At 69.5% G+C, this 57,671-nt stretch carries 46 protein-coding genes, 3 rRNA genes and 1 pseudogene (1 of these 50 only partly in view); 12 read left to right on the top strand and 38 right to left on the bottom strand.

Annotated elements, in window-relative coordinates; genetic code table 11:
* Positions 1 to 455 carry the final stretch of a discoidin domain-containing protein gene (locus MUN74_RS10055; RefSeq protein ID WP_244851923.1) on the top strand. 3,268 nt of this gene lie to the left of the window's left edge, so the window shows 455 of its 3,723 coding nt (coding positions 3,269-3,723); its start codon lies beyond the left edge, outside the window; it ends in the stop codon at positions 453 to 455.
* 49 nt (positions 456 to 504) lie between these two features.
* Here MUN74_RS10055 and MUN74_RS10050 read toward each other — a convergent pair whose 3' ends face one another.
* On the bottom strand, positions 505 to 978 hold the full coding sequence (locus tag MUN74_RS10050; RefSeq protein ID WP_244851922.1) for a heme-degrading domain-containing protein: 474 nt from the start codon (positions 976 to 978) through the stop codon (positions 505 to 507).
* Positions 979 to 1,061: 83 nt separating this feature from the next.
* Between MUN74_RS10050 and MUN74_RS10045 the strand changes: the two genes are divergently transcribed.
* Positions 1,062 to 2,354 carry an MFS transporter gene (locus MUN74_RS10045; RefSeq protein ID WP_244856417.1) on the top strand — a complete coding sequence of 431 codons (1,293 nt, stop codon included), beginning with the start codon at positions 1,062 to 1,064 and terminating at the stop codon, positions 2,352 to 2,354.
* A gap of 107 nt (positions 2,355 to 2,461) precedes the next feature.
* Here the strand turns inward: MUN74_RS10045 and MUN74_RS10040 are convergent, their stop codons facing one another.
* From MUN74_RS10040 to MUN74_RS10025, 4 genes are all read right to left on the bottom strand, one after another.
* The gene (locus MUN74_RS10040) at positions 2,462 to 2,929 is read right to left on the bottom strand and encodes an aromatic ring-opening dioxygenase LigA (RefSeq protein ID WP_244851921.1); all 468 of its coding nucleotides are present in this window, start codon (positions 2,927 to 2,929) and stop codon (positions 2,462 to 2,464) included.
* Between the two features lie 109 nt (positions 2,930 to 3,038).
* Positions 3,039 to 5,279, bottom strand: coding sequence for an ATP-dependent Clp protease ATP-binding subunit (locus MUN74_RS10035; RefSeq protein ID WP_305038242.1), 2,241 nt, complete (start codon positions 5,277 to 5,279; stop codon positions 3,039 to 3,041).
* A 142-nt stretch (positions 5,280 to 5,421) separates the two neighbouring features.
* Positions 5,422 to 6,177, bottom strand: a complete 756-nt coding sequence (locus MUN74_RS10030; RefSeq protein ID WP_244851920.1) for a hypothetical protein — start codon at positions 6,175 to 6,177, stop codon at positions 5,422 to 5,424.
* 24 nt (positions 6,178 to 6,201) lie between these two features.
* On the bottom strand, positions 6,202 to 8,328 hold the full coding sequence (locus MUN74_RS10025) for a M64 family metallopeptidase (protein WP_244851919.1): 2,127 nt from the start codon (positions 8,326 to 8,328) through the stop codon (positions 6,202 to 6,204).
* A gap of 159 nt (positions 8,329 to 8,487) precedes the next feature.
* On the opposite strand from MUN74_RS10025, the gene MUN74_RS10020 reads away from it, so the two are divergent.
* On the top strand, positions 8,488 to 9,531 hold the full coding sequence (locus MUN74_RS10020) for an LLM class flavin-dependent oxidoreductase (RefSeq protein ID WP_244851918.1): 1,044 nt from the start codon (positions 8,488 to 8,490) through the stop codon (positions 9,529 to 9,531).
* Between the two features lie 2 nt (positions 9,532 to 9,533).
* Here MUN74_RS10020 and MUN74_RS10015 read toward each other — a convergent pair whose 3' ends face one another.
* Complete coding sequence (locus MUN74_RS10015) at positions 9,534 to 10,064, bottom strand: hypothetical protein (RefSeq protein WP_244851917.1); 531 nt, start codon at positions 10,062 to 10,064, stop codon at positions 9,534 to 9,536.
* Between the two features lie 119 nt (positions 10,065 to 10,183).
* Here MUN74_RS10015 and MUN74_RS10010 point away from each other — a divergent pair, with 119 nt between their 5' ends.
* Positions 10,184 to 10,888, top strand: coding sequence for a YceI family protein (locus MUN74_RS10010; RefSeq protein WP_244856415.1), 705 nt, complete (start codon positions 10,184 to 10,186; stop codon positions 10,886 to 10,888).
* A 31-nt stretch (positions 10,889 to 10,919) separates the two neighbouring features.
* On the opposite strand, the pseudogene MUN74_RS10005 reads toward MUN74_RS10010, so the two are convergent.
* Positions 10,920 to 12,337: pseudogene (locus tag MUN74_RS10005) on the bottom strand (aminotransferase-like domain-containing protein).
* A 37-nt stretch (positions 12,338 to 12,374) separates the two neighbouring features.
* Between MUN74_RS10005 and MUN74_RS10000 the strand changes: the two are divergent.
* On the top strand, positions 12,375 to 13,253 hold the full coding sequence (locus MUN74_RS10000) for a DMT family transporter (RefSeq protein ID WP_244851916.1): 879 nt from the start codon (positions 12,375 to 12,377) through the stop codon (positions 13,251 to 13,253).
* Positions 13,254 to 13,367: 114 nt separating this feature from the next.
* On the opposite strand, the gene rrf is transcribed toward MUN74_RS10000, so the two are convergent.
* From rrf to MUN74_RS09975, 5 genes are all read right to left on the bottom strand, one after another.
* Positions 13,368 to 13,484 (bottom strand): 5S ribosomal RNA (gene rrf, locus MUN74_RS09995).
* A 189-nt stretch (positions 13,485 to 13,673) separates the two neighbouring features.
* Positions 13,674 to 16,779 (bottom strand): 23S ribosomal RNA (locus tag MUN74_RS09990).
* A gap of 456 nt (positions 16,780 to 17,235) precedes the next feature.
* Positions 17,236 to 18,764: ribosomal RNA gene (locus MUN74_RS09985) — 16S ribosomal RNA — on the bottom strand.
* The 16S, 23S and 5S rRNA genes sit together here, the layout of an rRNA operon.
* 695 nt (positions 18,765 to 19,459) lie before the next feature.
* Entirely contained in the window at positions 19,460 to 20,833 is a 1,374-nt protein-coding gene (locus tag MUN74_RS09980; protein ID WP_370647379.1) for an APC family permease, read from the bottom strand.
* A 123-nt stretch (positions 20,834 to 20,956) separates the two neighbouring features.
* Positions 20,957 to 22,054, bottom strand: coding sequence for an alcohol dehydrogenase catalytic domain-containing protein (locus MUN74_RS09975; RefSeq protein WP_244851914.1), 1,098 nt, complete (start codon positions 22,052 to 22,054; stop codon positions 20,957 to 20,959).
* Positions 22,055 to 22,191: 137 nt separating this feature from the next.
* Here MUN74_RS09975 and MUN74_RS09970 point away from each other — a divergent pair, with 137 nt between their 5' ends.
* The gene (locus tag MUN74_RS09970) at positions 22,192 to 23,628 is read left to right on the top strand and encodes a PucR family transcriptional regulator (RefSeq protein WP_244851913.1); all 1,437 of its coding nucleotides are present in this window, start codon (positions 22,192 to 22,194) and stop codon (positions 23,626 to 23,628) included.
* 27 nt (positions 23,629 to 23,655) lie between these two features.
* On the opposite strand, the gene MUN74_RS09965 is transcribed toward MUN74_RS09970, so the two are convergent.
* On the bottom strand, positions 23,656 to 24,582 hold the full coding sequence (locus MUN74_RS09965) for an alpha/beta fold hydrolase (protein ID WP_244851912.1): 927 nt from the start codon (positions 24,580 to 24,582) through the stop codon (positions 23,656 to 23,658).
* 133 nt (positions 24,583 to 24,715) lie between these two features.
* On the opposite strand from MUN74_RS09965, the gene MUN74_RS09960 reads away from it, so the two are divergent.
* Positions 24,716 to 25,438 carry a type 1 glutamine amidotransferase domain-containing protein gene (locus MUN74_RS09960; RefSeq protein WP_244851911.1) on the top strand — a complete coding sequence of 241 codons (723 nt, stop codon included), beginning with the start codon at positions 24,716 to 24,718 and terminating at the stop codon, positions 25,436 to 25,438.
* A 24-nt stretch (positions 25,439 to 25,462) separates the two neighbouring features.
* Here the strand turns inward: MUN74_RS09960 and MUN74_RS09955 are convergent, their stop codons facing one another.
* Positions 25,463 to 26,350: a LysR family transcriptional regulator gene (locus MUN74_RS09955; protein WP_244851910.1), complete on the bottom strand. Its 888-nt coding sequence runs from the start codon at positions 26,348 to 26,350 to the stop codon at positions 25,463 to 25,465.
* Positions 26,351 to 26,426: 76 nt separating this feature from the next.
* Here MUN74_RS09955 and MUN74_RS09950 point away from each other — a divergent pair, with 76 nt between their 5' ends.
* Positions 26,427 to 26,867: a nitroreductase family deazaflavin-dependent oxidoreductase gene (locus tag MUN74_RS09950; RefSeq protein WP_244851909.1), complete on the top strand. Its 441-nt coding sequence runs from the start codon at positions 26,427 to 26,429 to the stop codon at positions 26,865 to 26,867.
* Between the two features lie 9 nt (positions 26,868 to 26,876).
* On the opposite strand, the gene MUN74_RS09945 is transcribed toward MUN74_RS09950, so the two are convergent.
* The 5 genes from MUN74_RS09945 to MUN74_RS09925 form a co-directional block, all read right to left on the bottom strand.
* Positions 26,877 to 28,040: an FAD-dependent oxidoreductase gene (locus MUN74_RS09945; protein ID WP_244851908.1), complete on the bottom strand. Its 1,164-nt coding sequence runs from the start codon at positions 28,038 to 28,040 to the stop codon at positions 26,877 to 26,879.
* Complete coding sequence (locus MUN74_RS09940; protein WP_244851907.1) at positions 28,033 to 28,803, bottom strand: methyltransferase domain-containing protein; 771 nt, start codon at positions 28,801 to 28,803, stop codon at positions 28,033 to 28,035. Before MUN74_RS09940 ends, MUN74_RS09945 begins: the two co-directional genes overlap by 8 nt.
* Positions 28,804 to 28,846: 43 nt before the next feature.
* Positions 28,847 to 29,989: a type III polyketide synthase gene (locus tag MUN74_RS09935; RefSeq protein WP_244851906.1), complete on the bottom strand. Its 1,143-nt coding sequence runs from the start codon at positions 29,987 to 29,989 to the stop codon at positions 28,847 to 28,849.
* Between the two features lie 129 nt (positions 29,990 to 30,118).
* Positions 30,119 to 30,487: an SHOCT domain-containing protein gene (locus MUN74_RS09930; RefSeq protein ID WP_244851905.1), complete on the bottom strand. Its 369-nt coding sequence runs from the start codon at positions 30,485 to 30,487 to the stop codon at positions 30,119 to 30,121.
* A 1-nt stretch (position 30,488) separates the two neighbouring features.
* The gene (locus MUN74_RS09925; protein WP_244851904.1) at positions 30,489 to 30,923 is read right to left on the bottom strand and encodes a DUF6325 family protein; all 435 of its coding nucleotides are present in this window, start codon (positions 30,921 to 30,923) and stop codon (positions 30,489 to 30,491) included.
* A gap of 204 nt (positions 30,924 to 31,127) precedes the next feature.
* Between MUN74_RS09925 and MUN74_RS09920 the strand changes: the two genes are divergently transcribed.
* The gene (locus MUN74_RS09920; protein ID WP_244851903.1) at positions 31,128 to 33,452 is read left to right on the top strand and encodes an arylsulfatase; all 2,325 of its coding nucleotides are present in this window, start codon (positions 31,128 to 31,130) and stop codon (positions 33,450 to 33,452) included.
* 130 nt (positions 33,453 to 33,582) lie between these two features.
* On the opposite strand, the gene MUN74_RS09915 is transcribed toward MUN74_RS09920, so the two are convergent.
* From MUN74_RS09915 to MUN74_RS09880, 8 genes are all read right to left on the bottom strand, one after another.
* A complete protein-coding gene (locus tag MUN74_RS09915) occupies positions 33,583 to 34,812 on the bottom strand; it encodes an AI-2E family transporter (protein ID WP_244851902.1) in 1,230 nt (409 codons plus the stop codon).
* Positions 34,790 to 35,956, bottom strand: a complete 1,167-nt coding sequence (locus MUN74_RS09910) for an AI-2E family transporter (protein WP_244851901.1) — start codon at positions 35,954 to 35,956, stop codon at positions 34,790 to 34,792. Before MUN74_RS09910 ends, MUN74_RS09915 begins: the two co-directional genes overlap by 23 nt.
* Complete coding sequence (locus tag MUN74_RS09905) at positions 35,953 to 36,630, bottom strand: GAP family protein (protein ID WP_244851900.1); 678 nt, start codon at positions 36,628 to 36,630, stop codon at positions 35,953 to 35,955. The genes MUN74_RS09910 and MUN74_RS09905 overlap by 4 nt, the downstream gene beginning before the upstream one ends.
* 52 nt (positions 36,631 to 36,682) lie before the next feature.
* On the bottom strand, positions 36,683 to 37,354 hold the full coding sequence (locus tag MUN74_RS09900) for a GAP family protein (RefSeq protein ID WP_244851899.1): 672 nt from the start codon (positions 37,352 to 37,354) through the stop codon (positions 36,683 to 36,685).
* 11 nt (positions 37,355 to 37,365) lie between these two features.
* Positions 37,366 to 38,310 carry a DUF1214 domain-containing protein gene (locus MUN74_RS09895; RefSeq protein ID WP_244851898.1) on the bottom strand — a complete coding sequence of 315 codons (945 nt, stop codon included), beginning with the start codon at positions 38,308 to 38,310 and terminating at the stop codon, positions 37,366 to 37,368.
* Positions 38,307 to 39,974: a SulP family inorganic anion transporter gene (locus MUN74_RS09890; protein WP_244851897.1), complete on the bottom strand. Its 1,668-nt coding sequence runs from the start codon at positions 39,972 to 39,974 to the stop codon at positions 38,307 to 38,309. Before MUN74_RS09890 ends, MUN74_RS09895 begins: the two co-directional genes overlap by 4 nt.
* A complete protein-coding gene (locus MUN74_RS09885) occupies positions 39,971 to 41,245 on the bottom strand; it encodes an ion channel protein (protein ID WP_244851896.1) in 1,275 nt (424 codons plus the stop codon). The genes MUN74_RS09890 and MUN74_RS09885 overlap by 4 nt, the downstream gene beginning before the upstream one ends.
* 110 nt (positions 41,246 to 41,355) lie before the next feature.
* Entirely contained in the window at positions 41,356 to 42,180 is an 825-nt protein-coding gene (locus MUN74_RS09880) for a mechanosensitive ion channel family protein (RefSeq protein ID WP_244851895.1), read from the bottom strand.
* Positions 42,181 to 42,385: 205 nt separating this feature from the next.
* On the opposite strand from MUN74_RS09880, the gene MUN74_RS09875 reads away from it, so the two are divergent.
* Positions 42,386 to 42,775, top strand: coding sequence for an SHOCT domain-containing protein (locus MUN74_RS09875; RefSeq protein ID WP_244851894.1), 390 nt, complete (start codon positions 42,386 to 42,388; stop codon positions 42,773 to 42,775).
* Positions 42,776 to 42,874: 99 nt separating this feature from the next.
* On the opposite strand, the gene MUN74_RS09870 is transcribed toward MUN74_RS09875, so the two are convergent.
* The 7 genes from MUN74_RS09870 to MUN74_RS09840 form a co-directional block, all read right to left on the bottom strand.
* Complete coding sequence (locus MUN74_RS09870) at positions 42,875 to 44,005, bottom strand: DUF998 domain-containing protein (RefSeq protein ID WP_244851893.1); 1,131 nt, start codon at positions 44,003 to 44,005, stop codon at positions 42,875 to 42,877.
* Positions 44,006 to 44,089: 84 nt separating this feature from the next.
* A complete protein-coding gene (locus MUN74_RS09865) occupies positions 44,090 to 44,629 on the bottom strand; it encodes a DUF2017 family protein (protein ID WP_244851892.1) in 540 nt (179 codons plus the stop codon).
* Complete coding sequence (clpS, locus tag MUN74_RS09860) at positions 44,626 to 44,916, bottom strand: ATP-dependent Clp protease adapter ClpS (RefSeq protein ID WP_370647287.1); 291 nt, start codon at positions 44,914 to 44,916, stop codon at positions 44,626 to 44,628. Before clpS ends, MUN74_RS09865 begins: the two co-directional genes overlap by 4 nt.
* A 65-nt stretch (positions 44,917 to 44,981) precedes the next feature.
* On the bottom strand, positions 44,982 to 46,496 hold the full coding sequence (locus tag MUN74_RS09855) for an amino acid permease (RefSeq protein WP_370647286.1): 1,515 nt from the start codon (positions 46,494 to 46,496) through the stop codon (positions 44,982 to 44,984).
* Complete coding sequence (locus MUN74_RS09850) at positions 46,493 to 49,240, bottom strand: beta-eliminating lyase-related protein (protein WP_454665269.1); 2,748 nt, start codon at positions 49,238 to 49,240, stop codon at positions 46,493 to 46,495. The genes MUN74_RS09855 and MUN74_RS09850 overlap by 4 nt, the downstream gene beginning before the upstream one ends.
* 133 nt (positions 49,241 to 49,373) lie before the next feature.
* A complete protein-coding gene (locus MUN74_RS09845; protein WP_370647285.1) occupies positions 49,374 to 50,291 on the bottom strand; it encodes a DUF817 domain-containing protein in 918 nt (305 codons plus the stop codon).
* On the bottom strand, positions 50,288 to 51,526 hold the full coding sequence (locus MUN74_RS09840) for a class I SAM-dependent methyltransferase (protein ID WP_244851890.1): 1,239 nt from the start codon (positions 51,524 to 51,526) through the stop codon (positions 50,288 to 50,290). Before MUN74_RS09840 ends, MUN74_RS09845 begins: the two co-directional genes overlap by 4 nt.
* A 151-nt stretch (positions 51,527 to 51,677) precedes the next feature.
* Here MUN74_RS09840 and MUN74_RS09835 point away from each other — a divergent pair, with 151 nt between their 5' ends.
* A complete protein-coding gene (locus tag MUN74_RS09835) occupies positions 51,678 to 52,361 on the top strand; it encodes a hypothetical protein (RefSeq protein WP_244851889.1) in 684 nt (227 codons plus the stop codon).
* 150 nt (positions 52,362 to 52,511) lie between these two features.
* Positions 52,512 to 53,591: a ScyD/ScyE family protein gene (locus MUN74_RS09830; RefSeq protein ID WP_244851888.1), complete on the top strand. Its 1,080-nt coding sequence runs from the start codon at positions 52,512 to 52,514 to the stop codon at positions 53,589 to 53,591.
* A gap of 41 nt (positions 53,592 to 53,632) precedes the next feature.
* Here the strand turns inward: MUN74_RS09830 and MUN74_RS09825 are convergent, their stop codons facing one another.
* The 4 genes from MUN74_RS09825 to dnaK all read right to left on the bottom strand — a co-directional run bounded on the left by MUN74_RS09825 (position 53,633) and on the right by dnaK (position 57,670).
* Positions 53,633 to 54,049: a heat shock protein transcriptional repressor HspR gene (locus tag MUN74_RS09825; RefSeq protein WP_244851887.1), complete on the bottom strand. Its 417-nt coding sequence runs from the start codon at positions 54,047 to 54,049 to the stop codon at positions 53,633 to 53,635.
* 2 nt (positions 54,050 to 54,051) lie between these two features.
* Entirely contained in the window at positions 54,052 to 55,044 is a 993-nt protein-coding gene (locus MUN74_RS09820) for a DnaJ C-terminal domain-containing protein (protein ID WP_244851886.1), read from the bottom strand.
* A gap of 131 nt (positions 55,045 to 55,175) precedes the next feature.
* Entirely contained in the window at positions 55,176 to 55,796 is a 621-nt protein-coding gene (locus MUN74_RS09815; RefSeq protein WP_244851885.1) for a nucleotide exchange factor GrpE, read from the bottom strand.
* Positions 55,797 to 55,798: 2 nt separating this feature from the next.
* Positions 55,799 to 57,670, bottom strand: a complete 1,872-nt coding sequence (gene dnaK, locus MUN74_RS09810) for a molecular chaperone DnaK (RefSeq protein ID WP_244851884.1) — start codon at positions 57,668 to 57,670, stop codon at positions 55,799 to 55,801.
* Between the last annotated feature and the right edge of the window lies 1 nt (position 57,671).

The raw sequence follows: 57,671 nt of genomic DNA, 5'->3' as shown, positions 1-57,671 counted from the left end.
TCGCGGCGCCCACGTCGTTCCCGGGCGCGACCGCGTTCCCGGTGCCCGACCTGGCCCTGGCGACGCTCACCTTCCCGGCATCGGTGCTGCCCGAGGGCATGAGCTCACCGCAGGCCGCGGTCGACGGCGACGCCCGCACCGCGTGGACGCCGGGGGCGAACGGCCGCATGGTCGCCGACCTCGGCTCCGCTCAGTCGATCGGCACGGTCACCACGCTGTGGGACGGCGACGACGCTCCGGCGGCGACGGTCTCGGTGAGCGACGACGGCATCACGTTCCGCGAGGTCGGCTCGACCGAAGCCGGCGCGACGCGCGGCGCCGTGGCGGTCGACGCGACCGCGCGGTACGTGGCGCTCAGCACCGAGTGGACCGAGGGCGACCCGGGTCTGATCGCGCTGCGCGCCTTGGTTCCCGGGGCGGTCGATCACCCTCGGGGCGTCCAGATGAGCCGGTGAGCGGGTGAGCCGGCGGCTCGGGCGACGTCGACGAACGCCGCCCGGGCCGTCACCGCTCGCGCGCCTCGCCGAGCATCGCCCGCAGCTGCCCGACGACGAGGTCGTGGTCGTCGACCTGCGGGAGCCCCGACACGCCGACCGCGCCGATCACCGCACCCGAGTCGAGCCGCAGGGGCACCACGCCGCCGTGAGCCGCGTACTCGTGCGGGTCGAGCCGGGCGTGGGTGTCGAAGTCCTCGCCCTTCGCCCGGAACTCCTCGCCGACGCGCAGCGAGGCCTTGCCGTACCGCTCGACGACGTGGTGCTTGCGGTCGAGCCAGCCGTCGTTGTCGGCGCTCGCGCCGGGCAGCGCGGCGTGGAACACCCGCTGCGGGCCGAACCAGATCGCGATCGCGACCGGCAGCCGCCGCTCGGCCGCGACCGACCGCAGTCTCGCGCCGAGCTCCCAGGCGTCGTCGTGGGTGAACGCGGCGAACCGCAACTCCTCGTCTTCGGCCTCGAGGCGGCGAAGCAGATCGCTCATGCTCGAAGCGTACCGCCGACGCCGATGCGGGCCCCCGTTCGCGGGATGTCGGCGGCATCCGCCAAGATGTCCGAGTGACCGGCATGAGATCGTTCTGGGCCGCCCTGCCGACCGAGGGGCGCTGGCTGCTGTCGACCGTCGCCATCCAGACCCTCGGGCGCGGCCTCACGCTGCCGTTCACGATCATCTACCTGCACGAGGTGCGCGGGTTCGACCTCGGCGTCTCGGGCACGCTCATGGGCCTCATCGCGATCACGGGGCTCATCGTCACGGGGCCGGGCGGCACGCTGATCGACCGCTTCGGCGCCAAGATCGTGCTCATCGTCGGGCTCGTCGCGATGATCGCCGGCTGCACGCTGCTCGCCTTCGCGACGACGCCGGCGGTGGCCGCGGTCGCGCTCGTGCTCATCGGCATCAACTTCGGCGTCTCGTGGCCCGGGTTCAACGCACTCATCGCGACCGTGGTCGAGGGCGACCTGCGGCAGCAGTACTTCGGCGTCAACTTCGCCCTCGTCAACCTCGGCATCGGCGTGGGCGGCATCATCGGCGGGTTCTTCGTCGACGTGCACAACCCCGACACGTTCACCGCGATCTTCCTCGTCGACGCCGCCACGAGCCTCATCCCCATGGCGCTGCTGCTCGGCCCCCTCCGACACGTCCGCACGCACGTCGAACCCGACGAGCACGCTGCCCCGGTCGGCGGCTACCGCGAGATCCTCAAGCGCCCGGCGGTGCTGTGGCTGACGCTGGTCACGTTCATCTCGGTGTTCATCGGCTACGGCCAGATGGAGGCCGGGTTCCCCGCGTACGCCCGCCAGGTCTCCGAGGTGTCGACCCAGGTCGTCGGCTTCTCGTTCGCCGTCAACACGGCCGTCATCGTGCTGCTGCAGTTCACCGTGCTGAAGCTGATCGCGGGCCACCGCCGCACACGCGTGATGCAGGTCATGGCCGCCGTCTGGGCCGTCTCGTGGCTCGTTCTCGGCGCGACCGGCCTGTTGCCCGACTCGCTCGCCGCGGCGATCGGCGTGCTCGCCTTCATGGGCATCTTCGCCTTCGGCGAGACGATGCTGCAGCCGACCGTGCCGGCGATCTACAACGATCTCGCCGACGACCGCAATCGAGGCCGGTACAACGCCATCAACGCGGCCGCGTTCCAGGGCGGCGCGATCACGGGTCCCGTCGTCGCCGGGGTGCTGCTCGGCGTCGGCCAGGGCGCCTGGTTCATCGCGGCGATGGTCGCCGGCTGCGTGCTGATCATGCTGCTCGCCCTCGCCCTCGAGCGCCGGGTGCCGGCCTCTGCGAACGGCGTCAGCGAGCCGTCGCCCGAGCCGGTCGCCGACCCGAGCGCGTCACCGGCCGGTCCCGCGGCCGGCTGAGCGGCGCGGCCGGCTGAGCGGCGCAGCCGGCTGAGCGGCGCAGCCGGCCGAGCGCACTGCACCGCGCCTGCCCGGCCTACCCGGCCGGCTCGCTCAGCGTGAGCCCGCTACCGCGACTTCGGCAACGGCGGCACCATCGTGCGCAACGCCCACCCGAAGAGCAGGAACAGCACGCCGACCCCGCCGGCGAACAGTGCGATGCCGAACGAGATCACCGAGGTGAACAGCGACGCGCGCAGGAACGACGCGTTCATCACGGTCGTGCGCAGCGGGTCGTCCTGGTCGAGCTCAGAGTAGGTCTTGCCGTCGGCCATGGCGCGCGCATGCATGTCGATGACGCCGGCCTGCACGAAGGCGTCGATCGGGCCGTCGACGACCTTGCCTGCGAAGATCGGCGCGTCGTCGGGGATCACGATGTTCTCGGCGCGCAACTGCGACGAGACCCCGACCCACGCGACGATCGCCACGACGATCAGCAGGATGCCCCCGATGATCCCCGCGAGCCCGGTCAGTCGCACCACGTTCACCTGCGTGCGGCTGAGCACCGCTCCGCCCGTCTCGAACTCCTCGGTCACGTCGCCCCCTTCGAACCGTGTTCGAGGCCAAGGCTAGCGATTCCCCCGCCGCGCCGACAGGGCCGCGAGGCATCCGCGTCGATGCCGACACGGACGCCTCGCTCCCGCCCTACTCGTCGAGCAGCTCGGCCTCGACGACCTCGTCGTCGGCGTCGCGCCGGTCCGGGGCATCCCCGTCGCGGATGGTCTCGGCGCGCGCGACCGTGAGCGACTCGCCGTCGGCGGCGAGCGCGACGACCACGGTGTCGCCGTCGCGCACGCTGCCGTCGAGGAGTGCCCGGGCGAGCCGGTCGTCGATCTCGCGCTGCATGAGCCGGCGCAGCGGCCGGGCGCCGTACAGCGGGTCGTAACCGCGCTCGGCGAGCCAGGCCCGGGCGTCGGGCGTGACACCGAGCTCGAGCCGCCGCTCGTGCAGACGCGCGCCGAGCCGGTCGATGTAGAGGTTCACGATCTCGGCGAGGTCCTGCTCGCTGAGCGCCGAGAAGACGACGAGGTCGTCGAGGCGGTTCACGAACTCGGGCTTGAACGCCTGCCGCACCGTCTGCATCACGGCCTGCTCCTTCTCGCTCCAGCTGAGGGCCGGGTCGATGAGGTACTGCGAGCCGAGGTTCGAGGTGAGGATGAGGATCGTGTTGCGGAAGTCGACCGTTCGGCCCTGGCCGTCGGTCAGGCGCCCGTCGTCGAGCACCTGCAGCAGCACGTCGAACACCTCGGGGTGCGCCTTCTCGACCTCGTCGAACAGGATCACCGAGTAGGGCCGACGACGCACGGCCTCGGTGAGCTGGCCACCCTGGTCGTAGCCGACGTACCCGGGAGGGGCGCCGACGAGGCGCGAGACCGAGAACTTCTCGCCGTACTCCGACATGTCGATGCGCACCATGGCGCGCTCGTCGTCGAAGAGGAACTCGGCGAGCGCCTTCGCGAGCTCGGTCTTGCCGACGCCGGTCGGGCCGAGGAACAGGAACGAGCCGGTCGGACGGTTGGGGTCGTTGATGCCCGCACGCGAGCGGCGCACGGCGTCGGCGACCGAGGCGACGGCCTTCTTCTGGCCGATGAGGCGCTTGCCGAGCTCCTGCTCGAGATGCAGCAGCTTCTCGGTCTCGCCCTGCATCAGCCGGCCGACCGGGATGCCCGTCCACGCGGCGATCACCGCGGCGATGTCCTCGTCGGTGACCTGCTCGTTGACCATGCGCGGCTCGCCGCCGGCGTTGCCCGCGGCGTCGGCCTGCTCGGCGGCCTCGAGGTCGCGCTGCAGGTTCTTGATGGTCTCGTACTCGAGCTTCGACGCCTTCTGGTAGTCGCCCGCGCGCAGCGCGAGGTCGCGCTGCGTGACGGCCTCGTCGATGCGCTTCTTGAGGTCGCCGACCCGGTTGAGGCCCTGACGCTCGCGCGCCCAGCGCTCCTCGAGTCCCGCGAGCTCCCGCTCCTGCAGGGCGAGGGTCTCGCGCAGCTTCGCGAGCCGCTCCTTCGAGGCGTCGTCCTTCTCCTTCTTGAGGGCGAGCTCCTCGAGCTTCATGCGGTCGACCTGGCGCTTGAGCTGGTCGATCTCGACGGGCGACGAGTCGATCTCCATCTTGAGCCGCGACATGGCCTCGTCGATGAGGTCGATGGCCTTGTCGGGCAGCTGCCGCGCGGTGATGTACCGGTTCGAGAGGGATGCCGCGGCCACGAGCGCCGCATCCGAGATCGTGACCCCGTGGTGCGCCTCGTAGCGACCCTTGAGCCCGCGCAGGATCGCGATCGTGTCCTCGACCGAGGGCTCGCCGACGTACACCTGCTGGAAGCGGCGCTCGAGCGCGGCGTCCTTCTCGATGTACTCGCGGTACTCGTCGAGCGTCGTCGCGCCGATGAGGTGCAGTTCGCCGCGGGCGAGCATGGGCTTCAGCATGTTGGATGCCGCGACCGAGCCCTCGCCGCCGCCGGCGCCCATGAGCAGGTGCAGCTCGTCGACGAACGTGATGATGCCGCCCTCGGCCTCGTTGATCTCCTTGAGCACGGCCTTGAGCCGCTCCTCGAACTGGCCGCGGTACATGGCGCCGGCGACGAGCGCGGAGATGTCGAGCGAGACGAGCTGCTTGTCCTTCAGCGACTCGGCGACGTCGCCCGCGACGATGCGCTGGGCGAGGCCTTCGACGACGGCCGTCTTGCCGACGCCGGGCTCGCCGATGAGCACGGGGTTGTTCTTGGTACGACGGGTCAGCACCTGGCTCACGCGGCGGATCTCGGCGTCACGGCCGATCACCGGGTCGAGCTTGCCGGCCTTCGCGAGGTCGGTCAGGTTGACGCCGAACTGTTCGAGCGCCGACTTCTGCTCCTCCTGCGAGTTCGGCGCGCCCTGCATGTTCGCCATACGGTGATATCCCTTCGTTCAAAACTTGAGTCTACTGAACTCAACTTTGCGAAGGGGGCTGGTATTCCAGATTCCGTGCCGGAATCTCCCCCGGTTTTCACGCTAGACCGGATGCCGCATCGTGACCAGTGTCAGGGGCGCGTCACTCGGCCGACGACCCTGCCCCGGGCTTGCGCTCGTCGCGCTCGACCTCGAGGTGCGGCAGTTCGGCCGCCCGGATCGGCGCGCTCGTCGCGACCTCCTCGACCCGGCGCGAACGCCGCGCGAGCGGCAGGTCAGACTCCGCCTCGAGGATCAGCCGTTCGGAGGCCCGGTAGATCGAGACCGACAGCTCCGCCTCGCGGTCGGCGACCGCCTCGACGGGCACGCGCACGACGGCCTCCCAGGTGTCGTCCTCGATGACCCGGTGCCCGCGGAACGCGTCGGCGGGATCGCTGCGGTCGGGGATGCCGATGCTGAGCCCCGGGTCGACGAGCGGCTCGAGCGCGACGACCGACTTGCCCGCCCGCACCTCGATGAACGCCGTGCCGCGCGCGGCCGACCGGTCGGCCGGCGGCACGTCCACCACGGTGCTGTCCAGCACGCTGATCCTGCCGCCCTGCACCTCCAGGCGCAGTCGCACGCTCCGCTCCTGCGGGGCGGGCTCTCGTCGCGGTGCCACCTGCGGCCCCCAATCCTTCCGCCTCGTCTCCTCACCGTACAGCGCGAGGGATGCCTCGACCCCGGGCTTCGCGCGCCCGGTCCGCTCCCTCAGCACGACCGACATCCGCCGCCCGTCCTTGCGCTGCCCCGACCGGAAGATGCGCCCCCGGCCGGCGATCGCACCGTCACCGGCCGCGCCGTCGCCGCCCGCACGCTCGTCGAGCCGCTTGCGCGGGCGCTCGCCGTACTCGTCCATGATCTCGCCCTCCTCGTGCCCGGCTCACCAGTTGCGGCCGAAGCGGTAGTTGTGCACCCAGCGGTTGTAGATGCTGTTCATGCCGAGCGGCCCGGTGCCGCTGAAGCTCGACATCCAGTCGGTGTTGTGGGCCAGGATCCGGTCGGGTCCCTTCCGCGTGAGCGGTCCGATCACGATCGCCTGCGAGAGACCCGTGGTGACCCGGATCCGATGCCGCTCGGGCACGCGTTCGAACCGGTCGACCGACCCCAGCCGCCATTCCCCCACCCAGTCCTCGCGGAAGTCGGCCGACAGGTTCGAGCCGTTCGAGATCATGCGGCCGGCGTAGTCGTGCGACCAGTCGTCCATGTTCCAGGCGAACAGGTCGACCTTGCCGTCGCCCGTGAGGTCGGCCGGCATGAAGCGGTCGTGGCTGCGCATGCCGCCCCAGCCGGGTACGTCGCCGTCGAACATGCGCACGAACGCGAAGTCGCTCCCGGTCGACCGGAACATCGCGAGGTACGGCTTCGCCCAGTCCGATCCGTTGAAGAGGTAGAGGTCCTCCTTGCCGTCGCCGTCGAAGTCGCCGACGAAGAACCGGTCGTGCTCCGCGAAGCCGCCCCAGCCGGGGATGTCGTCCTCCCACATCCGGATGCACCGGAACGACCCGCGCTGGTTGCGGAACAGCCCGAGGTACTCGCTCGACCAGTCGCGCGAGTTCCAGATGAGCAGGTCGTCCTGGCTCGTGCCGCGCGCGTTCACGACCATGATCTCGTCGTGGCGGGCGAGCCCGCCCCAACCGGGGATGTCGCCGTCGTAGCGGCGCGATTGGAAGAAGCCCGACCCGGTGGAGATGAGCGTCGCGACGTACGGCATCGACCAGTCGTCGAAGTTCACGACGAGCAGGTCGTCGCGACCGTCGCCGTCGAAGTCGCCGACGAGGAAGTCGTCGTTCCGTGCGAAGCCGCCCCAGCCGGGGATGTCGCCGTCGTACCGCGCGAGCACCCGCATCCGCCCGTCGGTGTCGACCTTGATGAGCGCGAGATAGGGGAACACCCAGTCGGTCGAGTTGTAGACGACGAGCTCGTCTCGGCCGTCGCCGTCGAAGTCGCCGGCCCAGTACCGGTCGCCAGGCCGGATCTCCCACGACCCGGGCACGACCGCGGCCGTCGTGCGCTTGTGCGTCCACCGTGGGCCGTCGGCGCGGTAGACGGTCAGGGCCCGGTCCTCGACGCCGATGAACTCGGACCCGAGGCTCGAGCTGAACCGCCCCGGCACCATGCGCGAGAAGCTGTGCTTCGCAGGGCCGTGGTAGGTGTCCTTGAGCTCGGTATAGCAGACCGGGCAGAAGTCGGGCGTGTTGCTGTTCATCCGGCAGTCGATGACCGGGCGGAAGATGCCACGCTCGAACGTCGCGCCGCCCTCGAAGGTGCCTGCGTCCGAGGTGTCGTCCCAGCCGGTCGGCTTCGTGCCCGAGGTCCACCCCGCCGCGTTGCCCGTTCCCGTCGGGATGGGCGTCGTGCCCGCGACGAATTGCTTCCACTTCAGCTTCGAGCGCGTTCGCTCGATCGTGACGTTCACCCGCGCCGGTTCGCCCGACGAGTAGGCGCCCTTGCCGGTCGCGCTGTACTCGTCCTCGAGGTCGCCGAAGCCGTGCCCCATCTCGTGGGCGATCACGTCCCAGCCCTCCTGGGTGGTGACCTTCAGGACCGACCCCGTGCGAAGGCCGCCCGGCAGCGTCGAGTTGACGATGATGAGCGTGAAGTCCGCGCCCGGCGCCCACTTCGCGAGGGCGTCGTCGATGCGCTTCTTGGTGTTCGCGCCGTTCTCGAACCAGCCGTGCCACCACTCCCCGTTCGAGATGATGCCGAGCGCGGTGTCGAAGATCATCTCCGTCGAGGTGTCGTCCGCAGTGTTCGACGGCGTGCCGTTGAGGTTCCAGGTGCGCGTGCTCGCGCCCGAGTGCACCGATTCGAGGTTCACCCGGCGGATGTTCCAGGCCGCGGCGTCCTCGTTGTAGTACCCGTCGCCGAACACCTGCTTCATCACGACGTCGCGCACGTAGGTGTCGTAGGTCGTCTGATCGGCGCCCGCTGCGAACCCCTCGCCGAGGATCGCGAGGGTCTTCCCGCCCGATCCGACGTCCTGCAGGACCGTGACACTGTCGGCCATGATCGTCCGCCTTTCACGATGCGCCGTGGAGTCCGCGGCGGCTCTCCGAGTTGACGTGATGATCCTGAGGGATACTCAGTACGGCGACATCGGGGCAGGCCCTGAGATGCGGCATCCATGCATCGGAATGGACTCGGACGGCCCGACGTTGGCCCTGACATGCAACGCTTCGGAACGCTCTCGTTCGGTCACTACGGCCCGCTCGGCGGCGGCCGCGAACTGTCGGCCGCCGACTCGATGCTGCAGGCGATCGACCTCGCCCAGGGCATGGACGAGCTCGGCGTCAACGGCGTCTACTTCCGGGTTCACCACTTCGCGCGCCAGCAGGCGTCGCCGATGACGCTGCTCGCCGCGATCGCGGCGCGCACAGAGGGCATCGAGATGGGCACCGGCGTCGTCGACATGCGGTACGAGAACCCGCTGCACCTCGCCGAGGATGCCGCAGCCGTCGACCTCATCTCCGGCGGGCGCCTCGCGCTCGGCGTGAGCCGGGGATCACCCGAAACCGTCGTACGCGGTTACGAGACGTTCGGCTACACCGGCTCCGAGGATCCGCGCGGCGCCGACCTCGCGCGCGACCACTTCGCCCGGTTCCTGCAGGCGATCGAGGGCGAGGGGCTCGCCGAGCCCGACCGTTCGTCGCCGTTCGCCGGTCCCGTGACCGGCACGGGCGGCCTGCAACGCATCGAGCCGCATTCGCCGGGGCTCCGCTCGCGCATCTGGTGGGGCGCCGGCAACCGCGACTCGGCCGAGTGGGCGGGCCGCGTGGGCGTCAACCTGATGTCGTCGACCCTGCTCACCGAAGACCGCGGCATCCCGTTCGACGAGCTCCAGGCGCAGCAGCTCGAGGCGTTCCGCGCCGCTTGGCGCGAGGCCGGCCACGAAGGCGAGCCGCGCACCTCGGTGAGCCGCTCGATCTTCCCGATCACGACCGCCGAGGACGAGCTCTACTTCGGCGGCCGGCAGGACGGCGACGGCGTCGGCTACATCGACGGCCTGCGCTCGACGTTCGGCAAGACGTACGCCGGCACGCCCGACAAGCTCGTCGAGCAGCTGCAGCGCGATGCCGCGATCCAGTCGGCCGACACGCTCATGCTCACGATCCCGAGCCAGCTCGGCGTCGAGTTCAACCTGCGCCTCGTCGCGGCGTTCGCCGAGCACGTCGCCCCGTCCCTCGGCTGGCGGCCGACGACCGCCGGCTGAGTTCAGTCGTCGACGTCGATCGAGACGACGCTCGTGCGGACCACACCGGTCGGCGTCGGCACCTCGTAGCGCACGGGCATGCCCGGATGCTCGAGCGCGAACCAGAATCGCGCGACTCCCGGGTGCTCGGGCTCGTGCCGCACCTCGTAGCGCAGGCACTCGACCCGACCGAACGCGAGGTCGAGCACCTCCGTCTCCCGCGTCGTGTGCTCGGCCGGGAAGGCCGCGTGCTCCTGCAGCTCGAGCCAGGTCACCCGCTCGCTCGTCACCGGCCCGTCGACGCCGCCGTCGACTCCGAGCCGCCACTGCGAGAGTGTGGCGCCCTCGTCGTCGAGGTCGGTGAACCGGTTGACGCGCTCGAAGCTCGTGCCGTCGGGCAGGTCGACCACGAGCCGGATGGTCTTGCCCGTCCCGCTCGCAGCGCGGATCTCGTCGGCCGTGAACGGCGTCGGCAGCAGGCCCGGCCCGAGGAGGTGGGGATCGTCCGGGGCCTCGTCGCCCGCGTCGGCGGTCGCGGCATCGTCGTCGCTCATGGCGCAAGTCTGCGACATCCACCGTCATGTTGGAACCTTCCCGGCCGATTCCATGCGTTCTCATACGTTCGTACGACATGCTCGAAGTCCGACGACCCCTCGCCTCGACCTGGAGCCGCATGCAGAAGCGCACGAAGATCATCACCGCCTCGATCGTCGCCGGAGCCCTCGTGCTCGGTGCGACCGCCGCGATCGCCGGGCCGATCGTGTACCGCGACCTCATCGTCGGCGAGGCCGACGCGGCCCCTCGCGTCACCGCCTCCCCGTCGGCTTCGAGCGATCCGGATGCCGCTGTCCCGACCGATCTCAGCGGCGAGTGGGTCGTGGCCGACGGCTCGTTCGCGGGCTACCGCGTCGACGAGGTGCTCAACGGCACCGACGTCACGGTGACCGGCCGCACCGATGAGGTCGACGGAACCCTCACGGTCGACGCGCTCACGCTGCGGAGCGCGGAGTTCACCGTCGACGTCGCGTCGATCGAGACCGACTCGGCGAACCGCGACGACTACTTCCGCACGACGGCGCTGCGCACCGACGAGTTCCCGACGGCGACGTTCGTGCTCACCGAGCCGATCTCGGTCGCCGAGGCACCGTCGGTCGGCGACGTGCACCAGGTCACCGCGACCGGCGAGCTCACGCTCGCGGGAGTCACGAAGCCCGTGACCGTCGAACTCGAGGCGGTGCTCGACGGCACGACCGGCCAGGTCGCCGGCAGCATCCCGATCACGTTCGCCGACTACGGGGTGGAGGCACCGAATCTCGGCTTCGTCTCGGTCGAGCCCGACGGGTTCGTCGAGTTCTCGCTCGCGCTCGAGCGCGGCTGATCCGCTCCGCTGCGCGGAGCCGACCCGTCGATCACGCCCCCCGGGGCGCCCGCTCGAGGCAGTCGCCGAGGATGCGCGCCGCCTCCGCGAACCGTGCGGGGTCCTCGCCTGCGTAGTTGAGTCGCACGTACGGCGCCGTCGGCTCAGCCGGGAACCACTCGCGCCCCGGAGCGATGACGAGCCCGTTCGTCGCGGTCTCGGCGGCGAGATGATCGACGTCGACGCCGTCGGGCAGGCGCACCCAGAGGTTCAGCCCACCGGCGGGGACGCCCGCGACGTGCGCGGCGGGCGCGAACTCGCGCAGGCTCTGCACGAGCAGGTCGCGACGCTGACGCAACTGCTCGCGAAGGCGATGGAGGTGCGTCGTCCAGCCCGGCTGCGTCACGACGTCGAGCGCGGCGGCCTGCAGCACTCCGCTCACGTACATGGCCTCCGCCGCCCGGTCGGCGAGGATGCGTTCGCGCGCCGGCCCGCGCGCGATGACGGCTCCGACCCGCAGCGCCGGCGAGACGCTCTTCGTGAGCGAGCGCACGCGGATCACGTGGCCGTCGTCGTCGAGAGCGGCGAGCGGCCGGGCGTCGGCGTCGATGCCGAGGTCGTGCGCCCAGTCGTCCTCGATGAGGAATGCGCCGTGCCGGCGCACGATCTCGAGCACGGCACGGCCCGTCTCCGCCGGCCAGCTCGCCCCGGTCGGGTTCGCGAAGCTCGGCTGCGCGTAGAAGGCGCGTGCCCCCGTCCGGGCAAACGCCCGCTCGATCTCGTCGGGGTCGGGACCGGCCTCGCCCGTCGACACCGGCACGAGCTCGACGCCGGCCTGATCTGCGGCGAGCATGGCGCCCCAGTAGCTCGGCGACTCGATGAGCAGCGGCCGACCCGGCCCGACGAGCGCCCGGAAGATCGAGCTGAGTGCGCTCTGGCTGCCGGCCGTGACCACGACGTCTCGTGCCGACGCCGTCGCGATCCCGGCCGGCGTCGCCGATGCGAGCTCGCTCGCGAACCACGCCCGCAGCTCGGGCAGGCCGGCGGCCGGCGAACGGGTAACGATCGCGTCGGTGCGTGCAGCGCGCACGAGTGCCTGTCGAACCGCACGCTCGGGCAGGAGCTCGGGGGACGGATACCCCGAGTGGAGCGTGATCGCGTCGGGTGAGTGCGGCCGTTGCATCGACGGCAAGCCGGCCAACCGCGAGGCCGGCACGCCCAGGGCCCCCGCCTGCCAGCCGTAGTCGGCCGGTCGCAGCGTGCGCGTCGCCAGCACGAAGGTGCCCACCCCGGCCGGCTCTCGACGAGACCGAGCGCGCCGAGCCGGCGCATCGCCTTCTGCACCGTCACCGGACTCGCACCGTACTCGGCGGTCAGCTCGCGGTTCGAGGGCACCCTGGCGCCGGGCGGCACCGTCGCCATCCAGGCGCGAAGGCCGGCCACGATGCGCTCGGTGCTACTCTGACTCATGACAGGACAGAGTAGCGTTATCCCCGGCCGCGCGGCAATGCTATCCGGCCGCGCCGGACTCTGGTGGGGACTGCTCGGCGTCACGGCGTTCTCGTTCACCCTGCCGTTCACCCGGGTCGCGGTCGGCGGGCTCTCGCCCCTCTTCATCGGCTCGGCGCGAGCCGTCGTCGCTGCCGCGCTGGCCGCCGCCGTGCTCACGATCGCGCGTCAACGCATGCCGTCGACGCTGCAGTGGGCCCGGCTCGCGATCGTCGCCGGCGGCGTCGTGATCGGATTCCCGATGCTGAGCTCCTTCGCCCTCACCACGGCGCCGGCCAGCCATGCGGCCGTGGTGGTCGGGCTGCTCCCGGCGGCGACCGCAGTCATGGCGGTGATCCGCGGCGGAGAGCGGCCCGCCCGGTCGTTCTGGGTCTTCGCCCTGCTCGGCGCTGCCGCGGCGATCGTCTTCGCCTCCGTGCAGCACGGCGGAACGGGCGCCCTGCAGTGGTCGGACCTGCTGCTCTTCGGCGCAGTCGTGGCGGCTGCGGTCGGCTACGCCGAGGGCGGTCTCCTCGCACGCGAGCTCGGCTCGTGGCAGACGGTGTCGTGGGCGCTCATTGTCGCAGCCCCGCTGATGCTCGTCCTCACGATCGTCTCAGTGGCGCAGCAACCGCCGACGGCGACGCCCGTCGAGTGGCTCGCATTCGCCTACCTCGCGGTCGTCAGCATGTTCCTCGGGTTCTTCGCGTGGTACCGCGGCCTGGCGATCGGCCCGATGGCCCAGGTCAGCCAGGTGCAGCTCGTGCAGCCCGTCATGAACATCGCCTGGGCCGCGCTCCTGCTCGGGGAGCCGGTCGGCTGGGCGACGCTGCTCGGCGGTGTCGCCGTCGTCGCGTGTGCCGGCCTCGCGGTACGCACACGTCTCGTTTCGCGATAGCGCTACGCGTTGATCGCAGGCTCGAGCGAGCCGCGTGATCACCGGCTCTTCGAGCGACGCGTTAAACCAAGAAGAGCCGCCAGCATCTCTGCTGGCGGCTCTTCTCGAAATGATGTCCGGCGGTGTCCTACTCTCCCACAGGGTCCCCCCTGCAGTACCATCGGCGCTGCGAGTCTTAGCTTCCGGGTTCGGAATGTGTCCGGGCGTTTCCCTCGCGCTATGGCCGCCGAAACTCTAGAACCAAACGGTGCACCCTGTGGGGGTGGGTTTGGTGGTCTCGGTGCACACACCCTGGTGGGGGTGTGTGTCTGTGTTGAGTTGTTGTGTTTCCGTCTGTTGGGAACCACAGAGTGGACGCGAGTCATCAGGGCCACGCACACGGCCTTTACTTGAATGAGTTCAAATCGTGTGGGTGTAGTGATTATCAAGTTGTCGGCTTATTAGTACCGGTCAGCTCCGACAGTCGTTAGTCCTGTCTTCCACATCCGGCCTATCAACCCAGTCGTCTGGCTGGGAGCCTCTCCCCCCGAGGGGGATGGAAATCTCATCTTGAGGCCGGCTTCCCGCTTAGATGCTTTCAGCGGTTATCCATTCCGAACGTAGCTAACCAGCGGTGCTCCTGGCGGAACAACTGGCACACCAGAGGTTCGTCCAACCCGGTCCTCTCGTACTAGGGTCAGATCCTCTCAAATTTCCTGCGCGCGCAGAGGATAGGGACCGAACTGTCTCACGACGTTCTAAACCCAGCTCGCGTACCGCTTTAATGGGCGAACAGCCCAACCCTTGGGACCTACTCCAGCCCCAGGATGCGACGAGCCGACATCGAGGTGCCAAACCATGCCGTCGATATGGACTCTTGGGCAAGATCAGCCTGTTATCCCCGAGGTACCTTTTATCCGTTGAGCGACAGCGCTTCCACAAGCCACTGCCGGATCACTAGTCCCGACTTTCGTCCCTGCTCGACCTGTCAGTCTCACAGTCAAGCTCCCTTGTGCACTTACACTCGCCACCTGATTGCCAACCAGGTTGAGGGAACCTTTGGGCGCCTCCGTTACTTTTTGGGAGGCAACCGCCCCAGTTAAACTACCCACCAGGCACTGTCCCTGAACCGGATCACGGTTCGAAGTTAGATATCCAGAGTGACCAGAGTGGTATTTCAACAACGACTCCACCGACACTAGCGTGCCAGCTTCACAGTCTCCCACCTATCCTACACAAGCCACACCGAACACCAATACCAAGCTGTAGTAAAGGTCACGGGGTCTTTCCGTCCTTCTGCGCGTAACGAGCATCTTTACTCGTACTGCAATTTCGCCGAGTTCGCGGTTGAGACAGCTGGGAAGTCGTTACGCCATTCGTGCAGGTCGGAACTTACCCGACAAGGAATTTCGCTACCTTAGGATGGTTATAGTTACCACCGCCGTTTACTGGGGCTTAAATTCTCAGCTTCGCCTTGCGGCTAACCGGTCCTCTTAACCTTCCAGCACCGGGCAGGCGTCAGTCCGTATACATCGTCTTGCGACTTGGCACGGACCTGTGTTTTTAGTAAACAGTCGCTTCCCACTGGTCTCTGCGGCCCTGCAGCGCTTCCCGGAGCAAGTCCGTTCACGCCTCAGGCCCCCCTTCTCCCGAAGTTACGGGGGCATTTTGCCGAGTTCCTTAACCACGATTCTCTCGATCTCCTTAGTATTCTCTACCTGACCACCTGAGTCGGTTTGGGGTACGGGCGGCTAGAACCTCGCGTCGATGCTTTTCTCGGCAGCATAGGATCACCCACTTTTCATCCGCATCACGTCTCAGCCATGATGAACCGCGGATTTGCCTACGGTTCGGCCTACACGCTTGCCCCGGGTCAACCATCGCCCGGGCTGGGCTACCTTCCTGCGTCACACCTGTTAATACGCTCACTCCACCAGATGGGGTCGCATGCCGCCTCACGATCGTCCCCGAAGGGATCCACGTGTCTTGGGATGCTTAGCACTCCTGATTTCATGTGGGCGGTTCTTCGCCGGTACGGGAATATCAACCCGTTGTCCATCGACTACGCCTGTCGGCCTCGCCTTAGGTCCCGACTTACCCAGGGCAGATTAGCTTGACCCTGGAACCCTTGGTCTTCCGGAGGACGGGTTTCTCACCCGTCTTTCGCTACTCATGCCTGCATTCTCACTCGTGTGCCGTCCACGGCTGGTTTCCACCGCCGCTTCACCCGGCACACGACGCTCTCCTACCCATCAACACGGCTGGACCACGAAGGCCTACCACAAATGTCAATGCCACAACTTCGGTGGCGTGCTTGAGCCCCGTTACATTGTCGGCGCGGAATCACTTGACCAGTGAGCTATTACGCACTCTTTCAAGGGTGGCTGCTTCTAAGCCAACCTCCTGGTTGTCTGTGCAACTCCACATCCTTTCCCACTTAGCACGCGCTTAGGGACCTTAGTTGGTGGTCTGGGTTGTTTCCCTCTCGACGATGAAGCTTATCCCCCACCGTCTCACTGCTGCGCTCTCACTTACCGGCATTCGGAGTTTGGCTGACGTCAGTAACCTGTTGAGGCCCATCGGCCATCCAGTAGCTCTACCTCCGGCAAGAAACACGCAACGCTGCACCTAAATGCATTTCGGAGAGAACCAGCTATCACGAAGTTTGATTGGCCTTTCACCCCTATCCACAGCTCATCCCCTCCATTTTCAACTGAAGTGGGTTCGGTCCTCCACGACGTCTTACCGTCGCTTCAACCTGGCCATGGATAGATCACTTCGCTTCGGGTCTAGGACCTGCGACTGAATCGCCCTATTCAGACTCGCTTTCGCTACGGCTACCCCACACGGGTTAACCTCGCCACAGATCACTAACTCGCAGGCTCATTCTTCAAAAGGCACGCTGTCACCCCAACAAGGAGGCTCCAACGGTTTGTAAGCAAACGGTTTCAGGTACTATTTCACTCCCCTCCCGGGGTACTTTTCACCTTTCCCTCACGGTACTTGTCCGCTATCGGTCATCTGGGAGTATTTAGGCTTATCAGGTGGTCCTGACAGATTCACACGGGATTTCTCGGGCCCCGTGCTACTTGGGATACCTCTCCGGGCCGCCAGGCATTTCGACTACGGGACTCACACCCACTCCGGTCCGGCTTTCAATCCGGTTCGTCTATACCTGACGCGTCACCGTGACTGCACGGCAGTACAGTCCGAAAGGTCCCACAACCCCGACCATGCAACCCCTGCCGGGTATCACACATGACCGGTTTAGCCTCTTCCGCTTTCGCTCGCCACTACTCACGGAATCACGGTTGTTTTCTCTTCCTGTGGGTACTGAGATGTTTCACTTCCCCACGTTCCCTCTACCCGCCCTATATATTCAGGCGGGAGTCACCAGGTCACCCAAAGGGCCTGGCGGGGTTTCCCCATTCGGAAATCCTCGGATCACAGCTCGTTTATCAGCTCCCCGAGGCTTATCGCAGATTACGACGTCCTTCTTCGGCTCCAGATGCCAAGGCATCCACCGTTTGCTCTTAGAAACTTGAAATCACATGAGTTGAATCGATCGCGCACCCCGAAAGGTGCGAGATTGACCAATGATTAGTCACACACACCCCCGAAGAGGCATGTGATCGAAATCTTTGTGATCCAGGACCAAAGTCCTGAATCTAAGATGCTCGCGTCCACTATGTAGTTCTCAACAGACGGCCAGAACCCCCACCCCACCAGCAACCGCCGGCTTCATGAAGGCCTGAAGGGAAACCATTCCCAACCAAATGCTCACAAAGAGCACAGGCCATGTCCGGTCCCTCAGGACCCAACAGCGTGCACGCACCCAAACCCCCGACCCCAGTCGTTCCAACCACACAAGTGCGGCGTACTGAACCAGAACCATCAGCCCGGATGCCTATGTCAATGTTCCACCCATGAGCAACCAGCAAGACACATTCGGTCTTGATCTGGTGCACTGCGAAAGCCCGAAGACTTCCGAGTTGCTCCTTAGAAAGGAGGTGATCCAGCCGCACCTTCCGGTACGGCTACCTTGTTACGACTTAGTCCTAATCACCGATCCCACCTTCGACGGCTCCCTCCACAAGGGTTAGGCCACCGGCTTCGGGTGTTACCGACTTTCATGACTTGACGGGCGGTGTGTACAAGGCCCGGGAACGTATTCACCGCAGCGTTGCTGATCTGCGATTACTAGCGACTCCGACTTCATGAGGTCGAGTTGCAGACCTCAATCCGAACTGAGACCGGCTTTTTGGGATTCGCTCCGCCTTACGACATCGCAGCCCTTTGTACCGGCCATTGTAGCATGCGTGAAGCCCAAGACATAAGGGGCATGATGATTTGACGTCATCCCCACCTTCCTCCGAGTTGACCCCGGCAGTCTCACATGAGTTCCCACCATTACGTGCTGGCAACATGCGACGAGGGTTGCGCTCGTTGCGGGACTTAACCCAACATCTCACGACACGAGCTGACGACAACCATGCACCACCTGTTCACGAGTGTCCAAAGAGTTGACCATTTCTGGCCCGTTCTCGTGTATGTCAAGCCTTGGTAAGGTTCTTCGCGTTGCATCGAATTAATCCGCATGCTCCGCCGCTTGTGCGGGCCCCCGTCAATTCCTTTGAGTTTTAGCCTTGCGGCCGTACTCCCCAGGCGGGGCGCTTAATGCGTTAGCTACGACACGGAAACCGTGGAAAGGTCCCCACATCTAGCGCCCAACGTTTACGGCGTGGACTACCAGGGTATCTAATCCTGTTCGCTCCCCACGCTTTCGCTCCTCAGCGTCAGTAAGTGCCCAGAGACCTGCCTTCGCCATCGGTGTTCCTCCTGATATCTGCGCATTCCACCGCTACACCAGGAATTCCAGTCTCCCCTACACCACTCAAGTCTGCCCGTACCCACTGCAGGCCCGAGGTTGAGCCTCGGGATTTCACAGCAGACGCGACAAACCGCCTACGAGCTCTTTACGCCCAATAATTCCGGACAACGCTCGGACCCTACGTATTACCGCGGCTGCTGGCACGTAGTTAGCCGGTCCTTTTTCTGCAAGTACCGTCAAGGCCGAAGCCCCTTCTTCCTTACTAAAAGCGGTTTACAACCCGAAGGCCGTCATCCCGCACGCGGCGTTGCTGCATCAGGCTTGCGCCCATTGTGCAATATTCCCCACTGCTGCCTCCCGTAGGAGTCTGGGCCGTGTCTCAGTCCCAGTGTGGCCGGTCACCCTCTCAGGCCGGCTACCCGTCGACGCCTTGGTGAGCCATTACCTCACCAACAAGCTGATAGGCCGCGAGTCCATCCCAGACCGAAAAACTTTCCACCCCACACCATGCGGTGCAAGGTCCTATCCGGTATTAGCTCCGATTTCTCGGGGTTATCCCAGAGTCCAGGGCAGGTTACTCACGTGTTACTCACCCGTTCGCCACTAATCCCCAAAAGCAAGCTTCTGGTTCATCGTTCGACTTGCATGTGTTAAGCACGCCGCCAGCGTTCGTCCTGAGCCAGGATCAAACTCTCCAAAAAAAAATGGTTCCCAACACCCAAAGGCATCAGGGAGTTCAAATCACTGACAGAGAAACAACTGACTTCAAAAAATCAAATTGTCCATCAATCAAAGGAATCCGTCCCCCACCAAAAGGCGAGGTCGGGGTTCAATAAATTGGCATTGAACATAGTGCACGCTGTTGAGTTCTCAAGGAACGGACGCACCCGAGTTTCAGTCTCTTCGACCTGCCCTCAGGGCAACCTGTCTAACATACCACCTCTTCGCCGGCCTCCGATACGCGATCGGATCACATGCGAGATCGCCATCAGCCAGAAGCTGTGACATCAGTCGAGGTGGAGTTTCATCTTAGGCTTGAAATCACCGAGTCGCAATACTGCGCCTTCGAGGTTATTTGGCTAAGATCATCGTCTTCGCGGCCGGTCAGCTTCTCGCTTTCCGCTCCGCCGTGGCGACAAGAAAGAATCTACGCGGCCGACCCGCCAAGCGACAAATCGGCCGTGCATCCCGGGCGTGTCGCGCGGTCCTGCGGGCGATCCGCCGCGCGGCTCAGCCGGCCCGTCACGGCCTGCATCGCCTCGCGTGCCGGCGGGTCGACGCATCCGCAGCCGGCCCGGCTCAGCCCACCCGGATCCCGCCGGAGCGCTTCCCACGGCACGCACGAGAACGGCGCCCCTCCGATCCGGAGGGACGCCGTCGAGCGCAGCGGGTCGCGTCAGCCGACGCCCTCGAGCGCATCGGTCTCGGTGTTGCCGATGTTCGCGATCACCTCGGGGCGTCGCTTGGCGAGATGCAGGTACCAGGCGATCGCCGCGATCATCGTGACGAGGAACAGGTACGGGATCACGTTGAGCGGCCACGCCGGCACCGGCCACACGTTCGCGAAGAACACGTAGGCCATGGCCCCGACCGACACGACGGCGCAGAACCACACGAGTCCGTTGCGCATGTTCTCGCGACGCGTGTACGCGACGCAGGCGATGGCGACGAGCGCGTACGCGACCATGTACCCGTAGGTGCCGTAGGTGTCGACCCACACGACGATGTCCATCGGGTTCACTCCGAGCGCCAGCAGCACGAGGTCGAGCGCGATCGCCGCGGGTCCGGCGATGAGCAGCACGCGGTGCGGCGTGAGATGCGTCTCGTGCGTGCGGCCGAACCGCTCGGCGACGACGCCCTCCTTGCCCATCACGTAGACGATGCGGCCGACGACGTTGAGCGGGGCCACGACGACGGCGAAGAACGAGGCGCCGACGCCGAACGTCAGGATCGGGGCGAACCACGTCGGCATGCCGATCTTCGTCGCGATGGCCTCGAGCGGGCTCGCGACGGTCGCGAGGTCCTCGCCGAGGAGGGCGATCTGGGTGTACGCGGAGAACACGTAGAGGATGCCGACGGTCACGGCGCTCCACATGATGGCTCGCGGGATCGCGGTGTAGGGGTTCTTCGCCTCCCGGCCGAGGGCATCGGCCGACGAGAAGCCGACGAAGCCCAGGATGCCGAGCACCATGCCCGCCGCGACGCCCTGGAACGGAACGCCGTCGAGCGAGAACTGCGCCGGGTCCCAGGCGGCCGGGCCGGCCCAGACGAGCGCAAGGATGAGCAGGATCAGGATGATCGTCACCGAGACGAGCTCGAGCACGAGCGAGACGCGTGCCGACAGGCGGATGCCGCGGATCGTGAAGAGCGTGGCGAGGCCGCCGAGGACCACGGCGAGCGCCATCGACCAGCCCACGCCCTCGGCCGGGATGCCGATGAGCACGAGGAACTGGTTCATGTACGAGACCGCGCCGCCGAGCGAGCCGGCCGCGATGCCCCAGCAGCCGACGAGCAACGCGATGCCCGCGAGGTAGGCACCGAACGGACCGAGGCCCTTCGCGACGTAGGTGTAGAGCGAGCCGGCCGAGGCGTGCCGCTTCGCGAACACCGCGACGCAGTAGCCGACCGCGAGGATCACGAGCGTCGCGAGCACGAACGAGAGCATCGTGCCGTTGCCGGCGCCGATGTAGATGCCGGCGGCGGTGAACGCGATGACCGCGCTCGGGGCGATGTTGGCGATGGCCTGGGCCGCGAGCTCGGGCCCGCTCATGACGCCGCGGCGGAGCCCGGCGTCGACGGGTGCCGACGCGGGGACGTCGGTCTGGGTGGGGGCTGACATGGGCAACTCTCCAATGAGTCGGGTGGTGCGATCGGGCGGATGGGGTGGGCGGAGTTACGGGATGAGCAGGGTGCGCAGCGCCTCGCCGGACTCGAGGTCGTCGAACGCCTCGGCGGCCTCGGCGAGCGGCCGGCGCGCCGAGATCAGCGGGTCGAGCTTCAGCTGGCCGTCCATGTAGCGGTCGACGAGCGCGGGGATGTCGATCGAGGGGCGCACCGAGCCGTAGTTCGAGCCGAGGATCCGCTGGTCGGCCTCGGCGAGCACGAGGGGCTCGAACGACGCCTTGGCACCCGTCGGCGGCAGGCCGACGATGACGGCGGCGCCGCCGAGCCCGAGCATGCGGATCGCCTGCTCGGTCGTCACGGTGCGACCGATCGCGTCGAAGGCGTAGTCGACGCCGTCGGGGATGAGTTCCATGAGCTGTTCGACCGCGTCGCCCTGCGAGGCGTCGATGCGGTCGGTGGCGCCGAACTGCAGGGCGAGCTGGGTCTTCTCGGGCAGTACGTCGATCGCGACGATGCGCTCCGCGCCGGCGAGCTTCGCACCCTGCACGACGTTGAGGCCGACGCCGCCGCAGCCGATCACGGCGACCGTCGAACCGGGCTCGACGGCGGCGGTGTTGAGCACGGCTCCGACGCCGGTCGCGACGGCGCAGCCGACGACCGCGATGACGTCGAGCGGGGCGTCGTCGCGCACCTTCACGGCGCCCGAGGCGGGCACGATCACCTCTTCGGCGAACGACGAGACGCCGAGGTAGTGGTGCAGCGACTCGTCGCCGGACGACAGGCGCGAGGTGCCGTCGAACAGCACGCCCTTCGGGGCGACGACCGTCGCGACCTTCTGGCAGCGCGCTTCGTGACCCGAGCGGCAGTACCGGCACTCGCCGCACGGCGGCACCCAGCTGAGCACGACGTGGTCGCCGACGGCGAGCGACGTGACGCCCTCGCCGAGCTCGACGACGACGCCCGAGCCCTCGTGGCCCATGACGAGCGGCGCCGGTGCATCCCACTCACCGCGCTTCACGTGCAGGTCGGAGTGGCAGACCCCGGCCGCGGCGATCTTCACCCGCACCTCGCCGGCCTTCGGCGCGGCCAGGTCGACGTCGGCGACCTCGATCGGCGTCTCCGGCTGACGGAAGACGATGGCTTTCATGGATGCTCCTTCGGATCGTTCACCCGGACGGGAACTCGTGCCCGGGCATGCCGATGGTAGGCAGTCGGCGCCGGCCACGTCATTGCGAAGAAGTGTGAAGCAGCATCCACTCACTGGACATTTCGTACAATCCTGAGGTGGCCCGCCGACTCGACTCCATCGCCCTGCACCTCGGGGCCGACCTCGTGCCGGGCCGGTTCGACGGTTCCGTGCCGGTGGATTCCGCAGTGCCGCTCGCCGACTTCGCCGTCGTGGGCCACCCGGCGTTCGCGACCCTCGTCGTCGGGGCTCCGGACGAGCTCTCGGCGGCCGTGGGCGCCGGTGACGACCGCGCCGCGGAGCTCGCGGCCTCGGTGCTCGTGACCGCGCACGACTCGGTCGAGCTTCGGGCGGCACTGGCCGCCGCCGGCGCCACGGCGCTCGTCGGCGCGACCCCCTCACCCGAGGCGCTGCTTCCGGTGCTCGTCGCCCTGCTGGCCTCCGATCAGGCCGCCGAGGACCGCCTCGTGACGACCGGCACGAAGGTGCTCACCCAGGTCGCCCGCCGAGGCGGCGCGAAGGCCGTGATCGCCGAGCTCGCGCACCGCGTCGACGGCTGGGCGGTGCTCGTCGACGTGCACGGCCAGGTGATCACGACGGCCGGCGCCGGCGGACTGCACGTGCAGGACGCGATCGCGGTCGCGTTCAACCGGCCGGTGCGGGTGCGCCACCCCGGACTGCAGGTGCACCCGGTCGGCCCCGGCGAAGACCTCACGGCCCACCTCGTGATCGCGTCGCGCGAGGGGTCGACGAGCCGCAGCCGCGATCTCGCCTCCCAGGCGGCGGCACTCCTCGACCTCGTGCTGCGCACGCACGACCACTCCGGCACCGAGCGACTCGGCCGTGCGGTCATGGTCGACACGCTGCTCGCCGGCGGCGGCGAGGCGACCGACCTGCTGCGCCGCTGGGGCGTGCGGGAGCGCAGTCTGACCGCCTTCGCCCTGTCGAGCCGGTCGAAGGCGGTCGACCTCGAACGCCTCGTCACGCGCTGGCTCGACGAGCTCGGCGCCGTGCACGTCGTGACCGAGGCGCACGAGCGCGTGCTGGGGTTCCTGCGCGACGACCAGGTCGACGCGTTCGCCCGTCGCGTCGAGGAGTTCGCGATCGACGGCCGGTCGGTGCTGCGACTCGGCCTCGGCTCGGCGGCGGCGACCGACGCGCTCGCCCGCAGTGCGGGCCAGGCACGGCAGGCGCACGAGGCCGCCGTGGCCGACGGGCGCACGGTCGTGCGATACCGGTCGCTGCCGACGGTCGCCTACGTGCTCGAGCAGCTCGACGGCGACACGACGTCGCGCATCGGCGAACTGCTCGATCCGCTGCGCGATGCCGACGGCGGGCACGGCGAGCTCACCCGCACGCTGCGGGCCTACCTCGCCGAGCACGGCGCGCTCGGCGCCACCGCTGCAGTGCTCGGCGTGCACCGGCAGACGCTCGCGTCGCGCCTCCTCCGCATCGAGGAGCTCACGGGGCTCTCGATGTCGAGCCCCGACGACCGTACCGCCGCCTGGCTCGCGGTGCGCGCGCTCGAGCGCTGACACCGGTTCGCCGATGTGTCGGACCGCTCAACGCCCGTCGAGCACTCGCCTCACGAACTCCGCGGCCGCAGCCGGGTCATCGAGCCACGGCAGGTGGCCGCCGTCGATCATCTGCAGCTCCGACCCGGCGATCAGTGAGGTCAACCGCCGGGCCGCGCGCTCGCCCCCGAATGTGTCGTCTCGCCCCCAGAAGAAGTGCATCGGCACGTCGGCGACGGCGAGCTGATCAGGTCTGAGCGCATCGCGGGGTCGGATCCGCCCGAAGAGTCGCTGATCGTTCGCCCGCGTCGGCGTCAACGTCATGAGCGCCGTGTACCAGCGCAGGAACGAGGCGAGGGCGGGGCGCGACATCGCGTCCCGGTCGTGGCCCATCACGGTGAAGTTGCGCAGGCTCGAGTCCGCCGTCCAGGTGCTGAGCCGCCGCAGCACCGCGTTCAGCCCGGGGATCATCGACGGCACGAACGACGGCGGCACCCGCGACCCGGGCGACGGTGCCGGGCATCCGAAGTGCAGGTAGCGCGGCACGACGCCGGGATGCGAGAGTTCGTGGGCGAGCGAGAGGAAGGAGCCGAACGAGTTCGCGACGACGGCGATCGGCGGAGCGGGCAGGGCGGCGAGCACATCGGCGAGCAGCGCTGCCCCGTGCTCGCGCACGCTCATGCGGGCTTGCGCGGACTCGCTCAGCCCGCAGCCGGGCCGCTCGATCAGCACGCAGCGGAACCCGGTGAGCCGGCCGACGAGCGGGGCCCAGCACGACGCGGCGCTCGGTCCGCCGTGCAGGAACAGCAGTGTCGCCCCCTCGCCGAACTCGAACAGCCGCACCCGGGACCGGAGCGTCGGCAGCTCGATCAGCTGCGTGCCGGGCTCGCGCCCCGCGTGATCGACCCAGAGGCGACGTTCCGCCTCGAGGAAGCGTTCACCCGCCCGCTGCCCTGATGCTGCCGAGGTGGTCATGTCGACTCCGTCCCGATGCGCTCGGGCCCTGGCCCGTGCAGTCAGGGTACTGCGCGGACGATACCCGCCATCGGTTTTCCGATGCCCCGGCGGGATGCCGCGGCGCGAGACTCGCGGGGTCGAAAGGAACCCCATGACCCGCATCCTCATGATCGTCACCGCCGCCGACGCGATTGAGCTCGCCGACGGCACCGTGCACCCCACCGGCTTCTGGGCCGAGGAGCTCGTGGTCGCCCACCGCGCGCTCGCCGCGGCGGGCGCCGAGATCACCCTCGCGACCCCGGGCGGTGCACCCGCCCCGGTCGATCCCGGCTCGCTGACGGTCGAGCTCGTCGGCGACGCCGCGAAGGCCGACGAGTTCCGCGCCTACCTCGAGACGATCGCGGCGGAGCTCGCGTCGCCGACGGCGATCGCCGGACTCGACGCGACGGCCTTCGACGCCATCGTGCTGCCGGGAGGTCACGGCCCGATGGTCGACCTCGCGTCCGACCCGGGCGTGGGTGCCGCACTCGTCGCCGCCGACACGGCCGACGTGCTCATCGCCCCCTTCTGCCACGGTCCGGCCGCGCTGCTCAGCGCGACCGGCGACGACGGCGGCTTCGCCTTCGCGGGCCGGGCACTCACGGTGTTCACCGACGAGGAGGAGCGCACCGGCGGCCTCGGCACGGGCACGCCATGGTTCGTCGCGACGACCCTCGCCGAGCGCGGCGCGCGCGTCGAGGGCGGCGCTCCGTGGTCGAGCCACGTCGTGCGCGACGGCAACCTCATCACGGGCCAGAACCCGCAGTCGAGCGCGGCCGTCGCCTCGGCCCTGCTGGCGGCGCTCGGCGAGCGCGGCCTGCACTCCGCGGCGTGAGCCGCCGGCCGCTGCGGGCGGGGGTCAGCGCGGCGCCGCGATCTCGTGCAACGCTGCCGCCACCGCCCGGAGCGGTCCGCGCCGTTCGAGCTCGCCCGCGCGCGTCACGACGTACAGGGTGTTGAGCGGGGCGAACTCGGGCTCGTGCAGCACGACGAGCTCGCCCGCGTCCAATTCGCGCCGCACGAGGTAGGACGGCAGCACCGACATGCCGGCCCCCGCGACGAGCGCCGCCCGGATCGCCCGCAGGTCGGGCATCACGGCCGCCACGACGAGATGGTCGGGCCGCCGCCCGAAGACCGAGCGCCAGTACCGCCGCACGATCGGCAGCTCGTCGCCGTAGCCGATCACCGGCACGGCGTCGAGCGCGGCCTCGTCGAGCCGCCCCGCCGCCACGAGGGTCGGGGCCCCGACGAGCACGAACTCCTCGTCGACGAGCGGGGCTGCACTGAGCCCCCGCTGCGCGGGCCGCACCGAACTCACCACGAGGTCGAGCCCGCCGGCGCGCAACTCGTCGAGCAGCGGCTCGGCCAGTCCGAAGCGCATCCGTACGCGGATCGACGAGGCGTCTGCGAGCCGGGCGATCCCGGGAGCGACGACCTCGCCCAGGTATTCGGCCGCGCCGCCGAGCTCGATCGTCACCGCCTCGCCCGCGATCGTCGGCGCGAGCACGTCGTCGAGGGCATCGAGATGCGCGGCGATGCGCCTACCGAGCGCGAGCGCGCGCGGCGTCGCGACGACCCCGCTCGGCGAGCGCTCGAAGAGCGTGGCCCCGAGCTGCTGCTCGAGCGCCTGCACGTGGGCGCTCGCCGTCGCCTGCGAGATGCCGACGAGGCGCGCGCCCTCGCTCACCGACCCCGCCCGCAGCACGGTGAGGAAGGTCCGCAGATGCTCGAGATCGTGGGCCGCCATCGGCGCGATTCTGCCACAGGGAAGAACCGCGGACCCCACTCGGTTGTCGAGAGGAGACGACCGTGAAGGAGCATCCATGCCACTCGAGGGCGAGTACGCACCCGGCAGCGCCGACTGGGCCCGCAAGCAGGCCGAGCGGTTCGAGGCGTCCGACGGCGCATCGGCCAACACCCTGCGGGGGCGGCCGATCATCGTGCTGACGACGCGCGGTGCGAAGACCGGCAAGTTGCGCAAGACGGCGCTCATGCGCGTCGAGCACGACGGCGAGTACGCGGTCGTCGCCTCGAAGGGCGGCTCGCCCGAGCAGCCGCAGTGGTACTGGAACCTGAAGGCGCACCCCGAGGTCGAGCTGCAGGACGGCGACCGGAAGCACGACTACGTCGCCCGCGAGCTCGAGGGCGACGAGCGCGAAGCGTGGTGGGCGCGGGCGAACGAGACCTGGCCCGACTACGCGAACTACCAGACGAAGACCGACCGCCTGATCCCGGTCTTCGTGCTCACGCGCGTCGCGCTCTGACGCACCGCGTCACAGGCCGCGCATCGTGAAGGTCGCGGCGAGCAGCCCGCGCAACGGCGGCACGCCCAGCAGGCGTATGGCCGCGTTGCGAACGGCGAGCGGGATGCCCCATGCCGGAGCCCCCATCGCCATGTTGAACGCCGCCCGGCGGCAGGCCCGGAGCGCGGCGCGCCGACGGCGCCGGCCGTACCGGGCGAACGGACCCCGGGCGAACCGGCGGCGCCGGCCGCCCGGTGGACGGGCGAGGTCGCGCTCGATCGCGTCGGCGAGCGCGAGCGCGTCGAGCCAGCCGAGGTTCATGCCCTGGCCGCCGATGGGGCTGACCTCGTGGGCCGCGTCGCCGGCGAGCGCGACCCGTCCATGGGCGAACCGCGTCGCGACGTGCTGCGCCGCCGTGAAGGAGCTCGGGGCGCCCACCGTCTCGAAGCGCCGCCCGGTGCGCCCGGCGACGAGCGCCGCGAACGCCGTCGCATCCGGATCGCCGCCGTCGTGCCACGCGACGACCCGACGGTGCCCGCCCGGCAGGGGGAACGACTCGACCACGCCGTCGGGTTCGAACCGGAGCACGGCGGTCTCGTCGTCGTCGGTGACCTCGCCGCCGCCGCTGACGTCGGCCATCACGTAGCGGGCGCGACCCGGTCTCGGCGTCCATCCGATGCCGAGCAGGCGCCTCGTCGGGCTTCGCACGCCGTCGGCGGCGACCGCCAGGCGCGCGCGCACGATCTCGGAGCCGACCTCTGCCGTCGTCTCGGTTCGAACCTCGACCCCGCCGTGCACACCCCGCAGCCCCGCCGCCGCGACGCCCCGACGCAGTGCACCCGGCGCGAGCTGCTCGAGCCGGTCGACGAGCAGCGCCTCGATGCGATGCTGCGGCAGCGATCGGATGGGCTCGGTGAACCGCATCCGCCCGAGCACCCGGCCCCGGCAGGTCACCCGCCCGGTGCCGATCGGCGCCGACTCCGCCCGCACGGCCGCCCCCACGCCGACCCGGTCGAGCACGCCAAGGCCCGGCGTGTGCACGCCGAACGCCCGCGACCTGGTGGAGGCGGCCGTCGCCCGTTCGAGCACCGTCACCCCGATGCCGCGCATCGCGAGGAGGCAGGCGAGCGCGAGTCCGACCGGGCCTGCCCCGATCACGACGACGTCGACGGCAGCGGGGCTCGGCTCACGCACGCGGCCGGCCCGCGGCATCCGCCTGCCAGATCACCTCGAGCCGCGACGGGGCTGCACGGCGGACGCGCCACCCCGGCGGCAGCACGCCCGCGAGCTCGGCGGCGGTGTGGCTGCGCCGGATCGACGCGAGCCCGTCGACGCGGATGAACGAGTCGCGCAGCAGGTTCGACCTGAACGGCAGCGTGCCCGCCGCGAACGCGGCGTAGGCGAAACGGCTGCGCTCGATGTCGCCGTGCACGACGGTGCCGCCGAACTCGGCCAGCCGCTCCGAGTCGGCCAGGAGGGCCCCGAACTCGCGGCCGTCGAGGTGGTGCAGCATGTGGTTCGACACGACGAGGTCGAAGTGCCGGTCGTCGTCGGCCAGTTCGCTCGTGGTCGCCCCGAGCAGCTCGAGACCGTCGACGGGGTCGTGCTCGACAGCGGCCTGCGCCGCGGCGAGCGCGCGAGGGTCGGGGTCGATCGCCGTGATCTCGAGCCGCATCCCCTCCGCCGTCGCGCGTCGGAGCCATCGCCGGGGCAGGTCGGCGGCCCCCGTGCCGACGTCGAGCAGGCGGGTCGTCCACACCGGCGAGAGTCGCGGCCGGATCCAGTCGCGGTACACGGCGCCCGCACCCGAGACGACCGAGTTCACGAGGCGGAACTGCTCGAAGGTGCGCGACAGCATCTCGGGGTCGCACGCGGGATCGTCCATCACCTCGCGCACGGCCTCGTCACGCGAGCCGAGCGACCGCCAGACGCCGCCGCCCGCGGTCACCGCCGGCACCGGAGCCCCGTGCGCGGGACGCAGGCGATCGACACGGGTCCGCTCACGACCCCGCCACCGTCATGAGCGCCGACTCGACCGTGAGGCCCGGCCCGAACGCCATCGCCGCGACGTGTTCGCCGGCAGCGGCTTGGCCGTCGAGGATGTGCCGCAGCACGAACAGCACGGTCGCGCTCGACATGTTGCCGAAGTCGCGCAGCGTGTCGCGCGCGGGCACGAGCTGCGCCTCGCCCAGCACGAGTCGCGACTCGACCTTGTCGAGGATGCTGCGACCGCCCGGGTGGATCGCCCAATGCTCGATCGCCTGCCCCGAGGCATCCGTCTCGAGGGCCTCGACCAGCGCCGGGTCGTGCGCGAAGAGCGGCTCGAGCGCACCCGTAATGTGCTCGTCGATGAGCGCCGGCACGGCGTTCGAGAGCACCATCTCGAAACCGTGGTCGCCGATCTTCCACGCCATGTCGCCCTCGCCGGTCGGCGTGATGCGGGTCGCGAACCGGTCGAGCACGAGGGCCCGCTCGCCCGGCTCGGCCGGCCGGGCCGTGACGATGGCCGCCCCGGCGCCGTCGGCGAAGAGCGACGAGGCGACGATCGTGTCGGGGTCGTTCGACGAGCGCAGGTGCAGCGTGCACAGTTCGACCGACACGACGAGCACGACGGCCGCCTCGTCGGCCTCGCACAACTGCTTCGCGAGCCGCAGCGCCGGGATCGACGCGTAGCAGCCCATGAAGCCGAGGTGGTAGCGCTCGACGCCCGCGTCGAGGCCGAGCTCCCGCGCGATCATGAAGTCGGGGCCGGGCGCGTAGAAGCCCGTGCAGCTCACCGTGATGATGTGGGTGACGTCGGCCGTCTCGACGCCCGGCGTCGCGTCGATCGCGGCGCGGCCCGCCTCGACGTAGAGCCGGGTGGCCTGCTCGGCGTAGAGCTCGTTGCGGGCCTTCGTGCCCGGCAGCAGCAGCTCGCCCGAGTCGATGTCGAAGAACACCGGGTCGTCGGGGTGCGCATCACGGCTGAGCTCGGCGATCACCGTGTGCCGGGTCTCGATCGCCGAGACGTCGAAGCTCGTGGTGATGATGCGCTGGGCGAGGCGGTTCAGCCCCGGCTGTGCCGCGAACACGTCGCGCACCTCGGGCTGGACGAGCACGGTCGGCGGTACGACGGTCGAGAGTCCCCGCAGTGCGACGGTCATGCCCCATCGTAGGGTCGGCACCCGCCATCGCGGCAAGGGGTGCCGCCGAGCTCTCGGGTGGTTCGCAGGCGAACACGGATGCCCCGGGCGGATGATCCGCCCGGGGCATCCGGTCGTCGTGCAGCGGCGTCAGGCGCCGAGCAGCTTCGCCTTCGCGGCGGCGAACTCGTCGTCGGTGAGGATGCCCTGCTGCTGGAGCGCGGCGAGCTTCTGCAGCTCGGCGACGACGTCGGTGCCGCCGGCGGGCGCGGCGGCGGCCTGGGCCGCGGCCGCCTGCTGGGCGGCGGCCTGCTGGGCCGCTGCCTGCTGGTCGGCGTACGCCTGCTGCTGCTCGTAGGCCTGCTGCTGCTCGTAGGCCTGCGCCTCGTACTTCTGGTTCGCGCGCTCGTTCTGGCGGCGAGCGACGTTGCCGGAGACGGCGGTCGCGGTACCGGCGACCACCGCGGTGCGCGCGGCCATGCCGATGAGGCCGGGACGGCCCATACGTCCGAGAGGCATTTCAGTTCTCCTCACTGCTCGCGCCGGCGAGCAACTCGTTCACGACCGGCGCGGGGATGCGCTCGGTCGACAGCACGACGCCGCCGCCGGCGGCGAACCGCGACGCCAGTTTCTTCGCCCAGACGAGCTCGAACGCCGCGATCGCGGCCGACATGCCCGCGGGGATGAGCGGCGCGAAGTCGTCGACGTCGTCGGCGCCGACGAGACCCGTCTGCTCGAGCTCGATCGCGCTGAAGCCGTACGAGTCGCCCTCGTCGTCGATCTCGACGATGCGCACCGAACCGTCGGGCTCGCGCGAGACGATCACGAGGTCGAGCAGGCGGATCTCCCCACCCTCGACCAGTTCTTCGAGCGCCTCGACCGTGCCGTCGTCCAGCCGGTCGCCCTCGAATCCAATCAGGTACAGCTCAATGGGGCCGTACTCGAACTCCGCCATGATTCCCCTTCGGGTTCGCGTCACGCCGCCGGAACTCCGGCGGTACTTCGCAGACTAACGCCCGACCGGCATCGCGTCATCACCCAGTCCTGGGGAAGACACCGTGAGTCCGAACGGCATGCTTCCGCCCGCGCGCCGGTCGGCGGTAGCGTCGTGACGTGTGCGGCGCTGCGACCGCATCGAGCGATGAGGGGAACATCAGCGATGTCGAAGGAATTCACGGGGACGATCAAGCTCGACGTCCGCGACTCGGTGGCCGACTGGGGCCCGTACGAACAGCCGAAGGCGCCCGAGGGGGCGCCCAACATCCTCGTGATCCTCTACGACGACACCGGCCAGGCCTCGTGGTCGCCCTACGGCGGCCGCATCAACATGCCGACGCTCGACCGGCTCGCCGCGAACGGCCTCACCTACACGCAGTGGCACACGACCGCGCTCTGCTCACCGACCCGGTCGACGTTCCTCACCGGACGCAACCACCACGTCAACGGCATGGGCGTCATCATGGAGGGCACGAACGGGTTCCCGGGCGTGTCCGGCCAGATCCCCGCCGAGTGCGCGACGATCGGCCAGGTGCTGCAGCAGAACGGCTACTCGACGTTCTGGGTCGGCAAGAACCACAACGTGCCCGAGCAGGACATCTCGGCCGGTGGCTCGAAGGAGCAATGGCCGCTCGCGCAGGGCTTCGACCGCTTCTACGGGTTCCTCGGCGGCGAGACCAACAACTGGTACCCCGACCTCACCGAGGACAACCGGTTCATCGAGCAGCCCTACTCGCCAGAAGAGGGCTACCACCTCTCGAAGGACCTCGCCGACCAGGCGATCCGCATGATCCGCGACCAGAAGGCCTCCAACCCGTCGAAGCCCTGGTACACGTGGTTCTGCCCGGGTGCCAACCACGCTCCGCACCACGCCCCGCAGGAGTACATCGACAAGTACAAGGGCCAGTTCGACGACGGCTACGACGCCTACCGCACGTGGGTCGTCGAGCGCATGATCGAGCGCGGCGTGCTGCCGGCCGACACCGAGCTCACGCCGTTCAATCCGCTGCCCGACGACCAGGCGAACCCCGCCGACTATGTCAAGCCGTGGGACACGCTCTCGAGCGATGAGCAGCGCCTGTTCAGCCGCATGGCCGAGGTCTTCGCCGGGTTCAGCGAGTACACCGACGCCCAGGTCGGCCGCATCGTCGACTACCTCGAGGCATCGGGCCAGCTCGAGAACACCCTCATCTTCTACTGCGCCGACAACGGCGCCTCGGGCGAGGGGTCGCCCGACGGCTCGGTCAACGAGAACAAGTTCTTCAACGGGTTCCCCGACGACCTCGCCGAGAACCTCGCGAAGATCGACGTGCTCGGCGGCCCCGAGACGTACAACCACTACCCCACCGGCTGGGCGGCCGCGTTCTCGGCGCCGTACCAGATGTTCAAGCGCTACGCGCAGTTCGCGGGCGGCACGTGCGACCCGATGATCATCCACTGGCCGGCCGGCATCTCGGCCAAGGGCGAGATCCGCAACCAGTACCACCACTCGACCGACATCGTGGCGACCATCCTCGACGTCATCGGCATCGAGTTCCCCGAGGTGTTCCGCGGCGTGACGCAGCGACCCCTCGACGGGGTGTCGATGAAGTACAGCTTCGACGCCGAGCCCGACGGTCCGACCGAGAAGCAGGTGCAGTACTACGCGATGCTCGGCACGCGCGGCATCTGGAAGGACGGCTGGAAGGCCGCGGCCATCCACGCCCCGCTCACGGGCCACGGGCGCTTCGACGAGGACCGCTGGGAGCTGTACCACGTCGAGACCGACCGCTCCGAGTCGAAGGATCTCGCGGCCGAGCACCCCGAGAAGCTCAAGGAGCTCGTCGACGCCTGGTTCGAGGAGGCGGAGAAGAACAACGTGCTGCCGCTCGACGACCGCTCGGCCCGCGACCAGCTCACGATCGAGCGCCCGCAGTCGGAGCCGCCGCGCACCCGCTACGTCTACTACCCCGACACGGGTGCCATCGCCGAGTCGGTCGCCGTGAACGTGCGCGGCCGGTCGTACAAGATCATCGCCGACGTCGTGCTCGAGGAGGGCGCGCAGGGCGTGCTCTTCGCGCACGGCTCCCGCTTCGGCGGCCACTCGCTGTTCATCAAGGACGGCGCGCTCAACTACGTGTACAACTTCCTCGGCATCCCGCCCGAGCAGGTGTTCACGTCGGCGGCGCTGACGCCCGGCAAGCACGCCCTCGGCATGGAGTTCATCCGCGAGAGCGCGGGCGAGCACGGCGAGTCGCTCGGCACGTGCAAGCTCTACGTCGACGACCAGGTCGTCGCCGAGGGGCCGATGCGCGCGCAGATCGGCAAGTTCACGCTCGCCGGCGACGGGCTCTGCGTCGGCTACGACAGCGGCGACGCCGTGAGCACCCGGTATCCGATCCCGTTCCCGTTCACGGGCGGCAAGCTGCTCGGCGTCGCGGTCGACGTGAGCGAGGAGCAGTACCTCGACCTCGAGCTCGAGGCGCTCGCCGCGCTCGCGCGCGAGTAGCAGCACACGCGCACCACGAGACACGGATGCCTCGGCGAGCAACTGCTCGCCGAGGCATCCGTTCGTTCAGGCGATGTCGACGGGAGCGGCCGCGGCCGCGCGGCGTCGAGGCGCGGCGGCCGCCTGCGGACTACTCGCCGGTCGGCTCATCGTCGGCCTTGACGCGAGCCGCCGCGTGCTCGAGCTTCTTCTCCTCGCGGCGCTGCATTCGCGCGACCTTCGCCTCGGCGTCGATCACCTCCATCTCGCGCTTGGCGTCGTCGACCTCGCCGAGCGCCGGCAGCACCCACGCCGTCGCCGGGTTCGTGTCGACGAGCAGCATGCGCACGAGCAGCGTCAGCGGCACGGCGAGGATGGCGCCCATCGGCCCGAGGATGACCGCCCAGACGAGCACCGACGCGAAGGTGAGCGACTGGCTGAGCGAGACCGCGTTGCCGACGATCCGCGGCTGGATCACCGACTGGATGACGGCGTTGATGACGCCGTACACGACGATGACGGCGATGACCATCGGCCAGCCGCCGACGAGCGCGCCGAACACGAGCGGCGGGATGAGGGCGATGAAGTACCCGATGTTCGGGATGAAGCTGCAGAGGAACGACAGCATGCCCCAGAGGGCCGCGCCGGGGATGCCGAGGAGCGCGAGCGCGATCCAGTTGACGATGCCCTGCGCGATGCCCAGCCCGGTCGTCGCGACCATGTAGCGACGCACGCCGTCGGCGAAGCGCACGAGGCCGGTCGCGACCTCGGGCCGCTTGCGCCCGATGCCGGCGACGACGGTCGGCACGTACGAGGAGTCGAAGGTGATGAGCATGAGCATGGTCAGGAGGATCACCGCGAAGGAGACGAATCCGGCTGCACCGCCGAGCAGGCCGCTCACGAACCCGCTGATCGCGCTGACGATGTCGGCGGGGTTGAACGACCCCATCATCGCGTTGATCTGCTTCTGATCGATGCCGAGACTCGACAGCCACGACTCGACCGAGCTCGCCCACGTCTGGAACTCGGGAAGGTAGTCGGGCAGCAGGGTCGCGAACTGGGCGAACGAGATCACGAGCAGGAACACGAACCCGCCGAGCAGCAACACGACCGTGATCAGCACGACGAACGTCGAGATGCCCCGCGACACGCCGCGCCGCTCGAGGCCGCGACGAACCGGGTGCACGCAGATGACGAGCACCAGGGCGAGGAACACCGCCGAGAAGATGTCGCGCATGGCGGCGATGCCGAACAGCGTGATCACGAGCCCCGCGAGGCCCATCAGCAGGAACGCGTTGCGGTGCGGGATCACCGCGGTCGGCGCGGGGCGCTCGGGCTTCTGCGCTGGCGGCGCGTCGTCATGCTTCTTCTTCCACCACATCGCGTTCCTCCTGGGTTCGCGTACCAGTATCGGGGAGGAGACCCCCCTCGTCATCGTTCTTCTCGCGTGATGTCGCCGACCGGAGCGAGCCCTCGCCCTCGCCCGACAGCCGTCGAAGGGCGACCGCGCCCGGGTCGTGCTCGAACAGCAGGGCCCGCACGAGGAGGGTGAGCGGCACCGACAGGATCGCGCCGATCGGCCCGATCACGAACGCCCAGAACACGACCGAGAAGAACGTCAGGGTGAGGCTGAGGCCGACGGCGTCGCTCACGAACTTGGGCTGCACGAGCACCTGCAGCACGACGTTGATGATGCAGTAGATCGCGATGACGGCGAGCATGAGCGGCCACCCGCCGACCACGAGCGCGAGGATCGCGGGCGGGATGAGCCCGATCACGAATCCGATGTTGGGGATGAAGTTGGTGACGAACGCGAGGATCGCCCACACGATCGGGATCGGCACGCCGACCGCCCACAGCAACAGGCCGTCGAGCACGGCGACGATCGCGCCGAACGTGGCGTTCACGACGTAGTACCGGCGCACGCCCGTGAAGTACCGCTTCGCGATGCCGTCGGCCGTCGGGTCGCCGAAGATGCGGGCGGATGCCCCGGCCGCAGCAGCCCGGAAACGGGCGCCGTCGACGGTCATGAAGATGACGTACGCCAGCACGAAGAAGAACGCCGTCGCCAGGCCGAGCACCTGGTCGGCCACGCCGAGCGCCGCCGAGCCGATCGCGGCCGGGTCGAGCCAACCCATCGCGGTCTGGGCCGAGGGCGCCGAGAAGCCGAGATCCTTCAGCCAGCCGGTGATGCCGCCGGCCGTCGACTGCAGGTCGCCGGCGAGCTCGGGCAGCATCTGCACGAACTGGCCCACCGCGTAGACGAGCATCACCGCGAGCACCGCGAGGATGAGGTAGGCGAGCACGATCACCGCGGTCGAGGCGAGCCAGACGGGCCAGCCGCGGCGCTCGAGCGGGAACCGCACCGGGTAGGCGATGATCACGACCACCGCGGCGAGCGCGGCCGGCGCGAGCAGGTCGCGCGCGAACCAGACGCCCGCGAAGAGGACGACCGCCGCGGCGAGCCCGATGAGCGTGCGGGTCGCCGGGGTGAGGCCGGGCCTGGCCGGCCCATTGGTCGTCACGGCCACAGTGCTCCGATCCCTTGTCCGAGGAAGTCCGCGCCGATGACCGTCAGCAGCACGGTGAGCACGACGGCGTTGTACTCCACCAGCCAGGCACGCGCGGCTTCCAATGGCGAACGTACCCGATCGCGGGCGACGGCGAACGCAACGACCGGCCCCGTGATCGACGCGGTGCCGACGACGACGAACGCGGTCGCGACGATCGAGGTCGCAGCGACCCCGAGGCCGGCGGAGGCGATCGTGGCCCCCGCCTCGGCCGTGACCGCGAGGTTCACCGGACTGAAGATCGCGAACACGAGGGCGAGCGCGAGCGCGCCCCATGGCGAGATGCCGTCGACGGCACTCATCCACCGCGGTGGCCGGCTCGCATCGCCCGCGCGAGGGCGCCCGTGCCAGGCGACGGCGGCCAGCGCGAACATCGTCGCGGCGACCACCAGGTCGACGATGCCGCCGACGGTCGCACCGAGCTGGGAGCCCGTGCCGAACACGGCACCGCCGAGGAGCGTGAACAACGTGACCTCGAGCCCGATGCCGAGCACCCAGCCGCCGGCGTAGACCGCGGCGGGGACGAGGCCCCGGTGCGAGAACAGCAGCAGCAGCACGGCGACGATCGGCATGGGGCTGACGAACACCGTCATCGCCGCCGGGAGGAGGGGGCCGAGGGCACCGTTCACGTGCGCCGCCAATCGAGACGCGGGCGTGTTCGTGACGACGCCCGCACAGAGGTCAGAAGCTCGCGATGCCCTTGCCGATCATGACGACGCCGATGACCAGCAGCAGCACGGCCATGACCGTCGCGTTGTTGTGCACGAGCCACTTGCGCAGCGACTCGAGGGGCCCGGCCATCTGCTTCGAGGCGAGCAGGTAGCCGATCACGGGGATCGCGACCGTGCACGCGGCGATGAGCACGAAGACGACGATCGCGATCGTCTGCTCGCCCGCGGAGATGCCCGCGGAGCCGATCACCGTGCCGGCGCCGACGGCCATGATGAGGTTCTTGGGGTTCACGGCGGAGAGGAGGAAGCCGAGCCCGAGGCCCTTGCCCGCCGTCATCCCGTCGATCGCCGACATCCACTTCGGCAGCTCCGGGTCCTCGCCGGGCTTCGGCCGGCCGCGCCACTGCTTCACGGCGAGCAGCAGCAGGAGCGCGCCGAGGACGAGCTTGATGATGCCTGCGATCGGCTTGGAGGCATCCGCGTCGCTCTCGGGCAGCACCGAGGCGAGCAGGGTGAACAGCACCACGGCGACGACGATGCCGAGCACCCAGCCGATCAGGAAGCCGACGCTCGTGCCCTTCGCCTTCGGCGAGAGGAGCATCAGGATGGCCGCGATGATCGGGATCGGGCTGATCGCGATACCGACGGCGAGGGGGAGGATGTCTCCGATGACGTTGCCCATTGCGGTTCCTCTCAGCTGGCGATGATCTCGGGCACCGACCAGCGGGCGAGATCGTCGAGACGCGGACGGTAGAGCCGGATCAGGAGATTCCAGCCCTCGGGGAGCGGGATGCGATTGGGGGTGCCGTCCTCCCAGTCGCCGAGCCGGACTGTGGTGGAGCCGTCGGGGTCTTTCGCGGCGAACACCGAGTTGACGTTCGTGATGCCGCTCGGACCCGGCTCGAAGTAGCCGGCGGCGTTGTAGACGCTGACCGACCAGAACGCGTCGGCGGGGACGTCTGCGCCGAACGTCATCGCGTAGCGTCCGGTGGACAGCCGCGGGTCGACCATCACGTACTGCGCCTCGTCATCGGGCAGCCCGCCCCACCCGACCGCCGTGCCGACGAGGTGACGCACCGGGTCGACGGCGTCGGCCGTGCCGAAGCAGTGCGTCAGACCGCCCATCGTCTTGCCGAGCACGAGGAGCGCCTCGCGCACCTCGCGGTGGCTCACGTCGTCGTAGTCGGGGTGCGAGAACGGTCGCTGCTCGGCGGTCTCGATCGAGAGCGCGTCCTGCAGGCGGTGCACCTCTGCGAGGTCGGCCGAGCTCGTCGGGTCGAACAGGAGACGCGCCGCGACGACGACGTAGTCCGTGCCGAACTCGGCCTTCGTGAGCTCGTGCCGCCCGGCTCCGTGGAAGACCCGGTTGATGTAGTGGTCCTGGTTGATGACCATCACCGAGATGTAGCGGTCGCCGACCTCGGGGATCGTGAGCGTCGCACCACCTCGGGCGATGTCGACGACGGCGACCGAGTAGAGGGTGTCGCGGTTCTGGCGGATGACCGGCTGCTGATCGAGGGGCGCGAGCTCGCGGTCGTGGTGGAACACGCCGAGTGCACCGATGATCGGCAGCATCCGCTCGATCATCGTGTCGGTCTCGACCCGCGTGAAGTTGTCGATGCTGACGGTGGTGCTCATCGCACTCCCCCTTCGGTCAGTGCGGCGAGCGCCGCGCGGTTGGTCTCGTAGGTCTCCCGGTCGCCGAGCAGGCCGAGCTCGACGAGCCGAGCCCTCGCCCCGGGCCGCATGCGGCTGAACGACAGGTCGACGTGCTCGCGCTCGAGCCAGGCGAGCAGCGCCTCGAAGCTCTCGGCGCCCGTCACGTCGATGTCGGTCACGGCCTCCATGTCGACCACGACGTGGCGCACCGGGCCGTTGCCGGCGGCGACCGCGCTCGTGACCGCGCGCTTGACCGCGTCGCTGAACACCGCGCCGTTCGCGAAGAAGAGCGGCGCGGCCAGGCGCACGACGACGACGCCCGGTGCCGTGACGTGCCCCTTCGGCGCCTCGTCGAGCAGCGAGTCGCCCGGCTCGCCGCCTGCCTGCAGCACGTCGATCGCAGGATGCGACGCCCGCTGGGCGAGGTTGATGAGCGCGAGCACGAACGCGACGAGGATGCCGGGGATCGCGCCGACGAGGAGCGTCGTGAGGAAGCAGGCCGCGCCGATCGCGAACTCGAAGCGGTCGGCCTTCCAGAGGCCGATGAACTCCTTGACGCCCAGCAGCGGCAGGATCGCGACGCCCACGATCGCACCGATCGCGGGCGACGGGATGTCGGCGAGCAGCGCGGTGCCGAACAGCAGCAGCAGCAGCGTGCCGACCGCGAGCACGAGCGACGGCAGCTGCGTGCGCGAACCGGACTGGTCCATCGCCGCGGTGCGCGAGGTCGACGACCCGACCGCGAAGCTGCCCGATGCGCCGGCCGCGATGTTGCCGAGGCCGAAGGCGAACAGGTCGCGATTCGGGTTCGTCGAGTAGCCGCGCTTCTCGCCGTAGGAGCGGGAGACGAGCAGGCCCTCGGCCGTGGTCACGAGCGTGAGCGCCATCGCCGAGGGGATGAGCGCGAACCACATCGACCAGTCGATGATCGGCCACGTGAGCGTGGGCGGGCCGGCCGGCACCGCGCCGAGCACGTCGACGCCCGCGTCGTCGAGGTCGAGCAGGTAGACCGCGATCGTCGAGAGCACGAGCACGACGAGCGCCCACGGCACCGCCCGCAGGTACCGCTTGCCGAGCAGCAGCACGACGACGGACAGCGCCGAGATCACGATGGCGACGGGGTTGGCCGTGCCGAGCCCCTCGACGAGCGCGGTCGTCTTCTCGATGAACTCGCCGCCCGACGGGATCTTCACGCCGAGCATCTTCGCGATCTGGCTGATCAGGATGTCGAGGGCCAGACCCCCGACGAAGCCGACGAGGATCGGCTTCGACAGGAAGTTCGCGAGGAACCCCAGCTTGAACGCCGACAGCAGCAGGAACATGACACCGCAGAGGATCGCCTGGGCGAGCGCGAGCGTCGCATAGTCGGCGCTGCCCGCGGCGGCCAGCCCGCCGATCGAGCTCGCGACGAGGGCTGCGGCGGCAGCGTCGGGCGAGGCGACGACCTGCCGGCTCGACACGACGAGCGCGTAGATCACGGTCGGCACGATGAGGGCGTAGAGCCCCGCGGTCGGCGGCAGCCCGGCGATCTGGGCGTAGCCGATGTTGAGCGGGATCGCGATCGCGATGAGCGTCACACCCGCGACGAGCTCGCGGCCGAGGTTCTTGCGGGTGAGCCCCGCGAGCGGTCGTGCGGTCGTCACGGGGCAGCCTCCTCGGCCTTCGGGCGTTCGTCGTGGGCGATGAACTCGGGCGCCTTCGTCACGATGAGCCACACCGGCAGCACGATCACGCAGAGGAGCGGCAGCACCGTGGTGTCGCCCACGATCGCCGCACCGAGGAAGATGCCGATCCAGCCGTCACGGGTGGCGACGAGGGTGATGCCGAGCACGGCGCACGCCACGGCGAGCGAGATGGGCATGTCGGGCACGACCGCGTAGGCGAGGAGGCCGAGCGCGGTGCCGATGAACACGATCGGGAACACCCGGCCGCCGCGGAACCCGGCAGCGGCCGCGATGACGAGCGCGACGAGCTTGACCGCGGCGAACAGCGCGAGCTGGCCCGGCGAGTAGTCGTCGGGGTTCGCGAGCAGTTCGCCCGTCTCGTTGAGCCCCTTGAAGAGGGTGATCGGTCCGCCGATGATGCCGAGCACGCCGAGCAGCGCACCGCCGATCGTGGTGTAGACGAGCGGGTTGCGCATCGAATGGAAGATGCGGTGCACGACCGGCAGCGCGAACACGCCGATGAGGCCGACGAGTGCGGCGATGCACGCGACGATCGTGCCGGTCAGGAGGTCGATCGCCTCGACCCCGCCCATCGGCTGCAGGGTGAACGTGAGCGACGACCCGCCGAGCAGGTGCATCGTCATGGCGCCGGCACCGGCCGCCGCGAGCGGCAGGAACAGCTTGTCCCACAGCGAGCCGCCGCCCTTGACCGCAGCCACTGCACCGGTGAGCACGAGCGCCGCCGCGACGGGGGTGCCGAACAGCGCCCCGATCGTGGCCGCCATCGCGAGGGTGGCGGCGAGCTTCGTCGGGATCTTCGCGGCGACGCGGGCCAGCACCGCGATCGTGAGGGCGGTGTTGATGCCGATGATGGGGTTCTCGGGGCCGAGGCTGACCCCGCCGGCGAGTCCGATCGTCACCACGAGCGCGAGCGAGGGAAGCGCGATGAGCTTCGGCGGCGGGGCGTCGAGCTCGCCGAGCGCGGAGTCGGGGCCGCCGTGCCCCGGCAGCAGCCACACGGCGGCGCCCACCGCGGCGCCGGTGAGGGTCAGCACGGTGAAGATCCAGAGCGGGGCGTCGGGCCCGATGCCGATCGCCTCGGGCACGGCGTCCCAGATCACGTCGTGCAGGCCCTCGGCCGCGAGGTCGAGCAGCCAGAGCAGGAACGCCGAACCGACGCCGACCACGATGGTCGGGATCGCGAGGATCGCGAGATCGCGCACCCTCGGCGCCGGTCGCGTCTCGTCCACGCGCTCCCCCTTCACGTGAGCCGCGTCGCGGCTGCGTCGTGCGCAATGCCCGACCTCAGGCCATCATGCCGCAACGCGACGGTGCCGAGCACGGTGCCCGGCAGCGCGTGTCAGAGCTCGGTCGCCATGGCGAGCGGGGACGGCGGCGGGGCGCTCGTGACCACGGCGTCGACGTCGAGCACCGCGAGCTTCGCGGCGACCGCGTCGACGACGTCGGCCGTCACGGCGACGCCGTGCAGCGGATGGTGCCAGAACTGCACCCGGTAGACGGCCCGACCGGAACCCAGCGTGATCGGGCGCACGTGCACGCCCTGCTTGCGGTGGACCCCCTGGGCACCCGCGGCCGCGTCGACGATCGCCTCGCGGAACGACGTCTCCCCCGCGGCATCCACCCGCTGCCCGCCCGTACGCACCTCGATCTCGCTGCGCCGCGACCCGTGCTCGGAGTGGTTGACGAGGGGATCGGAGAGGATCTGGGCGTTCGGCACGTGCACCGTGCGACCGTCGGCCGTGCGGATGATGACCGACCGTCCGTTGATCTCGTGCACGGTGCCCGTGTAGTCGCCGCTCTCGATCTCGTCGCCGACGGCGAGCGGGCGGCGCGTCTGCAGCACGACGCCGGCCGCGAAGTTGTCGGCGATGCCGCGGAGCACGAGCACGAGCACGACGAGCACGATCAGGACCACCGCGAGCAGCGGCTGCACCGAGGCGCCGATGAACGTCAGCGCGATGCCGATGCCACCCAGCCAGATGCCGTAGACCACGATGCTCTCGGCGAGCACGCCCACGGCGGGGGTCAGGGTCGGCACCCTGGCGAGTCCCGCGCGCACGCCCTTGCGAGCGAAGTGGGCGAGGATCCATGTCGCGAGCAGGGTCACCACGACGGCCGCGATGCTCCAGCCGTTGATCTCGAGCGTCTTCCACCAGTCGTCCACGCGGTCCCCTTCCCCGAGGCGAGATTACCCGCGCGCGCCCGAGATCCGCGCGATACCGGGCCCGTTCGCGCTATTGTCTGCTCTGGATGGTCTTCGGTCAGGGGGAGGGCGTCGCCCGGAGGGGCGAACGTCGCAACTGGGACGAGGCGTCCGGGCATCGCGTTTCGGCGATGCGTTTCACCTCGTATCGAAAGGCACACACAGCATGAATTTCTGGAACAACTTCTGGGACCTGATCTGGTGGTTCTTCTGGGCGTTCGCGTTCATCGCCTACCTCTTCGCCCTGTTCGCGATCATCGGTGACCTCTTCCGCGACCACAAGCTCAACGGTTGGTGGAAAGCCGTCTGGATCATCTTCCTGATCTTCGTGCCGTTCCTGACGGCACTGATCTACCTGATCGCCCGTGGCCGCGGCATGGCCGAGCGCTCGGCGCGCGACGCGCAGGCCGCGCAGGACGCCGCCGACGCCTACATCCGCCAGACCGCCGGCGCCTCCAGTGCTTCTGACGAGATCGCGAAGGCCAAGGCCCTGCTCGACGCCGGCACGATCACGCAGGCCGAGTACGACGCCCTCAAGGCCAAGGCGCTCGCCTAAGCACGATCGCCTTCGCCTGATCGGCGAAAACCCGAAGGGGCCGGATGCCAGTGGCATCCGGCCCCTTCCGCGTACGCCGGCCGTGGCTCGAGCGGGGTGCTACACGGCCGCGGCGGCGTCGGCCGCGGCATCCGCCGCCTCGACGGAGGCGCCCGCCCGGCGGCCGTTGCCGCGCTGCTGGATCGCCCCGACGTTGCGGAGGAACACGATGATCCAGCTGAAGATGAGCATCGCCGCGACGAGCTCGACCGCGGTGAGGTTGTAGTAGCCGATCGCGAAGAAGACGCCGAGCACGACGATCACCGCGACGTACACGTAGCCGAGCACGACGAAGGCCTTCGGCATCGGCGGCACGAGCCGGGCGAGCGCGAACACGAGCACCGCGAACGCGACCGCCATGCCGGTCGCGACCGAGTTGTGGATGACGAAGAAGTCGTCGACGTGGAAGATGCCGACGCACGCGAGGAAGATGCCGATGACGACGAGGAGCACGCGCACGGTGCGCCGGCGGCGCTGGTCGCCCGGCGTCACGACGGGCAGCGAGATCGTGCCGTAGCGGGCGATCGTGGTGACGATGACGCCCGCGATGACGAGCGTGAGGTTGAACGCGAAGGCCGACAGGTCGTCGGTCATGCCGAGCGCCGACAGGTTCATCTGCCACCACAGCGGGTCGCTCGCGCTCAGCATCGAGGCGATCACGCCGACCACGAGGAAGACCGCGAGCACGAGCGACAGCAGGCTCGGCGTGAGGTTCGCCCCGCTCAGGAACCCGACGTACGCGCTCAGCGCGAGGGCGACGCCCGCGAGGACGATCGCGGGGATCGTGAACACGACGGCGCCCTGGAAGCTGCGCTCCAGGATGTTCGCGAGCCCCAACCAGCCGAGCAGGGCGATGACCGCGTGCGCGACGCCGAGGGCGAGGATGTCGAACCAGTGGAGTCGGGCGCCGGGCACCTCGAACGGGTCGGCTCCCCGCGACAGGTCGCGACGCACGAGCACCCGAGCGATGACGAACGCGGCGCCGGCGACGAGCCCGCCCGCGATCGCCGCGAACTCGCCGACCGAGCCGCGACCCGAGATGGCGAGGTCACGACCCCAGAACAGCGGGGTCGCCACGACGACGCCGACGACGAACGCGATCGTGCCGATGACGAGCGCGAAGCTCTCGACGGACTCCGCCGATGCGGTCGGACGGGCGATCACCCTGCGCCACGACGATGCTTCACTCACTGCGACTCCCCTGCTCTCGATCGGCGTCCGTTGGACGCATCGCTGCCATCCTGCCGCAGAACCGGCGAGTGGTGACGGAGCCGGTCAGCGATCGGTCGGGTCGAGCACCTCGAGCATGGACCCCTGCACGAACCCCGCCCACTCGTAGGCCGCGCGCAGGTAGTCGTCGCGGGTCTCGGAGGCGTCGTCCTCATCGTCGTCGCCGTCGGCGTCGACCGTGTCGAGGTCGAGTTCGTCGAGGTCGTCGGCCGCACCGACGCGCTCCGCGAGGATGAGGCGGAGATCGGTGAGGAAGGTCAGCCAGCCCCACGCCTCCGACTGGTCGAGCTCGATCTGCACGACGCCGTCGCCGGTGCCGGTGACGGCGGTCGCGTCGCGCACCCGCTGGGCGGCCTGCCGCTTGCCGTCGACGAGGCTCTCGCGCGTGTACCGGTTGAACTCGGCCGACGCCTCGGCGTCGTCGGGGTAGGCGCTCGGCAGCAACCGGCCGAGCGCGGGGTCGCTCGGCTCGCCGAGCAGCAGCACCGAGTCGACCTGGTCGGCGAGCTCGGACAACAGCATCGCCTCCTCCGACTCGAGCACGAGCCGGACGCCCTCGCCGCCGCCGAGGCCCGCGACGATCACGTGTCGCCCCTCGAGACGGTCGCCTGCAGCCCGTAGCCGTGCATGGCGTGCACGTGCTGCTCCATCGCCTCTCGATTGCCCGACGCGACGACGGCGCGACCCTCGGTGTGCACGCGCAGCATGAGACGCTCGGCCTCGTCGCGCGGATAGCCGAAGTAGCTGCGGAACACGTAGCTCACGTAGCTCATGAGGTTGACCGGGTCGTCCCACACGACCACTCGCCACGGCACCGCGGCGGCGCCGTGCGCCGCGAGGTCGAGATCGAGTTCTTCGAGCGTGTCGGTCACCACTCCAGCCTGACACGATCCGTCCGGTCTCGCAGCCCGAGTGCGAGATCCGGACCGGACGCGCGTCAGTACCGGTCGCCGGACTCCACGTCGTCGACGACCACCGGGCCGTCGCCGACGACCGGGATCGCCGCCGTCTCGTCGACGAGCTCGACCCGCTTGCGGCCCGCGCCGCGCACGAAGACGAGGTAGCCGAGGCCGAGGAGGGCCAGCCAGACGACGCCGACCACGAGCGCCGGTCGCGACTCCGGCATGATGCCGATCAGCACGATCACGAGGCCGATGACGCCGAGCGCCGCCCAGACCGTCACGGGGAAGAAGGGCACCGGGAACTCGGAGGGCAACCACCGTTCGCGGGCGATCTCGCGCTTCATGCGCAGGTGCGACACGAGGATCATGAGCCACACCACGACCGTCGCGAAGGTCGCCAGCGCCGCGATCAGGAAGAAGATCTGGTCGTGGAACCAGATGTTCAGCAACACCCCGACGAGGAGCGCCACGACCATCGCGAGCACGGTCATGAACGGCACGCCGTTGCGGGTCGTGCGCTGGAACGCCTTCGGCGCGTGGCCCTGCTCGGCGAGGCCGTGCAGCATGCGTCCGGCGCCGAAGATGTCGGCGTTGATGGCCGAGAGCGCGGCCGTGACGACGACCGCGTTGAGCACGTGGGCGGCGCCGTCGAGGCCCAGGCTGCTGAAGATCGACACGAACGGGCTCGCCTCGCCGTCGATCGTGGTCCACGGCTGCAGCATCATGATGACCGCGAGCGTGAGCACGTAGAACAGCAGGATGCGCACGGGCACCGAGTTGATCGCCTTCGGGAGCACCTGCTTGGGGTTCTGCGCCTCACCGGCCGTGATGCCGATGACCTCGGTGCCGCCGAACGCGAACATGACGATCGTGAGCGACGCGAGGATGCCCCACACGCCGTTCGGCGCGAAGCCGTCGACGAAGAGGTTCTGCACGCCCGAGGCGCCGTCCGACCCGTTCGCGATGCCGAAGACGATGATCGCGATGCCGCCCGCGATCATGGCGATGATCGCGGTGATCTTGACGAGCGAGAACCAGAACTCGAGCTCGCCGAAGACCTTGACGCTCGCGAGGTTGACGGCCGCGATGACGAACACGATCGCGAGGATCCACACCCAGCGCTCGACGTCGGGGAACCAGAACCCCATGTACACCCCGAAGGCGGTCACGTCGGCGAGCGCGACCACGAACATCTCGAACGTGTACGTCCACCCGGTCAGGAACCCGGCGAACGGCCCGACGTAGCGCGACGCGTACTGGCCGAACGACCCGGCGACGGGATGCCGCACCGCCATCTCGCCGAGCGCGCGCATGACGATGAAGATCACCGCGCCGCCGAGCATGTAGGCGAGGAGGACCGCGGGACCCGCCGCCTGGATGGCCGCGGACGATCCGTAGAACAGTCCGGTGCCGATCGCCGAGCCGAGGGCGATGAACCGGATGTGACGTGCGCTGAGCCCGCGGCGCAGGGTGTCGCGGGGCGCTTCGCCGACGCCGCGCTCGGCGTCGGTCGCGGCATCCGTCTCGGTGGCGGTGTCTGGGTTGCTCACGATTCTCCTTCGATTCGGGCGGTGGCTGCGGGCTCGACCAGGACGCGGTAGCCGAGCCGCCGGTCGAAGCCGTGGATCTCCCGGGTGTCGAGCGCCTCCATGAAGGCGAGCGTCTGCTCGGTGATGACCTGGCCGGGAACGAGTACCGGGAAGCCCGGCGGGTACGGCGTGACGAAGCCGGCCGAGATCGCCTCGCCGCCCTCCGCGAGGCGGCGGCGGACCTCGGCGGCCGAGAGGTACTCGCACGCGTCGTCCGAGTAGCTCATGAAGTACGCGGTGCGCAGGTCGCCGTCGGGCAGGTCGCCGTCCGCACGGAACCGCGCCGCGAAGCGGCTGAAGTCGGGCAGCGGCGGCGTGACGGCGATGCGGGCGCGTCGTTCGGGACGCGTGCTTCGGCCCGGGTCGCGGTCGGCGCCGCGCGGAGCCCGCGACTCGTGCTCGAGCTCGGTCGCGATCTTGACGAGCACCTCGACGAGGTAGGCGACCGCGCTGCGCGAGGTGCCGATGTTCGTCATGAGCAGCACGGTGTTGCGCGACGTCTTGTTGACCTGGATGCCGTACCGGTCCATCAGGTGCTCGTGCTTGAACGTGTCGCCGTCGATGCCCGTGAGGCCGATGTGCAGCGTGAGCCGGCTCGGGTCGACGACGAACTCGTCGCGCTTCCACGCCTCGGCCAGGTCGGCCAGGCCGTCGCGCAACGGCATCGGCCGGTCGGTCTCGCGGAATCGCGGCGGCACGAGGTCGAGCGTGCTGAGGATGCGGAAGTGCTTGCGCAGCAGCGGGTGCCGGGCGACCGCGTGGCCGATGTGCACGGCGAGGTCGGCCTGGCGCTGCACGAGCGCGTAGCCCTCGAGCTCGACCTGGCGCCGGCCGACGTCGAGCGAGGCGAGGATCTGGTAGTTCGGCGACGTCGAGGTGTGCGTCATGTACGCCTCGTGGAAGTCCTCGGCGTTCGACGCCGTGAAGTCCTCGTCGTGGATGTGGATCATCGAGCCCTGGCGCAGTGCCGTGAGCGTCTTGTGCGTCGACTGCGTCGCGTAGACCCGCAGCCGGGCGCGAGCCGGGTCGGCGACCAGCCGGCGTTCGAGCGCGGCGGCGTCGGCGTCGGGTGCGGCCGCGAGCTCGCGCTGCTGGGACTCGTACGCGCGGCGGTGCGCCGGGTCGGCGAGCTCGCGCCCGAGCTCGCGCGCGGCGGCCATCGCCGTGCGCCGGCGGTACACGGGGTGGAACGCGGCGAACGCGAACCACGCCTCGTCCCAGAGGAAGACGAGGTCGGGCTTGATGGCGAGGCACTCCTCCATGACCCGTTGCGGGTCGTAGACGATGCCGTCGAACGTGCAGTTCGTGAGCGCGATCATCTTGACCTCGTCGAGGCGGCCCGCCCTGCGGTACGCGAGCAGCGTCGACTTGATCGTCTCCAGCGGCACCGCACCGTAGAACGAGTACTCGTCGAGCGGGTAGGCGTCGAGGTAGGCGACCCGCGCCCCGGCGAGCATGAGCGCGTAGTGGTGCGACTTGTGGCAGTTGCGGTCGACGAGCACGACGTCGCCCGGCTTCACGATCGACTGGTGCACGATCTTGTTCGCGGTCGAGGTGCCGTTCGTCACGAACACGGTCTTCCGTGCGCCGAAGGCCCTCGCCGCGGCCGTCTGCGCCTGCCGGAGCGACCCGCTCGGATCGAGGAGCGAGTCGAGGCCGCCCGACGTCGCCGAGGTCTCCGCGAGGAAGAGGTTCATGCCGTAGAAGTCGGCCAGGTCGCCGATCCAGCGCGAGTCGAGCACCGAGGCGCCGCGCGAGATCGGCAGTGCGTGGAAGGCCCCGGTCGGGCGCCGGCTGTACTCCTGCAGCGCGTTGAAGAAGGGCGCCTCGTAGCGTTCGGCCACCCCGGCGAGCAGGCTGAGGTGCAGCTCCATCGCGTCCTGCGCGCGGAAGATGCGCCGGAACCTGCTCGTCAACGCGTGCGCGAGCCGCTCGATGGCGACGCCCGCGACGAGGTAGAGGTCGAGCTCGGGGCGCAGGGCCGACAGCTGCTCGGCGAGCATCGTGATGCGATCGATCGGGCCGCTCGCCCGTTCGGTGCCGAGGCGGCCCCCGATGAATCGGCGCAGGTCCCGGCTGAGGGGCCGCCCCGTCGTCCACCCGAAGCCCGGCCGGATCACGCACGCCTGGATCTCGGGATTGACGAGCACCGCGGCCATCGCGTCCTCGACGGTCGAAACGACGACGAGCTCGTACGCGAACCGGTCGGACGGACGCCGCTGCGACCGCAGCGAAGCACGCATGGCGGTCTCCGCCGCGTCGCCGTCGTTGCCGACGACGAGCGCCTGGAACACGTGCTGGGCCGCGACCGACTCGGCGCTCGCCGGGTCGGGCTCCTCACCGGCCGGACGGGGGAACCCCGAGCGCGGGGCGATGTCGTCGAGGTGGGATGCGGCTGCGGCGAGTTCACCGCGCTCGATGAGGCCCCGCAGCGTCTCGACCGCCTCGACGCCCGGAATCGCCCAGTAGGCCTCGAGCGACTCGAGCACCGGCAGCAGCCGTGCGAACTCCGCGACGACGTCGATCTCGTCGTCGATGTCGTCGATGCCGGCAGTGCCGTCGATGCCGCCGACGCCGTCGGCCGAGCGCGCCCGGCCGGCGAGCGACTGGCGAACGAGGTGGCCGAGGTACTCCCACACGTCGCTCCGGAGGCGCCAGGCGCTCGACGGGATCCCGGCGGGCGCCGTCACCCCCGAATCCGCCACCGTCACACCGAACTCCCTCGTCCACCGAGCACCGCGCAACCACGGCACCCGTCAACGACACCGCACCCGGGACGACGACACGTCGGGTCGAGCCCAGCTCATGTCTGGGGACGCAGACGATCGGTCTGGGATCTCAGACGGAGATCGGCCGTGAGACCGGCGGCCGCGGCGGGTAGACCCAGGTCACGAGCACGACCGAGATGATCATGAGCAGGAACCACGACACGAGCTTCGACGCCGACACGAGCTGCCAACCGTCGAGCTGGTCGGGGTAGAGCCACGCGCCCGTCGCCGTGCCGATGTTCTCGGCGAACCAGATGAACAACGCGACGAGCGCGAAGGCGACGAGCAGCGGCATCCGCGGCGTCGTTCGCCAGACCCGGAAGTGCATGACCGTCGGCCACCACAGCACGACGACCGCGGCGAGCAGCACCCACCGGAAGTCGACGATGAAGTGGTGACCGAAGAAGTTGAGGTAGATGAGCACGGCCACGATCGCCGTGATCCAGCGTCTCGGATACCGCGTGAAGCCGAGGTCGAACAATCGGTACACGCGCACCATGTACGACCCGATCGCCGCATACATGAATCCCGTGAACAGCGGCACGCCGCCGAGCCGCAGCACCCCGCCGTCGGCGTACATCCACGAGCCGACCCCGGTCTTGAACAGCTCCATGACGGTACCGGTCAGGTGGAACAGGATGATCACCCACAGCTCGCGACCGGTCTCGAGCCGCGTCGCGACCATGACGACCTGGATGAGCACGGCCGCGATCGTGAGCGCGTCGTTGCGGGCGAGCACCGCGTCGTCGGGGTACCAGAGCCGGGCCGCGACGATCGCGACGAGGAGCGCCGCACCGAACACGCACGCCCACGCCTGCTTGGCGCCGAAGACCAGGAACTCCACGAGCCCGGCGCGGATGCCCCGGTCGGGCGCCCCCGCGAGCAGCCGGTGCGCCGCCCGGTCGATGGCGCGCTCGACCGCGGTGAGCTCCCGCTCGTGCGCCGAGCCCGGGTCGCGACCGTCGACGGGCCGCGGCTCGCCGCTCACCCGTCGCGCCTCGACGCCGTCACGGTGAACTTGGGGTTGCGCGCGATCTGCCGTGTCGGGCCGACGGCGCGTTCGAGCAGGGGCCGGTAGCGCAGGTGCGAGTTCCACACGCACCACAGCTCGCCGCCGGGCTCGAGCACGCGCGCGGCGTCGGCGAACAGGTGCGCGGCGATGCCGGTCGACAGCGCAGCGTCGCTGTGGAACGGCGGATTCAGCACGACGAGCCGCTCGCTCGCGTCGGCGAGCCGTTCGAGGCCGTCGGCCTGGGTCACCTCGACGCGATCCGCGACGCCGTTCGCCGCGGCGGTCAGGCGGGCGGATGCCGCGGCCGAGGCCGAACGATCGGTCGCGACGACGCCGAGACCGGGGCGCTCGCGCGCGAGCCACGCCGCGACGACGCCCGTGCCGCAGGCGAGGTCGACCGCGGTCGCGGCATCCGGCATCGCCCCGCCCAGGTGGGCGAGCAGGAAGCGCGTGCCGATGTCGACGCCCGTGCCCGCGAACACCCCGCCGTGCGCGACGACGTCGAGGCCGAGATCGTCGTGCCGCTCGCGGTGCGGCCACTCGCCCTCCGGTGGTCGAGCAGCGAGCGTCGCAGGAGCACGCCCCTCCGGTGGTCGAGTAGCGAGCAACGAAGGAGCACGCCCCTCCGGTGGTCGAGTAGCGAGCGACGAAGGAGCACGCGTATCGAGACCCGACGCCGTCAGCACCCGCGACTTCTGCCGCGCGTGCGACACGTCGACCCGGGCGAAGTACCGCCCGAGCACCTCGTTCATCGCCGGCGACATGTGCTTGATGCGGCCGCCGGCGACGAGCACGGCATCGGATGCCGCGTGACCGGCGACGAGCGCGGCGACCTCGTCGAGCCGGTCGAGCGACCGGGGCAGTCGAGCGACGACGAGCCGGGCACCGTGGACGAGCCCGGGGCCGAGGGGCAGCGAGACGACTGCACCGCTTCGGCCGAGACGATCGGCGTTCGCGGCGAGCGCGCGCTCGCCCGTGATGAGGTCCTGGTGGACGCGGATCGGACCGGTCGCATCGGAGCCCGCGAGTTCGGCGGCACCGAGCGCGAGCGCACCGTACGAGTCATCGATGACGACGATCTCGCCCGCGGGCGTCGCGGCGAGCCGATCGGCCGCCTCGTCGAGCAGGAGGCGGTCGGCGGCGTCGGAGGCCTCAAGGCCCGGCCCCTCGACGTCGGGATGGCGACGGAGCGCGCCGAAGTCGAGGGCCATGTCACCGAGGCTACGCGACGGGTCTCGATACGCGTGCTTCCGGTGGTCGAGTAGCGAGCGCCAGCGAGCGTATCGAGACCCGCTCGCTGCTCGACCACCGGAGGCGAACCTGAGTGCAGCTTCCGGCCGAGTTTGCTACCCTCGGGTCCGCATGCGGCGAGAACGGCACGGGGGCGCTACTCGCGGCGGGCGATTCGTCCGCCGCTTCGCCGGCGTACTCGGAACCGCCGCCGTGTTCGGCCTGCTCGCGACCGTCGCGCTCGCCCCGCAGGTGAACCCCGCGACCATCGAGGCTGCCGTCGCCGCGAACGACGCCGCCGACTCCTTCCGTTCGGCTGCACAATCGGTGCGGGTCGGCGGCGAGGCATCCGCCACCGCCGTCTCGAGCGAGTCGTACGTCGCATCGACGGGCCCTGAGACCCTCATCGCGGGCGGCACCAACCTCGACTGGGCGAAGCTCGTCATGGTCGAGGGCGGCTGGCCGCTGACCGACGAGAACGTCACGTTCATGATGCGGTGGATGCGCCAGGAGAACGGCGCCGACAACTGGTGGAACCGCAACAACCCGCTCAACAACGGCATGGGCTCGGGCGGCGGTTCGGGCCTCGGCAGCTACGCGACACTCGCCGACGCCGCCTACTACGCGGCCGCGAACATCGGCTCGGGCCGGTACCCCGAGGTCGAGGCCGCCCTCGAGCGCGGCGACTCGGCCGACGCCACGGCGCAGGCGATCTGGGCGTCGCCGTGGGCGTCGAGCCACTACGGCTACGGCACCCACTGGAGCTCCCGGCCGTACGAGGTCATCGAGGCGCCGGCGTCGGCCTGGGGGCGCTGACCCCGCGTTCGGGCAGCACGCGAACGGGGGGTGGAGGCACCGACCCGTCCGGAGTAGCTTCGGTCGCGGATCCGCCCACCCGAGGCTTTCCGTGCGCGCCGACGCGCGCGTGAAGGGCGGCTCCGCGAGCCGAACAGGTCGGAGTCACCGATGCACCGTTCAATCACCCTCGCCGCCGTCGTCGCCGTCGCGATCGGGGCACTCACCGCGGTCGCCGCACCGGCGAACGCCGCGCCCAAGGCCCCGAGAGCCGGCTCGCCTGCCGTGCTCGCTGAGCACCTCGCCGGTCCGCTCACCTTCGGCATCGCCGCGAACGGCACGATCACGGTCGGCCAGTCGTTCCTCGGCGAGGTCACCCGCCTCGCGGGCGGGACCAGCACGACCCTCTCGCAGGGCCCAGACTCCACCGGCGTCTCGGTGCTCGGCCCGACCGTCACCTGGAGCGAACGGGCGGGCGACGAGCAGTCGATCGAGGGCTCGTGGCTGAAGTCGAGCGGCCCGGCGGGCGACACCTCGATCGACCTGCTCGCCTGGGAGCAGGCGAACAACCCCGACGCCGACAGCTGGTACGGCTTCGAGTCGATCTCGGACGACTGCGCGGCGACGCTGCCGCCGTTCGTGCAGGCCAGGTACCAGGGTCTCGTCGACACGCACGCCTACGGCACGCTCGCGCTGCCGGGCGCGACCTACGTCGCCGACTCGGGCATGAACGCCGTGCTGAAGGTCGTCGGCGACGACGTCTCGACGGTCGCCGTGCTGCCGCCGCAGCCGCTCGTCGTGACCGACGAGATGCGCGCGGTCGGCGAGGTGGAAGGGCAGCCGATCCTGCTCGACGAGTGCGTCGTCGGCCTGACCTACGACGCCGAGCCCGTGCCGACCGACGTCGAGATGGGCACCGACGGCATGCTCTACGTGTCGACGCTGCCCGGCGCGCCCGGACTCGGGTTCCCGACCGGCTCGGTGTACCGCATCGACCCGGCGACCGGTGACTACGCACTCGTCGCAACGGGCTTCGCCGGCGCGACGGGCCTCGCGGTCGCACCGAACGGCACGATCTACGTCAGCGAGATGTTCGGCGGCAAGGTGTCGGCGATCACGCGCGACGGGTCGGTCTCGACCTTCGCCGAGGTCGACAGCCCCGCCGGCGTCGAATGGCAGAGCGGAAAGCTCGTCGTCTCGACCGGCGTGTTCGGCGACGGCAACATCGTGTCGTATCCCGTCAAGGGCTGAGCATCCGATCGGATGCGGGCGGCGCGGCTCATGCCGAGGACTCAGTCCCGCTCGAGCGGCCGCCAGACGACGACGGCGTTCTCACGGCGCACGCGGGTGCCGGCCTTGAGGGTGATCACCTCGCCGGCGGATCCCGCGGCGAACACGCGACGGCCGGGGCGGTTGAGCATCTCGTCGGCGAGCGCGGACTCGAGCTCGCGCACCCGCGCGCGCAGCGACTGCACCTCGTCTTCGAGCCCGAGCACCCGGCGGATGCCCTCGAGGCTCACGCCCTCGCTCGAGAGCTGGGCGATCTCGCGCAGGCGGTTGACGTCGTGCATCGAGTAGCGGCGCGACTTGCCCGCGGTGCGCCCCGGCGAGACGAGCCCGAGCCGGTCGTACTGGCGCAGCGTCTGCGGGTGCATGCCCGCGAGTTCGGCGGCGACCGAGATGACGAACAGCGGACTCGTCGCATCCATGGTCAGTCCCTGGCCTTGGCGAGCAGGTCGTCGCGCGGGTTCTCGTCGGGGAGCGCCGCGGCGAGCGCCTCGACGGCCGCCTGCGCGTCTTTCGAGAGGTGCGACGGCACGGCGATCTGCACGACCGCGAGCAGGTCGCCCGTGCCCTTCTTGGTCTCGACGCCGCGCCCCTTGACGCGCAGCACGCGCCCGCTCGGGGTGCCGGGTGCGACCTTGAGCTTCACGGGCTCGCCGCCGAGGGTCGGCACCTGGATGGTCGCACCGAGCGCCGCCTCGGCGAAGGTCACCGGCACGGTGACCCGCAGGTTGAGACCGTCGCGCTCGAACACCGGGTGCTTGCGCACGTTCACGGTGAGGATGAGGTCGCCCGCCTCGCCGCCGTCGGGCGAGGGGTGGCCCTTGCCGCGCAGGCGGATCTTCTGGCCGTCGGCGACGCCGGCCGGGATGCGCACCGTGATGGGGCGGCCCTCGGCGGTCTGCAGGGTGATCTGGTCGCCCTTCGTCGCCGTGATGAAGTCGAGGGTCGTCGATGCCGTGACATCCCGCCCCTTGCTGGGGCCGCCGAAGCCGCGGTACCCGCCCGACGCCGTGCCGAAGCGGCCGCTGCCGAAGAGACCCGACAGCAGGTCGTCGTACTCGGCGCCGCCGCCCTGCTGGAAGGTGTAGCGCTGCCCGCCGCCCTGGCCGCCGAACATGCCGCCGAAGACGTCGTCGAAGCCGCCCTGGCCGCCGGCGCCGGGCGCCGTGAAGCGCGCACCCGAGCCCATCGCCCGGATCGCGTCGTACTCCTTGCGCTGCTCGGGGTCGGAGAGCACGGCGTTCGCCTCGCTGATCTCCTTGAACTTCGCCTCGGCGGCGGTGTCGCCCGGGTTCTGGTCGGGGTGGTACTTGCGTGCGAGCTTGCGGTAGACCTTCTTGATCTCCGCGTCGCTCGCGTCCTTGGAGACGCCGAGCACCTGGTAGAAGTCCTTGTCGAACCAGTCCTGACTGGCCATCGGCACCTCCTTTCTGAAAAGTCTGTCTGAATGAACTCCGGTGGTCGAGTAGCGAAGCGTATCGAGACCTGGTGCGGGTCTCGATACGCTCCTTCGTCGCTACTCGACCACCGGAGGAGGGGTGTCGGCGGTCAGGCCGCCGGCGTCTTGACGACGACCTTCGCGGCGCGCAGCTGCACGCCGCCCAGCTGGTAGCCGGTCTCGACGACGTCGGCGACCGTATCGACCTCGACCTCGTCGCTCGGCTGCTGGAAGATCGCCTCGTGGTGCTGCGGGTCGAACGGCTCGCCCACCTCGCCGAAGGCGGTGAGGCCGAGCTTCTCGACGGCGCCGCGCAGCTTCGCGGCGATCGTCGCGAAGGCGGTGTCGCCCTCGAGGTCGCCGTGCTTCTCGGCCCGGTCGAGGTCGTCGAGCACCGGCAGCAGCACGGAGACGGCCGCGCCGACCGCGCGCTCGCGCTCGATCTCGCGGTTCGCCTCGGTGCGCTTGCGGTAGTTCGCGTACTCGGCGGTCACCCGCTTGAGATCGGCGAGGTGCTCGTCGGTCGGGTCCTGCACCTCGGCGTTCGCCGCGTTCAGGATGTCGTCGACCGTGAGCTCGGCCTCGTCGTCGAACGAGTCGGATGCCTCGGCCTCCGCCGAGGCATCCTTCACGTCGTCACCCGAGGGCTCGCGAACCGCACCGGTCTCGGGGTCGATCCTCCGCTTGTCGCGGATGATCGGCTCCTCGGGGTTCTGGTTCTCGTCGCTCATGGTTACTTCTTCTCATCCTCGTCGTCGACGACCTCGGCGTCGACGACGTCCTCGTCGGAGGAGGCGTCGCCGGCCTGGCCGGTCGCGGACGCGTCCTCGCCGGAGGCGGAGGCATCCGCCGCCTGCGACTGCGCGTAGATGGCCTCGCCCAGCTTGGTCTGCGACTGCGAGAGCTTCTCGAACGCGGTCTTGACCGCGTCGTCGTCGTCACCCGCGAGCGCCGACTTCAGCGCGTCGACGTCGCCCTGCACCTCGGACTTGACGTCGGCGGGGAGCTTGTCGTCGTTGTCCTTGATGAGCTTCTCGACCGAGTAGGCGAGCTGCTCGGCGGAGTTGCGGGTCTCGGCCGACTCGCGGCGCGCCTTGTCTTCGGCTGCGTGCTCCTCGGCCTCGCGCACCATGCGGTCGATGTCGTCCTTCGGGAGGCTCGAGCCGCCCGAGATCGTCATCGACTGCTCCTTGCCGGTGCCCTTGTCCTTCGCGGACACGTGCACGATGCCGTTGGCGTCGATGTCGAAGGTGACCTCGATCTGCGGGATGCCACGGGGCGCGGGTGCGATGCCGGTGAGCTCGAACGTGCCGAGCGCCTTGTTGTCGCGCGTGAAGTCGCGCTCGCCCTGGAAGACCTGGATCGCGACCGACGGCTGGTTGTCGTCGGCGGTCGTGAAGGTCTCCGAACGCTTCGTCGGGATGGCCGTGTTGCGCTCGATGAGCTTCGTCATGATGCCGCCCTTGGTCTCGATGCCGAGGCTGAGGGGGGTGACGTCGATGAGCAGCACGTCCTTGCGCTCGCCCTTGAGGACGCCCGCCTGGAGGGCCGCGCCGACGGCGACGACCTCATCGGGGTTGACGCCCTTGTTGGGCTCCTGGCCGGTCTCCTTCTTGACGAGGTCGGAGACGGCCGGCATACGGGTCGAGCCGCCGACGAGCACGACGTGCGCGACGTCGGAGAGCTTGATGCCCGCCTCGCGGATGACGTCTTCGAAGGGCTTCTTCGTGCGGTCGAGCAGGTCGCTCGTCATGTTCTCGAACTCGGCGCGCGTGAGCTTCTCGTCGAGGTTCGCCGGGCCGTTCTCGGTCAGCGAGAGGTACGGGAGCTGGATGTTCGTCGACATGCTCGACGAGAGCTCCTTCTTGGCCTGCTCGGCGGCCTCCTTGAGGCGCTGGAGGGCGATCTTGTCGTTCGAGACGTCGACGCCCGTCGTCTCCTTGAACTTCTTGATGAGCCAGTCGACGATGCGCTGGTCCCAGTCGTCGCCGCCGAGGCGGTTGTCACCCGAGGTCGCGCGGACCTGGATGGTCGAGAAGTCGTCGTCCTTGCCCACTTCGAGGAGCGAGACGTCGAAGGTGCCGCCACCGAGGTCGAAGACGAGGATGAGCTCGTCCTCCTTGCCCTTGTCGAGGCCGTACGCGAGCGCGGCGGCGGTGGGCTCGTTGATGATGCGGAGCACGTTGAGGCCGGCGATCTCACCGGCCTCCTTCGTGGCCTGGCGCTCGGCGTCGTTGAAGTACGCAGGCACGGTGATGACCGCGTCGGTGACGGTGTCGCCGAGGTACTGCTCGGCGTCGCGCTTGAGCTTCTGCAGGATGCGCGCCGAGATCTCCTGCGGCGTGTACTTCTTGCCGTCGATCTCGTCGGTCTTCCAGTCGGTGCCCATGTGGCGCTTGACCGACGCGATCGTGCGGTCGACGTTGGTGACGGCCTGGCGCTTCGCGGTCTCGCCGACGAGCACCTCGCCGTCCTTGGTGAATGCGACCACCGACGGGGTGGTGCGGAAGCCCTCCGCGTTCGCGATGACGACCGGCTCGCCGCCCTCGAGGACGCTCACCACGGAGTTCGTGGTGCCCAGGTCGATTCCAACTGCACGTGACATG

It is taken from the genome of Agromyces sp. H17E-10 (assembly GCF_022919715.1).
Taxonomy (GTDB): Bacteria; Actinomycetota; Actinomycetes; order Actinomycetales; family Microbacteriaceae; genus Agromyces.
Note: the sequence above shows the minus strand (reverse complement) of the source record. Positions and strands in the feature narration are given on the sequence as shown.

What these genes read in the sequence shown, in the direction of transcription:
- MUN74_RS10010 (WP_244856415.1), top strand. Translation starts at nt 10,184, where the DNA reads ATGCAGAAGCGCACGAAGATCATCACCGCCTCGATCGTCGCCGGAGCC.
- MUN74_RS09815 (WP_244851885.1), bottom strand. Translation starts at nt 55,796, where the DNA reads ATGAGCGACGAGAACCAGAACCCCGAGGAGCCGATCATCCGCGACAAG.
- MUN74_RS09935 (WP_244851906.1), bottom strand. Translation starts at nt 29,989, where the DNA reads ATGACCGTCGCACTGCGGGGACTCTCGACCGTCGTACCGCCGACCGTG.
- MUN74_RS09980 (WP_370647379.1), bottom strand. Translation starts at nt 20,833, where the DNA reads ATGAGCGGGCCCGAGCTCGCGGCCCAGGCCATCGCCAACATCGCCCCG.
- MUN74_RS10000 (WP_244851916.1), top strand. Translation starts at nt 12,375, where the DNA reads ATGCTATCCGGCCGCGCCGGACTCTGGTGGGGACTGCTCGGCGTCACG.
- MUN74_RS09930 (WP_244851905.1), bottom strand. Translation starts at nt 30,487, where the DNA reads ATGCCTCTCGGACGTATGGGCCGTCCCGGCCTCATCGGCATGGCCGCG.
- MUN74_RS09895 (WP_244851898.1), bottom strand. Translation starts at nt 38,310, where the DNA reads ATGAGCACCACCGTCAGCATCGACAACTTCACGCGGGTCGAGACCGAC.
- MUN74_RS09900 (WP_244851899.1), bottom strand. Translation starts at nt 37,354, where the DNA reads ATGGGCAACGTCATCGGAGACATCCTCCCCCTCGCCGTCGGTATCGCG.
- MUN74_RS09820 (WP_244851886.1), bottom strand. Translation starts at nt 55,044, where the DNA reads ATGGCCAGTCAGGACTGGTTCGACAAGGACTTCTACCAGGTGCTCGGC.
- MUN74_RS09875 (WP_244851894.1), top strand. Translation starts at nt 42,386, where the DNA reads ATGAATTTCTGGAACAACTTCTGGGACCTGATCTGGTGGTTCTTCTGG.
- MUN74_RS09965 (WP_244851912.1), bottom strand. Translation starts at nt 24,582, where the DNA reads ATGACCACCTCGGCAGCATCAGGGCAGCGGGCGGGTGAACGCTTCCTC.
- MUN74_RS09925 (WP_244851904.1), bottom strand. Translation starts at nt 30,923, where the DNA reads ATGGCGGAGTTCGAGTACGGCCCCATTGAGCTGTACCTGATTGGATTC.
- MUN74_RS10015 (WP_244851917.1), bottom strand. Translation starts at nt 10,064, where the DNA reads ATGAGCGACGACGATGCCGCGACCGCCGACGCGGGCGACGAGGCCCCG.
- MUN74_RS09920 (WP_244851903.1), top strand. Translation starts at nt 31,128, where the DNA reads ATGTCGAAGGAATTCACGGGGACGATCAAGCTCGACGTCCGCGACTCG.
- MUN74_RS09840 (WP_244851890.1), bottom strand. Translation starts at nt 51,526, where the DNA reads ATGGCCCTCGACTTCGGCGCGCTCCGTCGCCATCCCGACGTCGAGGGG.
- MUN74_RS10025 (WP_244851919.1), bottom strand. Translation starts at nt 8,328, where the DNA reads ATGGCCGACAGTGTCACGGTCCTGCAGGACGTCGGATCGGGCGGGAAG.
- MUN74_RS09955 (WP_244851910.1), bottom strand. Translation starts at nt 26,350, where the DNA reads ATGGCGGCCCACGATCTCGAGCATCTGCGGACCTTCCTCACCGTGCTG.
- MUN74_RS09975 (WP_244851914.1), bottom strand. Translation starts at nt 22,054, where the DNA reads ATGAAAGCCATCGTCTTCCGTCAGCCGGAGACGCCGATCGAGGTCGCC.
- dnaK (WP_244851884.1), bottom strand. Translation starts at nt 57,670, where the DNA reads ATGTCACGTGCAGTTGGAATCGACCTGGGCACCACGAACTCCGTGGTG.
- MUN74_RS10020 (WP_244851918.1), top strand. Translation starts at nt 8,488, where the DNA reads ATGCAACGCTTCGGAACGCTCTCGTTCGGTCACTACGGCCCGCTCGGC.
- MUN74_RS10050 (WP_244851922.1), bottom strand. Translation starts at nt 978, where the DNA reads ATGAGCGATCTGCTTCGCCGCCTCGAGGCCGAAGACGAGGAGTTGCGG.
- MUN74_RS09915 (WP_244851902.1), bottom strand. Translation starts at nt 34,812, where the DNA reads ATGTGGTGGAAGAAGAAGCATGACGACGCGCCGCCAGCGCAGAAGCCC.
- MUN74_RS09950 (WP_244851909.1), top strand. Translation starts at nt 26,427, where the DNA reads ATGCCACTCGAGGGCGAGTACGCACCCGGCAGCGCCGACTGGGCCCGC.
- MUN74_RS09960 (WP_244851911.1), top strand. Translation starts at nt 24,716, where the DNA reads ATGACCCGCATCCTCATGATCGTCACCGCCGCCGACGCGATTGAGCTC.
- MUN74_RS10045 (WP_244856417.1), top strand. Translation starts at nt 1,062, where the DNA reads ATGAGATCGTTCTGGGCCGCCCTGCCGACCGAGGGGCGCTGGCTGCTG.
- MUN74_RS10030 (WP_244851920.1), bottom strand. Translation starts at nt 6,177, where the DNA reads ATGGACGAGTACGGCGAGCGCCCGCGCAAGCGGCTCGACGAGCGTGCG.
- MUN74_RS09835 (WP_244851889.1), top strand. Translation starts at nt 51,678, where the DNA reads ATGCGGCGAGAACGGCACGGGGGCGCTACTCGCGGCGGGCGATTCGTC.
- MUN74_RS09830 (WP_244851888.1), top strand. Translation starts at nt 52,512, where the DNA reads ATGCACCGTTCAATCACCCTCGCCGCCGTCGTCGCCGTCGCGATCGGG.
- MUN74_RS09825 (WP_244851887.1), bottom strand. Translation starts at nt 54,049, where the DNA reads ATGGATGCGACGAGTCCGCTGTTCGTCATCTCGGTCGCCGCCGAACTC.
- MUN74_RS10035 (WP_305038242.1), bottom strand. Translation starts at nt 5,279, where the DNA reads ATGGCGAACATGCAGGGCGCGCCGAACTCGCAGGAGGAGCAGAAGTCG.